Origin of the sequence: Burkholderia sp. 4NA327C6 (assembly GCF_005502655.1) — a bacterium.
Classification (GTDB): Bacteria; Pseudomonadota; Gammaproteobacteria; order Burkholderiales; family Burkholderiaceae; genus Burkholderia; species Burkholderia contaminans.
Window position 1 is genome coordinate 1 of record NZ_SCNZ01000025.1, and the last position, 57,671, is coordinate 57,671.

The following is a 57,671-nucleotide window of genomic DNA, read 5'->3' on the forward strand; positions in this document are numbered from 1 at the left end:
GTGATCACCTTTGTATCCCCTGCTCAAAGATTGAGCAGAGCATTCAATCACGTGGGTCAAAATTCGATGAAAATTTCCAGCTCTAGTGGGTCAGTTCTGCCCGGACATCAACAGTAAAGCCCACAGGTCGGCAGAGCGGAGTCTCTCGGAGCAAGCGTCACGGCAGCACGCTTTCGCTATATACATATAGGCGTCGGTCAGGCAAGCTGGTTATAGTGCCTATAAAAAGGGCGCGACTACGAGGATTTGACGTGTCGCGGACTTTGGCATCAGAAGGGCATGCGCGATGCATCGGGGACCGTGCGGCAAGGCCGGTGGGAAGAGCAGCGAGTACTCACGCTGCTCTTCTTCGGGGACTACTACTTAGTCATCTCCCGTTTCCTCCTCGTTAGCAGCGGGATACAACTGCTCGTACTTCATTTCGATGCGTTCTTCGCTAGCAGCGAGGAGGTCGTCGTCAGCTTCCTTCAAACGCTTAAAGCCCAGCTTGACCCATGAATCAGCTTTGGATAGGTCAACGACAGCGTACTCGCCCGGAAGGCGCACGAGCAGCAGGTTCAGCTCGGCTAGTTCCTCTTCGAGTTCATTCAGAAAGCTCTCACGAATCGCGGTGCGGTTCGCCAGGCGGCGCAGGGTGTTGGCTGAAAAGCGGTAGCGCGTAACTTGGCGGTCGCGCTCTTTCTCGTACAGCTTGGCATTGATTGCAAGCAACTGGGCAGTTGCTCGGGGGGAGCGGCGGTTTTTCATCATCGAGTCCTAGTTAGGAGCGGAAAGTAGAGGTGCCTTTCAAGGCTGAACTGCGACTGCGAGTGAATTGTATGCGACATCGGATTCGGTGTCAATTCCACAGAATTAAGTGCTCATGTTGAGATTTTAGTGCTGACCTCTTGTCGAGGCGCGTGACGTTCGGAAGGCCGCGGAATAAAAAGGGGGAGTGATTGAGGTCTTTTGAAGCGGCTGCTGACAAACGCGACGAGAACAGCTTGTCTTTGTGGGGTGGTGGTCTTGCGGAGGTCTGATTTGCCTAGTGAGAACGACAAGAACAGGTTGTCTTGGAGCGACAACAACAGCTTAACTGCACACTCCCTTCGTCGCACTGTTTCGTTGCAGCTGAATTGCAGCTGGCACCGGCACGGGCTCGGCCGTCAGCGGCGTGACCCACTGCGCGACCTTCAGCCGGTCGTGGAACGCCTGCGCCTGATTGCGGGTGCTGGTGCTGTCTTGTCCGACCGGACCGCCCCGGCGGGGCGGTCGAGCGGAATGCCGAGGCTGCTGCGGCGCGGCGATGGATCAGCCGGTGAGCGTTGAACGAAGGTCGATTGGCGCCGGCGTGATTTGATGCATGTCGAAGATCACCACTTCGTTGTACCCGGTTCGCAGCCACGGGGCGGGACAGAACAGTCGATATTGAGGACCGACGTTCCAGTAGCGGCCGAGGTTGCGCCCATTGACCCATACAATGCCTTTGATCCAACCACGCATGTCCAGGAACGTATCGCCTACCTGGTCAAGCATGAGAGCAGCCTTGAAGAACAGGCCGGGTCGCGCCGGATTCGTGCAGACTTGTCGCAGACTCGTGATGTACTCGGCATCCATCGGGAGCGCGTACGTTGTCCATTCACGCAACGGCTTCGCTCCGACTGTCACGTCCCCGTTGATCCCCTTTCGATCAATCAGGTCGTCACCGTAGTTGACGCGGCCCATGCCTTCGACGAGCACATCGAGCACCTTGCCACCGGTCGGAAGCGTGACGTGCTCGGTGCTTGATACGACGCGCAACCCTTCCGCGAGATATCGCGGCATTTTCGCGCGCGTCATGCCGCCAGCATATTCGGTGTCGACGAACACTGTCGCATAGTCGTGAACGTCACCCGCCGATAGCGGGCCGCCGGCTCCGCCGATGTCCGCGTGGCGGTAAAGAACGAAGCCGGCCTGTTGGCCGTGCATTTCCATCGGCCGCGGCGCGTCGCTTGTCGCGATCGGCGCCGGCAGATTGTCCCATAGCGAAGCGAAAAGAAACGGCCGCAGCGAATGATCGCCGGCGAGCTCGATCGTGGGTGGTGCTGCCGGTACGGGCGGGAGCGGTTCGGACAGGTGCGCCTGAATCAGGTCGCGGTAGCGCGTGAAGCTGGCCGCTGCACGTCCCTGTTCGTCGATTGGCGCGAAGTAGTCATAGCTCGTGATGTCAGGTTGATAGTCGCCTGTCTTGTGGTCGCGGTTCGCGCCGGCCGTGAAGCCGAAGCTCGTGCCGCCGTGGATCACGTAAATGCTGAACGACAGGCCATAGCGCATGAAATCCGATAGCTCGCGCGAGATGTCGGAATCGTCCCCCTGGAATTTCCGGTCGCCCCAATGGGTAAAGAAGCCCGGATAGACTTCGCCACCCATGACGGTAGAACCGGGGAATTCTTCGCGTATCCGATCGATGTCGTGCGCCTTCGGCCCACTGAGGCCGATCGCGCAGCCGTCAAGCGCAGTTCGGTTTTCCCGCAATTGCTTGACACCATCGTCGGTAAAGAACGGCCCCGTGATGCCGCCGTCAACCCATGCGCGCCGTATTTCCTCCAGATAGGCGACGTCGTCGCCGTAGGTCGCATACTCGTTTTCGATCTGGATCAGCAGGATCGGGCCGCCGTTTGCCGACATCAACGGGCGTACCCGCGGCACAAGCTCGGCAATGTACTGGCGCGCCGCTTCCATGAAGCGCGGGTCACGGTGCGAGCCCACGCGCAACTGGATGTCATCGTGTGCGAGCAGGCGTGAAGGGATGCCACCGAGATCCCACTCGCCGCAGATATACGGGCCGGGCCGTAGCAGCACCCACATGCCTTCGTCCTGGCAGAGCTGCATGAATGTCTCGACGTCGCGCTCGTCTGACTCGAAATCGAATTTGCCCGCGGCCGTCTCGTGGAAATTCCACATGACGTAGACGGCGATGGTGTTCATCCCCATCGCCTTTGCCATCTGGATTCGGTGGCGCCAGTACTCGCGCGGGATGCGCGCCGGATGCATCTCGCCGCTACGAATCTGGAATGGCGCACCGTCGAGCAGGAAGGTGATGCCGTCGTCGCCGAACGTCAGGATGTGGCTGCCCCCGTTTTTCGGCGTGGGGCCCGCCAGGATTTTCCGCGGCTCGAATGTCACGGACGTCTTGTCGCGACTGCATGCCCCGAGAAGCGGCACCAGCGCTGCCGCCATCAAAAAGTTTCGCCTGTTCAAACTTATGTACCGGTTCTTTTTTTCGGATTCGCCGAGCCTGGCCGTGGCTCGCCTTTCAGTAACGCAACATTATCTTACGAATCCAATTTTCGGGTCGGATCGGGCGCCGTTACCGGCCGCAGCCGCCGTGCCGGTGTCGTGTTGCCTCGCCGTTGTGCGAGAATCGCCCGCAACAACCACTCCAAGCGACGATCGCGGCGGCCGTCCGCGCATCGCGCCGACTTCCGATGGCTGCCATCCTGTCTACCTCGACCGCAGTCGATGCCCGCGTGCTGACTGATGCGCAGCAGGCGCTGCTTGCGCGTCTGCACGCGTATTCCCCCGACGCGCCCGATGCGCCGCTGCCGTACAGCCGGCGCCTTGCCGAAGCCGAACGCTGGTCGCATGCGCACGCGCTGGCCGTAATCGACGAATACAAGCGCTTCGCGTTCCTCGCGCAGGCGGCCGGCCATCCGGTCACGCCGTCGCACGCGGTCGACGCCGCCTGGCACCTGCACCTGCAATACACGCGCGAATACTGGGACGTGTTCTGCGCCGACGTGCTGCGCGCGCCGCTGCATCACGTGCCGGGTGCGGGCGCGCCCGACGAGGCCGCGCAGTACGCGCGGCACTACCGGCAGACGCTCGACAGCTACCGCAGGCTGTTCGGCTGCGAGCCGCCCGAAGCGATCTGGCCGCGCCCCGTGGCCGAGCCGGCCGTGCCCGCCGACGCCCCGGTGCAGCGCGCAGAACCGCGCGATGGCCCGTCTAGCGAGCCCGCCGCACGCCCGCGACGCTGGCGGCGCTTCGCGAAGCTCGCTTGGCCGACGGCGGCGATCAGCGTCGCGGCGACCTGCGCGAGCGCGAGCGATTTCAATGTGCTGGACTTCTCGGGGCCGGACTTTCTCGGGTTGTTCTACGTGCCGCTCTGCATCGCCGCGCTGCTGCTGATCGCCGGCCTGCAGTGGCTCGAATACCGCCACCGTGTGTGGGGAACGCGCGCCGCCGAATCGTCGCCCGACCTGAGCGCGGAGGAAGCGGCGTATCTCGCGGGCGGCGGTGCCCGGATGGCGCAGGTCGCGATGCTGTCGCTCGCGCATGCCGGTGCGATCGAGCTGCGGATGAGCAAGGCCCACGGCGCGCGGGTGCGGATCGACGATCTGCGACAAGCCGGCGCTTATGGCGCCGACTGGGAATGGCTGAGGAGGCAACCCGGCGGCGAGGCGAGCTGCCACGCGTTTCGTCAGCGTCTCGCGTGGCGCGAAGCCGAATGCGCCGCGGCGTTGCAGCGCAAAGGCTGGCTCTGGGCGCCGGGCGAGATGCGGGCGACGCGGATGGCCGCGCGCGCGATCCTGCTGCTCGTGTTCGGCGCGGGCGCGGCGAAGCTCGCGGTCGGCCTGACCCGTGGCCGGCCCGTGCTGCTGCTGATGATTGTCATGACGGCGTTCATGGTCGCGTACCACTTCATGGTCGGACGCCTGCCCGGCTTGGGGCGCGGCGGCATGACGCGCGGCGGCCAGGCGGCGCTCGACGCGCACCGCGACGAACGCCGGGGCGAGCGCGCGACGCCGGACGGGCTCTTGTGGACGGCCGCGCTGTTCGGCGCCGGTGCGCTCGCCGGCACCGTGTGGGCCGCGCATTCGAAAGTGCTGATGGCGCCGCCGCCTATCGCCGTGAAAACCGGCGGGTCGAGCGGTTCGTCCGACTCGGGCGCCGGGGACAGCAGTTCGAGTTCGTGCGGAGCGTCGAGTTCTTGCAGTTCGTCGAGCTCATGCAGCTCGAGCAGTTGCGGCGGCTGTTCGAGCAACTGAGCACAGGGCGCGCCGCCGGGATGGCGCGCCGTGCCGCCGGCATCAGGCAAGCGGCACGGCGCGCGCCGACTACGCGATCGCGGCATCGGCGGGCGTTCGTGCCTGCGCGGCACGCCCGTCGCCCGCCTCGACGATCAGCGTCCAGTCGAACGCCGGCAGCGCGCAGAGCTGCTCGACGGTGGCCGTGTACTCGTGCGCGGGCGCGTGCAGGTAGCGCACCTTGTCGGTCCATTCGGGCAGCGGCGCCTGCGACGTGGTCACCACGACCGCCAGCAGATCCTGTTCCGGCCGCCTCGCGATTTCCTGCAGGCTCAGCCGGACCTGGTCGAGGTCGCCCTCTGCGTCCAGGATCAGCGCGCCGGCGATCGGCGCATCCGGCCGGGCGGGCGGGTTGCCGACAGCGCCTTTGTCGATGCACTGCTGATACACGTGGCGATAGCGCGGCAGCGCCTGCTGCAGCGCGTGATGCTTGCGGACCTTCGCCTGCGCCGTGCGCGCGAGCCCGCGGCGCAGCGCCGGGTTCGCGATCAGCCGGTCGAGCGCGTCGACCCAGGCCTGCGGCGCATCCGGGACCAGCAGGCCGTCGCAGCCGTCGTGCAGCGCGAAGCGATAGGCCGGTCGGTCGCTGACGATTGAGGGGATGCCGGCCGCCGCGTATTCCTGCCACTGGATCGTGCTCGTGGCGGCGTTGTAGTCATGGTCGGCGAGCGGCAGCAGCGCGATGTCCCAGCGCCGTTCCGGCAGGCGTCGTGCGTGCGCGTCGTAGTCGTGAAGCTCGGGCTCGCACGCGGCGGCCGGATGGCCGGCCCAGCCCGGCGGGACGTCCGCGCCGACGAAACTCACCCTGACCTTGCCGGGATGGCGCGCGCAGATCGCGTGCAGCGCCGCGTCGACGAGCGCGAAGTTGTCGGCGCGCAGCGACGCGCCGGCGATGCCGATCGTCACGCAGTCGTCGCCGCGCGCCGCCACGGGGCGGTAGAACCGGTCGAAGTCCACGCTGTCGGGCAGCACGTGAACGCGCGGGTGCGACAGCCGGTAGCGGCTGGCGATGAACGGCGTGGATACGATCACGGCGTCTGCGTTGCGCAGCATGAGCTCGATCCCCGCGCGGGCCATCCCGCCTTGCGTGGCGAGCGGATGCGCGGGCGGCAGTTCGGTCAGCAGGTCGTCGGTCTCGTAGATCACCGGCTTTTCATGCTTGAAGATCGTGTACAGGTCGTTGCCCGTCAGCAGGCCGGGCGTCAGCCGGTGCAGCAGGACGGCGTCGGCCGTGGCCAGCACGCTGCTGTCGATCTGGCCGTCCCGGATGCCCGGGACGAGTTCCCATTCGTCGCTCAGCAGACCGAACGGCAGCGTGAGGCGAATGCGCGACGACGCGCATGCGTCCGGATCGATCGAATACACGACCAGGCGCTTGCGGCGCGGTGCGGCGTCCGCAGTCGCGGCGACGGGCGCCAGCGTCCGGTTCTCCGCCAGCAGCCGGGCGTACAGCGCACCGTGGCGCGCGGCGTTGCGGCCGATGTCGTGCTGCGCGCGGATCGCATCCTGCGCGGCTGCGGCGAGTTGCGCGCGGGTTTGCGGATGTTCGATCAGGTGCGCGATCGCGTCGACCCACGCGTCGGCGGTGTCGGCGACGAGCGAGCCCGTGCTGCCGTGGACAACCGGGCCGCCTTGCGCCGGCGTAGCGACGAGCACCGTGGCCGCGCCGGCCGCCGAGTATTCGAGCCATGCGCGCGGCGGCGCATCGTCGCGCAACGTGACCGGCGCCGCGACCAGCGCGATGTCGAGGTCCGCGCGCTTCAGCGCGTCGGCGTAGCTGTCGTAAGGGGCGGGCTCCGTAATCAGCGTGACGTCCGGTTCGCGGTCCCAGCCGGCCGGCAGCGCCGCGCCGACGAACGACACCCGGAGCTTCCCCGGAAACCGGCGGCGGAGCTCGGCCAGCGCGTGGCGGACCTGCTCGAGACGCACGCCGTCGAGACCGGTGCCGGAAACCGCAAGGTTCACGTGGTCGCGCACGCCGGGCGCCGCGCGGTGCAGACGCTCGAGATCGACGCTGGTCGGCAGCACGTGGACCGATGCGTTGACTTGACGGTACTCCCGCACCAGCGCTTCCGACGGCACGACGATCGCATGCGCGCGCTGCACCGCGCTGCGGATGCCTGCCTTGCGGCGCGCGTTGTCGGCCGCGCCGGGGATGTCGGCGAGCAGCGTGTCGAGCGGCGCGTCGATCTCAAGGACGACCGGCTTGCCGAGCGAGAACAGGTGTTCCAGCGTGGCGGCGGACAGCAGGCCCGGCGTGTCGCCCTGCAGCACGATCAGGTCCGCGCGCTGCAGCGCGTCGGGATCGATGCCGGCTTGCGTGACAGGGAACGTCAGCGCCCATTCGCGGTCCAGCCGCGCGAACGGCTGCGCGAAGCGCAGGCTGGTGCGCGCGTGGTCGGCCGGTTCGGCGGTGACGACCGCGATGCACGAGCGCGGCGCGGACGCGGGCTGTCCCGGGGCGGCGGCGCCTGTCGCGACGGCCTGCGCATCCAGCTTGTCCGCATGGGCCTGGGTCCGCTCGACGAAGTGCTGCAACTGCTGCCAGAACGCCTCCTCCTCCTTCAGGTAGACGCTGCGCGCTTCGTGAACGGTGGCCTTCGCGTGGGCGATCTCGTGTTCGTCGAGCCCCCATGCGATGCCCTTGCCGTCCATCACCCACCGGGTCGGCTCCGACAGCGACGCGTCATTCATGATGCACACGACCGGGCAGCCGCACAGCAGCGCTTCGAACACGGCGGTGGACCATTCGTACATGTACACGCACTCGACCTGTCGGAACAGCGCCGCGAGTTCGTGCGCCGAACGTTCCGGCACGCGGGTCGAGATTTCGATCGACTCGGCGGTGACCGGATGCAGCGTGCCGCCGCGCCGCAGGTGGCGATTGATGAAGACGGCCGTGCCGTTGCGGCGGGCGTCGTCGACCCCGTCGCTGTTGAAGATGCGCGTGTCGACCAGCGGCATGCGCAGCAGGTCCGCCTTCCATTCTTCGGGCACCAGCGACGGCCCGAACGTGAAGATGAGGTCGTCCGGCTGCAGGGTGATCGGTTCGCCGTTGATGCGGCCGGGCTCGGCCAGCAGGTAGCGCACGACGCAGCGCGCGTTGAGCGGGTTGCCGGTGACGACGTCCGGGTAGACGACGATCGGGCTGCGGTTCGCGCGGGCATGCATCTGTGCGATGTCGTTGGTCAGCGGCGGTGTGCGCAGCTCGGGATGCACGACCGCCGTGCAGACGTACGCTTCCTGGCCGAGCAGGTTCAGCACGTGGCACAGGTAGTGCATCGCGCGGATCCCGCCGGAGGTTTGCCGGAAATTCGGCGCGAGTATGTAGTACGGGTGGTCGAGTCGCGTAAAAATGCGCGAACCGCCGTGCGCGAGGCCAGGTTTGGGAGTCGTCATCGTTATCGGGTGCGGTAGAAATCGAAGACCACGTCGAGGATGCGATCCTGTTCGGCTTCGGTCATGTCGTGGTAAAGCGGCAGCCGGACGAGGCGGTCGGCGACGAGGTCCGTCACCGCCATGCCGGACCCGCAGCGCCCGTAGCGCTGGCCGGCCGGCGAACTGTGCAGCGGCACGTAGTGGAACACCGCGTTCACGCCCACCGCGCGGATCTGCTGCAGCAGCGCGGTGCGTTCGGCGAGGTCGCGTGCGAGGAAATAGAACATGTGGCCGTTGCCGCGCTCGGCGAGCGAAATCGCGGGCAGCTCGATCAGCCCGTCCGCGTGCAGCGGCTGCAGCGCGTCCTGGTAGCGCTGCACGGTCGCGCGCCGCTGCGCGGTGATCACGTCCGCGTGCTCGAACTGCGCGTACAGGAACGCCGCGATCAGCTCGCCCGGCAGGAACGACGAGCCGACGTCGACCCAGGTGTACTTGTCCACCTGCCCGCGGAAGTACTGACTGCGGTTGGTGCCCTTCTCGCGGATGATCTCCGCGCGCTCGACGAGGCGCGGGTCATTGACCAGCAGCGCGCCGCCTTCGCCCGAGATCACGTTCTTGGTCTCGTGGAAGCTGAGGCACGCGAGGTGGCCGAGGCTGCCGAGCGGCTTGTCGTTCCACGTCGACTGCAGCGCCTGGGCGGCGTCCTCGATCACCCACAGGTCGTGGTCCGCCGCGAGTTGCCCGATCACGTCCATGTCGCATGCGACGCCCGCGTAGTGCACCGGCACGATCGCGCGCGTGCGCCGGGTGATCGCGGCGGCGATCTGCGTCTCGTCGAGGTTCAGCGTGTCGCGGCGGATGTCGACGAACACCGGCGTCGCGCCGCGCAGCACGAACGCGTTGGCGGTCGACACGAACGTGTAGGACGGCATGATCACTTCGTCGCCGGGCTGCACGTCGGCGAGGATCGCGGCCATCTCCAGCGCTGCCGTGCACGAGTGCGTAAGCAGTGCGCGCTGGCAGCCGATGCGCGCTTCCAGCCAGCGGTGGCAGAGCTTCGTGAACGCCTGGTCGCCGGCGAGGCCGCCCTGCTCGACCGCTTTCGCGATGTAGTAGAGCTCCTTGCCGACCACGAACGGGCGGCCGAACGGAATGCTGTCGAGATTGGGTGGGCCGAACATGGTCAGGCTCCGCGTCAAGGGGTGGGACGTTCGGCCGCGCGGTTCGCGCGCGGCGCCGCTCAGATGTCCTTGCGGACGAGAATCGTGAATTCGTACAGGCCGTAGTCGTGCAGCAGCGCGACGTGGCGCGAATAGCGGCGCTTGCAGCGATCGAACAGCGCGCACGGGTCCGCGTAATACAGGAGGTCCGGGCGCATGAACGGCGGATCGGAATACGACGTCAGGCAGTTGAACGCGAAGCCCAGTCGGCTCGTCGCGTGCAGCGTGTCGAGCGTCGCGTGGATGTAGTCGAGCCACGCGTCGTCGCCGTGACCGCGCCTGACGTTGAAGATGCCGGATGCGATCCCGTAGTCCGACGCAGCCTGCGGCTCCGCGCCGACATGAAACGCCACGTTCGCGTCGTCGCGGTAGCGCTGCCGCGCGGCGTCGACCATGTCGGACGAGATGTCGTAGCCCGCATACGCGAAGCCGTCGGGCAGCGCGCGCGCCTTCAGGAAATCGACCAGCGCGCCGTAGCCGCAGCCGATGTCGTTCACCGAGTGGCCGCCGGACGCGGGCAGGATTTTCGTCAGTTGTTCGAAGCGCAGGAACTGGCCGGTTTCGCCGTTCCAGTCGACGCCGCGCGCGGTCGCGCCGTGCTCCGCCAGCCGCGCGCTGTAGTACGCGGCCACATCTTCCAGCAGGTTCGCATGCCGGGATTCGCTCATGGACATCACCTCAGTCTTTCGAGGTCAGCGCGTACCGGCGCGCTTCGGGACCGCAGTTGAACAGCACGTCGAGCACCGTCACGCCGTGGACGAAGTCGCCCCACTGCTGCGGATACTCGGGATAGGCCGGATAGTCGAACCAGCTCACCGCGACGCCGGCATCGGCGAACAGGTTCTCGTCGAGGTAGCTGCGCGCGGCCGGGCCGGACAGGTACTCGGTCGCGCCCGCCTGCACGCACAGGTTCAGCAGCTTCTCGGTGCGGTCGCCGTGCAGCGCATAGTCCGACGTCGACGACACGCGCGTGCCGATCTCCAGTTGCCGGAGGACCCACGTCAGCATCGCGACATTCAGCTCGCTCAGCATCCCGTAGGTGCGACCGGTGTAGAGCGCTTCGAGCTCGTCCGCATAGCGCGCGAAGTGCGGCGCGCGCGCGTAGTTCTGCTGCAGGGCTTTCCAGTGCAGCTGTGCCCAGTCGGCGCCGTCGATCTCGGTTTCGCGGATCGACTGGTGATACTTGCCCTTCACCTTCACCGGCACGCTCAGCCATTGCACGCCCTGCGGCGTCTTGATCTGGTTGCGGTTGCGCCAGTCGCGGCGCGTGTATTGCGCGTCGTCGTAGAGGATGAACTCGTCGCTGGCGGCGATCAGGTCGAAGTAGCCCTTCCACGGAATGTAGTTGGACTGGACGATCGCCACCCGCTTCGCGTCACGGTTCATGGTCGCACCGCTCATGCCGGAATGTGGCCGTACCGGTACATGTCGACGAGCTCGGGCGGAATGCCCCAGTCCGTCGCGCCCAGCTTGTCGTGCAGCGCCTCCAGGTCCGCGCGTATCGCGTTCTGCAGCTGCTCGACCATGCGGTTGCGCGCCGGCACGAAGTCGTGCTGGTACGCGGCATTGATCTGATGGCGCACCGTCTTCGCGATCGCGGCCTCGCGCGTCATGTTGCGGATCAGCGGGCGTTCGGGCGCGAGTTCCGCATAGCGCGGATCGATCGGCTCGCCGCGCATCGCCGCGACGAGATCGCGGCACAGCACCGGCGACAGGTGGAAGCCGTCGCGCTTGGTGCCGCCGAGAATCCACAGGTCGCGCACGCTGGTTTCGCCGAACAGCGGATACAGGTCGGACGTCGTCGGCCGCCAGCCGACGTTGACGTTGAGCAGGTTCGCGCGCGAGAAGCGGGTGTTGATCTGGTCCATCGCGGACTTGAGCAGCGTGTACGCGCTGCCGGCGTGGCCGTGGTCGTGCGGCACCGGGCTGATGTAGTTGCTGGCGCCGACGAGGGTCCGGTCCGGCCCGTGCGGCGCCGAATACACGCCGCACGCGAGGCCGCGGTTGGTCGTGCGCACGCAGTGCGTGTGCACGTTCTCCTTGCTCTGCAGTTCGATCGACATGCCGATGCCGTAGAACATCCGCTGCACCGGCAGCTCGGGCAGGCTTGCCTGCAGCACGCGCGTCACGTTGGCGCCGTTGCAGAGGATGAAGCGGTCCGCGCCGAGCACGCTGCCATCGGACAGGCGTGCCCCGGTGACGCGTCCGGCCGCGGTGTCGAGCCGCTCGACCTCGGCGTCGATGAAGCGCACGTTGCCGGCTTGCGCGACCGACTGGGTCAGCGCGTCGAGAAACTGTTTCGGATTGACCCAGCCTTCGCGCTTCAGGAAGACCGCCTTCAGCGCGCGATAGCGCGGGTCCGGATGATAGTTCGGGATGCCTGACGGATCGACCGCCTCGCAGGGCTCCTCGAATTCGCGGCAGAACCGCTGCATGGCCGCGAAGTTCTCGTCGTCGAGCGCGTCGGTCGCGGCATTGTTCAGCACGAAGGTGCCGAAGCCGTACGCGATCGCGCGCTCCGGCGTGCAGATTTCAGCGAATACGGCGGGCCAGGCCGCCGTCGCGCCGCGGCTCAGCTCGAACTTGAAGCGGTCGATCGGCGTGCCGAGCGAATCGCCTTCCAGTTCGGTAAACGAATTGAGCATCGCCGCCGCAGCGCGCGTGGCCGAGCCGGGCCGATGCGCGTGGCCGACGATCACGAGCTCGACGCCCGGGTCGGCCTGCTGCCATGCGCGGGCCGTCATCAGGCCGAGAATGCCGTTGCCGAGGATTGCGATCTTCATTTGCGTGCGCCCCCGCCTTCGGGGAATGACAGGTAGCAGAGCGACGGATAGGCCGCCGCCTTGTGGATCTGGTGCGGACGGTTGCCGAGCAGGTCGCGCAGGTAATGGATGCCTTCCGCGGGCAGCTGGCCGCCGCGGGTGAGCTGCCAGAACGCGACGATGCCGCCGGGCACCAGCCGCTCCATCACCGCGTCGAACGCGTGCCGGGTCGGCTCGATCACGTTCAGGTCGAACCACGCGAGCGCGACCATCTCGCCGGGATGCGCTTCGCCGAACGCCGCCAGCGTGTCGCGGCAGTCGCCTTCCCACACGTGGTGCTTGTCGTGCACGTGCCCCATCGCGTTGCTGCGCTCGTGCAGGTTCAGCAGTTTGCGCAGCAGGTCGGCGTACTCGCCGGACAGCGAGTACGTGCCGTCGGAGAACAGCTTGCGGTCGCGCGTGTCGTGCTCGGCGAAACCCGTGTAGCCCGTGAACGTATCGAAAGCGTGGATGCGGCGCTGGAAGTTCAGCGGCTCGAGAATCGCGCGGAAGTTCTCGCACAGCACGGCGGTCTGCCCGCGCCACGTGCCGAGATCGAGGATCGCGCCCGGCAGCGGCACGATTTTTTGATAGATCTCAAAGGTCGCGAGAATGCGTGCGAGGAGCGAGCCGCGCACGAACAGGCCGAGCGACCGTTCCAGTTCCTCGCGCGTCGCGGGGTAGGTCTGCATCAGGTCGAACAGTTCGCGGCGCGCCGCGAGCTGATCGCCATCTGCGTTGGTGATGATCGCTGATTCGTGCATACACAGGGCTCCAGGCACAAAGGGTGTGACCGGACGAGCGCGCGTCGGCGCGGTGGCATCGGAATGCGCAACCGTCCGAGCGTCGCAGGTCGGGCATCTTTCTGCGATCAAGTCTAGCGAGCGCCGCCAGGATCGAATGTCGGATTAGCGGGTGGTTTCACCCCGCATTTCGATGGATTCGCGGGTATCCGGCGCGAATTCCGGGCGCCCGCGGGTGCGGCTCGCAGTAGCGGGAATAGCGACCAATTCCAGCACCTGCTCGCCAGATTGGAACGCGGCGTGCGCGGGGAGAATTCGGACACGTCGGAGACCGTCGGTGCGTGCGTCCGCGGGCGAAGGCGTGCGCCGACGCGGCGGCGCCGGCCGCGATTCGAATCCCGTATTGGCTACCAGGACGACTTAGCTCATGATGCCCACCTCCCCCGCCGCCGCCACGATCGAACAGGCGCTGGCGCACCATCAGGCCGACCGGCTGGAAGAGGCCGAGACGCTGTACCGGCGGATCCTCGACACCGATCCCCGGCACGCGGACGCGCTTCACCTCCTCGGCCTGATCGGCCATCAGTACGGGCGTTATCAGGAGGCATCCGACCTGATCATGGCGGCGATCGAGGTCAAGCCGGACGCGATCTATTACTACAACCTCGGCAACGTGATGCAGGCGGACAACCGTCACGCCGCCGCCGCCGAGTGCTTCCGTCTCGCCATCGAGCTGCGACCCGACTACGTCGATGCGTACAACAACCTCGGCAACGCGCTGCGGCTCGCCGGCGACGCCCGCGCGGCCGTCGATGCGTTCTGCCAGGCCATCGCGCTGAAGCCGGACAACGGCCAGGCCTACAACAACCTTGCGAATGCGCTGTTCGACCTGAACGAGATTCCGGCCGCGCTCGAGGCGTACCGGCACGCGGTCGCGCTGCGCCCCGAACTGCCGGAGCCGCGCAGCAACCTGCTGTTCGCGAGCCACTGCAGCGAAGCGTTCGACCACGACGCCTATCTCGCCGAAGCCGCGCGCTACGACGAAGTCGTCACGCGGTGCGCGACGCCGTGGACGGACTGGCTCGTCGACCTGACCGCCCGCGCCGGGCGGCCGCTCAAGGTCGGCATCGTGTCGGGCGACCTGAAGGCGCATCCGGTCGGCTATTTCATCGAGAGCATGCTGAAGCATCTCGACGCGAACCGGATCGAGATGCATGCGTACCCGACGCGCGACGTCGAGGACGACGTGACCGCCCGCATCAAGCCGGCCTTCGCGACGTGGACCTGCATTGCCGGCCTGAGCGACGAAGCGGCGGCCGCGCGTATCCGCGCGGACCGCATCGACGTGCTGCTCGACGCGGCGGGCCACACGGTCTACAACCGCCTGCCGTTGTTCGCGTGGAAGCCCGCGCCGCTGCAGGCGAGCTGGCCCGGTTATTTCGCGAGCACCGGCGTGCGCGCGATCGACTACGTGATCGGCGACCGTCACGTGCTGCCGCCCGCCGAGGCCGCGCATTTCACCGAGCGGCCGTGGCATCTGCCGGACAGCTATCTTTGCTTCACGCCGCCGGCCGAGCCTGTCGACGTCGGCGCGCTGCCGATGCTCGCGAGCGGCCATCCGACCTTCGGCTATTTCGGCAAGCTCGCGAAGATCACCGATCACGTCGTCGCGGTCTGGTCGCGCGTGCTGCAATCGGTCGCGGGCGCGAAGCTGTTCGTGAAGGCGGAGCATCTCGACGATCCTCACCAGCAGCAGGCGCTTGCCGCGCGCTTCGCGGCGCACGGCATCGACGCGCAGCGCCTGATCCTCGAAGGCCGCTCGCCGCGCGCCGAATACCTGGCCGCGTACCGGCGCGTCGACCTGATGCTGAGCCCGTTCCCGTATCCGGGCGGCACGACGACCGCCGAAGCGTTGTGGATGGGCGTGCCCGTGCTGTGCCGGCGCGGCGAGCGCTTCCTGTCGCACATCCCCGAGAGCCTGCTGCATGCGGCGCGGCTGCCCGAGTGGATCGCGGACGACGACGACGCGTATGTCGCGAAGGCCGTCGCGCAGGTCGGCCAGCCCGCCGGGCTGGCGGCGCTGCGCACGACGCTGCGCGAGCAGGTGCTCGCGTCGCCGCTGTGCGACGCGCCCCGCTTCGCGCGCCACTTCGAGGACGCACTGCACGGCATGTGGGCGCAGCACGTCGAAGCCGCGCCGGTCGCATCCGTGTGAGGCCGCTCACGACGTGACGTGCGTGGGTATTCCGACGCCGGCGGCAAGCGGAACATGGCGCCCCTCGCGCTGAACACCGCGCCGGGCGACGTGATCGTCGTTCCGACCGGTGGCGCGTGCGCGACACCGTCGTCGGGATGGCATGCGATGGGATGGCGGCGCTGGCCGTGACGATGGGTCACGGCGGCAGGCTGATCGACTTCGGACGCGAACCGCATCCGTAATTAGCAGAGCAGACGAGATGGACGGAACAGGACAGGCATTGCAGGCGGCGCTCGCGCATCATCAGGCGGGGCATCTCGCGGAAGCGAAGACGCTGTACGACGCGATCCTCACCGCGCAGCCGGGCCAGCCGGATGCGCTGCATTTCCTCGGGCTGCTCGCGTGCCAGCTGAAGCAGTACGACGCAGGGCTCGCGCTGATGGAGCAATCGCTCGTCGAGCGGCCGGACGCGTCGTACTTCAACAACCTGGGCAACATGCTGCGCGAAAGCGGCCGGCTCGACGACGCGATCGCGCGCTACCGGCGCGCGGTGGCGCTGCGGCCGGACTACCCGGAGGCGCACAACAACCTCGGCAATGCATTGCGCGACGCGCGCGAGCCGGCGGCTGCGATGGAGAGCTGCGCGCGCGCGATCGAACTGCGGCCCGGTTACGCGCAGGCGTACAACAACCTCGGCAACGCGCTGCAGGATCTGGGCGACCTCGACGGCGCCGCCACGCATTACGTCCGCGCGATCGAGCTGGACGCGTCGATGGCGATGGCCCACGCGAACCTGAGCGCCGTGCGTCACAAGCAACTGCGCTGCGCGGAAGCGCTCGCGCATGCGCTGGACGCGATCCGGCTCGCGCCGAACCTCGCCGAAGCGCACAACCACGCGGGCAACGCGTATCACGGACTGGATCGGCTCGACGCGGCCGAGGCCAGCCATCGCACGGCCGTCACGCTGAATCAGGCGGACGCCGGCGCGTGCCACAACCTGTCCGTCGTGCTGCTGAAGCTGCAGCGGCTCGACGAGGCGCTCGTGTATTGCAGGCAGGCGTTGCAGGCCGGCCCGCCGGCCGTGTTGATGCACGTCAATCTCGGCGACATCCTGCGCGCGCAGGGCAACGTCGATGCCGCGGTCCACGCGTATCGCGATGCGCTCGCGCTGGTGTGCGACGACGCCGACGACGTCGCGGCGACCGTGCTGAACCGGCTGCTGTTCAGCGCGGCGGCGTCCGCGTGCGTGAACCCTGCCGACTACCTGGCCGACGCGCGGCGCTACGGCCGGCACCTGGCCGCGCGTTCGACGCGCCATGTGCACGATCCGCGCGAGCGGGCCGTGCGCGCGCAGGGGCGGCCGCTGCGTGTCGGCTTCGTGTCCGGCGACCTGCGCCTGCACCCGGTCGGCATCTTCCTGGAAAGCGTGCTTGCGCACCTCGAGCGCACGCGCATCGACCTGCGCGTGTACGTGACCACGGACGAGGAGGACGCGATCACCGCGAAACTGAAGCCGCACGCGAACGGCTGGCGCTCCATCGCCGCGCTGGGTCCGGAGGCGGCCGCGCGGATGATTCTCGACGACGAAATCGACGTCCTCGTCGACCTCGCGGGCCATACGCAGTCGAGCGGGCTTCCCGTGTTCGGCTGGAAACCCGCGCCGGTGCAGGCGAGCTGGCTCGGCTTCTTCGCGTCGACCGGCTGCGACGCGATCGACTACTTCATCGGCGACCGCTACACGCTGCCGGACGCCGAAGCGCACCACTTCGTCGAGAAGCCGTGGCGGCTGCCCGACAGCTTCCTGTGCTTCACGCCGCCGGCCTGCGACGTCGAGGTCGGCCCGCTGCCGATGGCGGCGAGCGGCCATCCGACGTTCGGTTGCTTCGGCCAGCTCGTGAAGATCGGCGACGACGTCGTGCGCGCGTGGTCGCGCATCCTGCACGCGCTGCCGGACGCGCGGCTGCTGCTCAAGGCGCACGAGCTCGGCCGCGAGGGCGTGTGCGACGCGACCGCCGCGCGCTTCGCGCGGCATGGCATCGACGCGGACCGGCTGATCCTCGAGGGCGGTTCGCCGCGCGCGGAATACTTCGGCGCATATAACCGCATCGACGTCGCGCTGAGCCCGTTCCCGTACCCGGGCGGCACGACCACGGCAGAAGCGCTGTGGATGGGCGTACCGGTGCTCGGGATGAAGGGCAGCCGGTTCGTCACGCACATCTGCGAAAGCGTGCTGCACGCGGCGGGCATGGGCGAATGGGTCGCTGACGGCGAGGACACCTATGTCGCGAAGGCGATCGCGGCGGTGCGCGATCGCGAGCGGCTCGCGACGCTGCGCGCCGGGCTGCGCGCGCAGCTGCTCGCATCGCCGCTGTGCGACGCGCGCCGGTTCGCCGCGCATCTCGAAGCGGCGTTCCTCGCCATGTGGCAACGCTATACGAACTCGGAGCAGGAAGCATGAACGATATCCACGACACGCTGCAGTCCGCGCTCGCGCATCATCAGGCGGGGCGTCTCGCGGAAGCGAAGACGCTGTACGACGCGATCCTCACGGCGCAGCCGGGCCAGCCGGATGCGCTGCATTTCCTCGGGCTGCTCGCGTGCCAGCTGAAGCAGTACGACGCAGGGCTCGCGCTGATGGAGCAATCGCTCGTCGAGCGGCCGGACGCGTCGTACTTCAACAACCTGGGCAACATGCTGCGCGAAAGCGGCCGGCTCGACGACGCGATCGCGCGCTACCGGCGCGCGGTGGCGCTGCGGCCGGACTACCCGGAGGCGCACAACAACCTCGGCAATGCATTGCGCGACGCGCGCGAGCCGGCGGCTGCGATGGAGAGCTGCGCGCGCGCGATCGAACTGCGGCCCGGTTACGCGCAGGCGTACAACAACCTCGGCAACGCGTTGCAGGACCTCGGCGAGCACGAGGCGGCGGCCGCGAGCTACGCGAAGGCGGTCGCGCACCAGCCGCAATACGCGGATGCGTACTGCAATCTCGGCAACGCACTGCATGCGCAGGAGAAATTCGACGATGCTGCGGATGCCTATCGTCGCGCCATCGCGCTGCAACCGGGGTTTCGTGTCGCGCACCAGGGGTTGAGCGCGACGCTGCGCGCGGCAGGTGATCTGCGGGGGGCGGTCGACCACGCGCGCGAGGGGCTCGATCCGGGTGACGCGCACGCGCACTGCGTACTGGCAAGGCTGCTGCAGCGCATCGGCGATTTCGACAAGGCGCTCGAACTGCTCGAGCAGGCGGTCGCGATCGACCCCGCGTATGCCCAGGCATGGGCGTGGCTCGGCGATTTGCGCAACCAGCAGGGCGAATACGGGCAGGCGGTGCAGGTGTGCCGGCGTGCGATCGAGCTCGATCCCGAACTGGCCGACGCATACAACTTCCTTGGCTTCGCGTATCACAACCTCAACTTGCTGGCCGCCGCGGAGTTGAGCCACCGGCATGCGATCGACCTGAACCCGGACGATGCCGACGCGCATCACAACCTCGCCGCCGCGCTGTTTCGGCTCGAGAAGCTCGACGAGGCGATGAAGCACACCGAGATCGCGCGGGCGCTCGGCATCGATCCGCTGAAGGTCCAGATGACGCTCGGCGACATCCTGTGGGCGAAAGGGGATCTCGCCGGCGCGCTGGATGCGTTCCGCTCGGCGATCCGGCACGACCTGCATCGCGCGTACTCGCGGATGCTGTTCAACATGTCGAGTTCGCCCGCGTTCGAACCGCAGGAGTGGGTCGCTGAAGCGCGCCGCTACGGCGAACATCTCGAGCGCGACGCGCACCCGTTCGAGCACGACCGCGCGCAGCGCGTCGCGCAGGCGCAGGGGCGGCCGCTGCGCGTCGGCTTCGTGTCGGGCGACCTGCGGCAGCACCCGGTCGGCATCTTCCTTGAAAGCGTGCTCGCGCGGATCGACCGGTCGCGCATCGAGCCGCATGCGTATGTGACGTTCGTCGGCGAGGACGACGTGACCACGCGGCTCAGGCCGAACTTCGCGAGCTGGAAGAAGGTGGTCAGCCTGGGCCGCGAGGAGGCCGCGCAACTGATACGCGACGACGGCATCGACATCCTGATCGATATGGCAGGACACACCAACTGGAGCGGCCTGCCGATCTTCGGGCACAAGCCCGCGCCGGTGCAGGCGAGCTGGCTCGGTTTCTTCGCGACGACCGGTTGCCGCGCGATCGACTATTTCATCGGCGATGCGCATACGCTGCCGGCCGACGAGGCGCATCACTTCACCGAACGGCCGTGGCGGCTGCCGGACAGCTACCTGTGCTTCACGCCGCCGCCGTACGATGTCGCGGTCGGCCCGCTGCCGATGGCGGCTCATGGCGGCGTCACGTTCGGCTGCTTCGGCAAGCTGATCAAGATCAGCGACGCGGTCGTCGCGCTGTGGTCGCGCATCCTGCACGCGCTGCCGGACGCACGCCTGCTGCTGAAGGCCCATGAACTCGGCGCCGGCGACGTGAACCAGGCGACGCTCGACCGCTTTGCACGGCATGGCATCGGCCCGGAGCGGCTGATCCTCGAAGGCGGCTCGCCGCGTGCGGAGTATTTCGCCGCGTATAACCGCATCGACATCGCGCTGAGCCCGTTCCCGTACCCGGGCGGCACGACCACCGCCGAAGCGCTGTGGATGGGCGTGCCGGTGCTCGGGATGAAGGGCAGCCGGTTCGTCACGCACATTTGCGAGAGCCTGCTGCATGCGGCAGGCATGGGCGACTGGATCGCGGAAGACGAGGCGGCGTACCTCGCGAAGGCCGTTGCGTTCGCGCGCGACCGCGACGGGCTGGCGACGCTGCGTGCAACGCTGCGCGAGCGCGCGCTGGCGTCGCCGCTGTGCGATGCGTCGCGCTTCGCACGCAACCTCGAGGACGCGCTGCACGGCATGTGGGCCAGCTACGCGGCCGGCGACACGGCACCCCGGGACGCGTGACGAGCGGGATCGCGCCGCGACTGAAAGCCGCGTTCGCGCATTGTCGGGCCGGGCCGCCCGGGATGATCGACGCGGCCGTCGAGCGGGCGACGCGGGCGTAGCCGGCGCGATCCGGCTCGCGCTCCCGCCTGCAGGCGAAAAAAAAGCCGCATTGAAGCGGCTCGACGGTACGGCGACAACGGACCGCTCGACTGGCGGCGTCTTTTAATTCGAAATGCGTGGCGGGCAAGACGCCCGGCCGGTCACAGCATGCCAGCCTTCTGGTACTGGCTCGCGGCCTTGATCCGCTCCTGGGACTGCGCGAATTCCGCAGCCAGGCGGTCACGGTCCGTCTGCGCATGCTCGGTGATCGACGCGTCGATCGCCATGATCTGCCGCACGCGGTCCAGTGCCTCTGGCGTCTGCTCGCCGGACAGGTTCATCAGCAGCGGCGAGCGTTCGTCGACGAGGGCCGCGACGCGCACCCAGTCGCGTGCGTCGGCCGCCGACTGCATGGCGCGGGTTAGGTCGAAGGCGCGGGACAGGGTGTCGTTCGTCATGGTCAGTTCCGTTCGGTGCGGTTGCGACTTACTTGTTGGTGGCCATCGCGCCGGCGCTGTTCTGGCCGCCGAACAGCTGGGTCAGGTAGCGGGTGTTGTTCGCCATCTGCGCCATCAGCGTGTTCAGCGCGGTGAACTGCGCGGTGTACTGCGTGGTCAGCTGGTTCGAGTAGGTCTGCAGTTGCGTGGCCTGATTCTGCACGCTCGTCAGGTCGGCATTGATCGCGGTGGTGCGCTGGTCGATCAGGCCGGACGTCTGCGTGTACGTGTTGATGTTCGCATTGAGCGCCTGGGCGATGCCGTTCGTCTGGTTGAAGATCGCCGCCACCGCGGAACCGTTCGACTTGAGCGCGGTGGTCAGCGCGGCGGTGTCGACCGACATCGCACCGGTCGAATCCACGTTGATGCCGATGCTGCCGAGCGCATAGGTCGTGCCGCCCGTCGTGACGCCGCTGCTGAGCGTCGTCGCGAGCGTGTTCCTGATCGTGTTCATCATCGCGTCGCCGAGCAGCGGGCCGGCGGTCTTCGCGGTCGGGTCGTAGCTCGTCAGCGATTTCGCGGTATTCACGAAGTTGGTATACGCGGTCGCGAAATTGGTGATCGCGGTCGTTGCCGCGGCCGTGTCCTGCGACAGCGTGACGGTTTGCGTCGTGCCGACGGCCGCTTGCGACAGCGCCAGCGTGACGCCCGTCAGCGCGCCCGACACGTTGTTCGACGCGCTCGACACCGGCGTGCCGTCGATCGTCAGCTTCGCGTCGGCGGCCGGCGTGACCGTCGAGTAGCCCGACGTCAGTTTCGAATTGACGCCCGTGCCCGAGATCGAGATCGTGTTGGCCGCGCCGGTGGCGTTCGACTGCATCACGAGATGCTGGCCGTCCGAACCGGTGATGACCGACGCGGTGACGCCGGCATTGCCGGATGCGGAATTGATCGACGACGCGATGTCGGACAGCGATGCGCCGGCCGCCACGTTGACGTTGAACGCGGGGTTGCTGCCGAACGTGATGCTCAGCGAGCCGGCCGAGATCGTGTCCGCCGACGTCACGCCGGCCGACGACAGCTTGTTGGCGGTCGCGAGCTGCGTGACATTGACCGAATACGAACCGGCCACCGCGCCGCTGCCGCTCGTGACCGTCGTCGCGATGCCGGTACCGCTTGCCGTCGCGGCCAGGCTGCCGAGCGTGGTGCCGTTCGAGAGGCCGGTGAGCGCGGTCTGCAGCGCGGACAGCGCACCCTTCAACTGGCCGATCGCGGACAGCTGCGTATTGTCGTTCGTCTGGCGGGTCTGCAGGGTCTGCAATTGCCCGGCCGTCTTCGCGTTCACCAGCGTCGTGACGAGCGTATTGACGTCGAGCGACGAATTGGTCGCGCCGCTGATGATCGACTGTCCGGCCTGCGACAGGAGGGTAGTGATGTCCGTGCTGCTGACGGGGGTCGTGGTGGCCATGCCGTTGCTCCGGTCGTCCGCGCTATCAACGTGCGCGATGCGGCGGGGCGCCGCGGTTCAATGCAAAGAGGGAGGCGTGCCTCCCTGGAAAATTCTGGTCCGGGCGGTTTCGGCGGAATCGCGATGCGTTGCATGGCGACGCCGCCGGGCCCGGAGGCGGGCGGGCGCGTGGCCCGCCGCGGGTGCTGCTCGATTAGCCGAGGAGCTTCAGGACTTGCTGCGGCAGCGAGTTCGCTTGCGCCAGAACCGAGATACCAGCTTGTTGCAGCACTTGCGCCTTGCTCAGGTTCGCCGTTTCCGTCGCGAAGTCCGCGTCGGTGATCTGCGAGCGAGCGGCGGTCATGTTGGTTGCCTGGGTTTGCGTCGTCGAGATCGCAGCCTGGAACGTGTTCTGAGCTGCGCCCAGCGTTGCCTGGAACGTGTTGACTTGCTTCAGTGCCGCGTCGATCGCCGTGATCGCCGATTGCGCGCCCGACTGGGTGGCGACGCTCAGGGTGTTCACGCTCATGCCCGTGCTGTTCCAGTTCGCCGTGCCGAAGTCGACGGTAACGACCTGGTTCGCTGCTGCGCCGATCTGGAACGTGACGCTGCCCGTGCCGCCCAGGATGGTCTGGCTGTTGAACGTCGTTTGCGATGCGACACGGTCGATTTCGCCGAGACGCGTCGTCACTTCAGCTTGCAGGTTCGCGCGAGCGCTCGAATCCAGCGAGCCGTCGCCCGCTTGTTGCGCCAGCGTACGGATACGCTGCAGGTTGTCGACCGTCGATTGCAGCGCGCCGTTGGCGGTCTGGATCATCGAGATGCCGTTGTTCGCGTTTGCAACACCTTGCGTCAGCGCGTTGATTGCCGCCGTTTGCGACGTCGAGATCGCCAGGCCTGCTGCATCGTCAGCAGCGGTGTTGATGCGCTTGCCCGAAGACAGGCGGTTGATCGCTTGCGACAGTGCGCTTTGCGAGCCCGACAGATTCGTCTGCGTCGTCAGCGAAAGGATGTTGGTGTTGATGTTCAGCATTTGCTTCCTCGTTTTGGAAAATGGCTGGGATACAGACAGGTTCTGATTTCGGCGTTGCGCTTTATCGCGACTGGCGCTGCCCCGCCTTTCCTGGTTGACGGCGGCACCCGGCGAAAACTTTAGAGGGATGTTTGGGGAAATTCGGGACCGAAGGATCGCTGCCAGTCGAAAGGCCCGCCCGGCTTGGCCGGCCGGGCCGCGGGCGGGCGCCGCACGCGGCTCCGTTCGACGGGGCGATCGGCCGCGCCGCGCGGAGCGACGAACCGGAAGATGCAAAAGGATAGTTTTATCTGTGATTCTCTGCTATGATGGCGGGCTGAATTGAGATTTCTGTCAAGCCTCTGCCGTTTTCGGCACGTCTGCTGGCAGTCAAACGCGGCGCTGCACGCGGCTGTGAAGCGTACTCGCGGTGCTTTCCGCCTCTCTTTTCCGGCCTCCGAGGCCGTATTTCCGCTCGTTTCGCCTGTTTGTGGGGACGCTCGGATGGCCGGTGCGTGGCGCTTGGCCGCTACGTTTTTGACCGTTTAAGCAATTTAGGAACGACATGACGACGATTCTTCTGAAAGAAAACGAGCCGTTCGAAGTGGCGATTCGCCGCTTTCGCCGTGCTATCGAAAAAAATGGCCTGATCGCTGAACTGCGCGAACGCCAGTCCTACGAAAAGCCGACCGCAGTCCGCAAGCGCAAGAAGGCAGCAGCCGTCAAGCGCCTGCACAAGCGCCTGCGCAGCCAGATGCTGCCGAAGAAGCTCCACTAAGAGCGTCTTACGGTTCGCCGCGAAACGGCGGAGCGTGCTTCGAAAGAAGCCGCTCCGCCGTTTTGCTTTTGGGGGCCGGGAAAATCCCGGTGCCTGGGCGAGCGGGGCGCGCTACCGGGCGGGCACGCGACGTGGACGGACGCGAGGGCAGGCGAGGCTGACGGTCATGGCGAATGAATACCAACGGAACCAGGAATCATTTGCATGGGTATGGAATGTCACGCATCGTTTCAACACCCGTCGAACGCGCAACTGTTCCATGCCGCGCGCAAGGGCATCCGGCCTCGCTGGCGGCGGCCGGCCCGCTCGTGCGCGGCGCCTGACCTCGAATGCCCCGCATCTTGTCGAACCGGGGCCGCTCGCCGTCAGCCCGCCTTGCGCCGGCGTGCGGGCTGCTTGCCGCCGAGCGCTGCGCATTGCGCGTGGCACGGGCAGCCAGCTTCGTGATCGTTGACCATGCCGGTGGCCTGCATCAGCGCATAGCAGATCGTCGAACCGACGAACTTGCAGCCATACGCCTTCAACGCCTTGCTGAGCGCGTCGGACTGCTCGGTCGACGCGGGCGCGTCGCGGTACGACTGCCACGCGTTCTGGACCGGCGCATTGCCGACGAACGACCACAGGAACGCGGCGAGCGACCCGTGCTCTTCGCGGATGCGCTGCACGGCGCGCGCATTGGTGACCGCCGATTCGACCTTCGCGCGGTTGCGCACGATGCCGGGATTCTCCAGCAGCTTCTCGATGCGTTTCGGCGTGAAGCGCGCGACGGCATCGACGTCGAAATCCGCAAAGGCTTCACGGTAGCCCGCGCGCTTGTTCAGGATCGTCGACCACGACAGCCCGGCCTGCGCGCCTTCCAGGATCAGCATTTCGAACAGGTGGCGATCGTCGTGCGACGGCACGCCCCACTCGGTATCGTGATAGTGAGCATCCGCTTCCGTCTTCACCCAGTTGCACCGCTGCGACATCGCTTGCCTCGCTTTTCGTATCGACTCGATCGCGTCAGCATAGCGGAAGCCCTTTTCACGGAACAGCCGGCCGAACGGCAGATGGGCGCGCGGCGCCGATCCGGTTAAGCTTGGCGCCTGTTCGAATCAGCGGGATGAAGGCATGGCGGCATTACTTTTTGCGATCGGCATCGACGGAGGCGGCACCGGCACGCGCGCGGTGCTGGCCGACCGGCACGGGCGCGAGCTCGCGCAGGGGCGCGGCGGCCCGTCGGGGCTCGGGCTCGGCATCGAGCGCGCGTGGGCGTCGATCGGCGCGGCCTGCGCGGATGCCTTCACACGGGCCGGTTATGCACTCGACTGGTCGCAGTGCGCGCTCGGCTGCGGGCTCGCGGGCGTCAACAATGCGGCGTGGCTGGCCGCGTTCCGCGCGCAGGCGCCGCTCGCCGCGCTCGCGGTCGAGAGCGACGCGTATACGACCGTCGTCGGCGCACACGGCGGCGCGCCGGGGCTGATCGTCGCGCTCGGCACCGGCAGTATCGCGGCGGCGCTCGATGCGGCCGGCGCGTGCCGGATCGCGGGCGGCTTCGGCTTCCCGTCCGGCGACGAGGCGAGCGGCGCATGGCTCGGCGTGCGCGCACTCGCGTATGCACAGCAGGCGCTCGACGGCCGCGTGCCGCGCGACGCGTTCGCCAACGCGCTGCTCGCGGAAACGGGCGCGCAGGATCGCGACGCGCTCGTCCAGTGGTCGTGCGATGCGAACCAGACGATCTACGCGCGGCTGGCGCCGGTCGTGTTCGCGCATCGTTCGCATCCGGTCGCGGGCGCGCTGATCGCGCAGGCGGGCGACGAGATCGGCAAGATGATCGATGCGCTCGATCCGCAGCAGGCGCTGCCGGTCGCGCTGTGCGGCGGATTGGCGGACGCCCTCGCACCGGCCGTGCCGGCGCGCCATGCCGTCCGGCTGCGCGCGCCGCTCGACGATTCCGCGCACGGCGCGCTGCGGCTCGCGCTGCAGGCGCTGCGGGCGGCGGAAGGGAGCTGACGGCGTTTCGAGGCAGGAGGAAAGCACGCCGCAACCGCGCCGCTGGCGGCGATCGACCGCGAACCGTCCGGCGGGCAACCGGGCACGACGTTAAAATGGCCGTTCCGCAGAGCCCTGAGCGCCACGCTTCCGTCCCATGTACAAAGTCATCGCCACCGATCTCGACGGTACCCTGCTGAACAGCGACCACCAGCTCGATCCGTACACGATCGACACCGTCCGCCGGCTCGAGCGCGACGGCCTGCAGTTCGTGATCGCCACCGGGCGCCATTACGCGGACGTCGCCGGCATTCGCGACGTGCTCGGCATCCGGCCGTACCTGATCACGTCGAACGGCGCGCGCGTGCATGCGCCGGACGACACGACGATCCACGCGCAGGACATCGATCCGGCAATCGTCCGCGGCCTCGTGCAGCCCGATGTCGTCGGCGCGCACGGCCGCGTGATCGTCAACCTGTTCACCGACCAGGGCTGGCTGATCGACCGCGAGGCGCCGCACCTGCTCGAATTCCACCAGGATTCGGGCTTCCGCTACGACGTGATCGACATGCCCGCGCACGACGGCGCGGATATCGCGAAGGTGCTGTACATCGGCGATCCGGCCGATCTGGCGGTCGTCGCCGAGCAGATGCGCGTGCGCTTCGGCGATGCGCTGTACGTCACGTACTCGCTGCCCGACTGCCTCGAAGTGATGACCGCGAACGTGTCGAAGGGCCGCGCGCTGCGCTCGGTGCTGGCCCGGCTCGGCGTCGACACCGGCCACTGCATCGCGTTCGGCGACAACATGAACGATATCGACCTGCTCGAAACCGCCGGCCACGCGTTCATGATGAACAACGCGAATCCCGACCTGGTCGCGCGGCTGCCGCACATCCCGCGGATCGGCAACAACTTCGACGCGGGCGTCGCCCGCCACCTGCGCACGCTGTTCTCGCTCGAAGACAACGTCGCCGCATCCTGAACGTCCTGCCGGCGCGGAAATGAAAAACGGGCGCCAGTGGCGCCCGTCGAAATTACCTGCCTCGATCTTCTTTGACAGCGTGAGGCTCGCTGCTCTGCTCGCTTGACCCCGTAGTGTTTTATTCGCTTGTGCGAGCCGATGCCGGCAGCAGGTCGACGGCGTTGTCACGCCCCGCGACCAGCGGGTAGATGATCCCGGCGAGTGCCGCGCCGATGATCGGCGCCACCCAGAACAGCCAGAGCTGACCGATCGCATCGCCGCCCACGAACAGCGCGGGGCCGGTCGAGCGGGCCGGGTTCACCGACGTGTTGGTGACCGGAATCGAGATCAGGTGGATCAGCGTCAGGCACAGGCCGATCGCGATCGGCGCAAAGCCGGCCGGCGCGCGCTTGTCGGTGGCGCCCAGGATCACGAACAGGAAGAAGCCCGTCATCACGACTTCGCAAATGAACGCCGAACCGAGTGCGTAGTGGCCGGGCGAGCGCTCGCCGAAGCCGTTCGTCGCAAAGCCGCTGCCGACGACGTCGAAGCCCGGCTTGCCGGTCGCGATCAGGTACAGCACGAATGCGCCGAGCGTCGCGCCGACCACCTGCGCGACGATGTACGGCACGAGATCGCGTGCGGGGAAGCGGCCGGCGACCGTCAGGCCGACGCTCACCGCCGGATTCAGGTGGCAGCCCGAAATGTGGCCAATTGCGAATGCCATCGTCAGCACAGTCAGGCCGAAGGCAAGTGCGACGCCGGCAAAGCCGATGCCGAGGCCCGGAAAGGCGGCGGCCAGCACGGCGCTTCCGCACCCGCCGAGCACCAGCCAGAACGTGCCGAATACCTCTGCAGCGAGACGCTGAGAAAGATTCATGTAAGGACCTCGTTCAAGTGGATTGAAGACAACCGGACGACGCGACGGATTTAAACCGTCACCCGGAATTGGTCTGGATTATAGGAAATGAATCGGGTGGGGGAGGGTCAACGATTGTTAAATTTGAATGGCTGACGAATGCCTTTTATTAGAATAAGTCCGCATTCTCGATATAGCCGAATCGGTTAAAGATGGCAGCATTAATTTCGAAGGGCAGGGCGGCAGTGCGGATGGCGTAACGGATGTTGGTGTCCCGGCCGGATTCGCCGGGGCCGCATCATCAAAAGGGGAGTCGAAAAATGTCTCAATACGCGAAACTCAAGGCGCAGATCGCCGATCTGCAGGCCCAGGCGGACGATGTGCGCCGCCAGGAAGTGGCGGCGGTGATTGCGGAAGTCCAGCAAAAGATTGCCGAATATGGGCTGACTGCCCAGGATCTGGGCTTCGCGGAGCGAGCGAAGCGCGGGCGCCCGCCGAAGAAGGCGCCGCTGCCCCCGAAATACCGCGATCCGAAGTCGGGCGCGACCTGGAGCGGGCGCGGCAAGCCGCCGAATTGGATCGTCGGTAAAAACCGCGATCGTTTCCTCATCGAATGACCGAAAGCCCAAACAAAAGAGCCGCATCGAGATGCGGCTCTTTTGTTATCCGCGCCAATTTGGGCACGGATTGGATTACGGAATATTTCCTTGCAGAATTCCGTGTCAGGCGCCGGCGACCCGGCGCAATGCCGGTTGACGGGCTCCCGCGCAAAGCGATTCGTAAGTTTCGACGTACCGCTGCGCCATGGCCTTCGAGCTGAAGCGCGTATCGAAACGTTCGCGGATGGCGGTACGCGACAGGCTGTCGATCCGGTGCAGCGCGCCGACCGCGCCTTGCACGTCCTCGACGATGAAGCCGGTCACGCCGTCCTCGATCACTTCGGGCACCGAGCCGCGGTTGAACGCGACGACCGGCGTGCCGCAGGCCATCGCCTCGATCATCACCAGGCCGAACGGCTCCGGCCAGTCGATCGGGAACAGCAGCGCCTTCGCGCCCGACAGGAACGCGGGCTTCTGCGCCTCGTTGATCTCGCCGATGAATTCGACGTGCGCCTGGTCGAGCAGCGGCTCGATCACTTCCTTGAAGTAGTCGGCGTCGGCCTTGTCGACCTTCGCGGCGATCTTCAGCGGCAGCCCGCTTTGCGCGGCGATCCGGATCGCGGTGTCGACGCGCTTTTCCGGGCAGATCCGGCCGAGGAACGCGAGGTATTCGGGCTTCACGCCCGGTTGCGGCGTGAGCAGCGTGTCGGGCAGCCCGTGATACACGGTGCCGGCCCACGCGGCCTGCGGCAGCGGCTTGCGCTGGTTGTTCGAGATCGACACGACCGGCGCGTCCGGAAATGCGTCGAACACCGGCTGCAGTTCCGGCAGGTCGAGGCGGCCGTGCAGCGTCGTCACGTACGGCGTGTCGAGGCGCGACATCAGCGGGAACGGCAGGTAGTCGAGGTGGAAGTGCAGCACGTCGAATTCGTGCGCGACCCGGGCGACCTGTTCGAGGAGCCGCATATGGGGCGCCATCGAATCGCGGATCGACGGGTCGAGCCGCAGCGCGCGCGGCCAGGCCGCCTCGAGTCGGGCCGACGTGACCGAGTCACCGCTGGCGAACAGGGTCACGTCGTGGCCGAGATCGACGAGCGCCTCGGTGAGGTAGGACACGACACGCTCGGTGCCGCCGTAGAGTTTCGGCGGAACGGCTTCGTAAAGCGGCGCGATCTGGGCAATTCGCATGGATGTTCTCCTGTGTTGATCCGGGGGCGCGGTGGCGCCGATGCGGATCCCGTGCAAGGTTGCGAAACTCGCCGGCGTACGCGGTTGGCGGTACGGGGCCGTGCCCTGGGCGGGGTGCGCGGGGCGCCGGACGGCAAGCTGCGGGGCGGGCCGGCACGGCTCGCGCCGCCGCCCATTGGAGTCCATTATCGATATCGCCCCGGGGGGTTCGAGTGTTTTTTCAAACACTTAAGGCTTGTTACACGATGAAATACGCGAAAACCCCGAGAAAAGGGGCGCGAATTCATGAATCGAGATGGTCACAACTATTGTTGCGCTATCGTGAAAAACCACTATAATTTTTACCGATCCGATTGTCGGCAGCCTCGCCGGCAAGCCTTTCGCCACTGCGCGGAGGCCATTGGGCACATCTCAGCCGAATTCGCGCTGTCACCCGCATTCCCCATTGCCGCTTTCAATTCGCCTTGTCGGAAAAATTCCTACACGGTTTACAGACAAATCCTGCATGGCATACGCCACTTCGCTGATACCGGCATAAATGCCGTTTGGCCAAAATTCGCCCTGTAAGACTATAAACGAGCCGACTGAGCGCCCAGAGCGCTCTGATCGAGCAAACGTTTTCATAACACGAATGGCCAAAGCAAAGCTCTTAACGGGGGAATCATGAGCGCTACCAGCGAAATGCTCAGTGAGATCAAAGAGGTCAACCTGTCGTACCTCCTCCTCGCGCAGCGCCTGCTGCGGGAAGACAAAGCGATGGGCATGTTCCGCATGGGCATCTCCCAGGAACTCGCCGACCTGCTCGCCAACCTCACGCTCGCACAGACCGTGAAGCTGGCTGCGTCGAACCAGATGCTGTGCCGCTTCCGCTTCGATGATCATGCGCTGCTCTCGTCGCTCGCCGACAAGGGCCGCAGCGATGTCGTCGCGCACGCCCACTCGGCCATCCTGATGGCCGGGCAGCAGGTCGAAGGCGTCCGCTGATCCATCCCGCCTTGCGTTTGTCCCGGCGTGCCGCGCCGGTGGGCAGCGTATTGGCCATCCATCCGAATCACGTCAAGCGGACGGTTATCACCATGGCAAGCAAAAGCGTCGTGATCGAGGTGAAGGAAATCACCCTCGCCATCGAACTGATCGAACTGGGCGCCCGGCTGCAGCTGCTGGAAGCGGAGACGAGCCTGTCGCGGGACCGTCTGATCAAGCTGTACAAGGAACTGAAGGGCGTGTCGCCGCCGAAGGGGATGCTGCCGTTCTCGACCGACTGGTTCATGACGTGGCAGCCGAACATCCACTCGTCGCTGTTCTACAACATCTACCGGTTCATGCAGGACCACGGCCGTTGCGAGCCGATCCAGTCGATCGTGAAGGCGTACCGGCTCTATCAGGAGCACGTGAACCTGTCCGGCGACGAGGCCGCGCTGAGCCTCACGCGCGCATGGACGCTCGTGCGCTTCTTCGATTCGGGGATGCTGCAGATGACCCCGTGCACGCGCTGCGGCGGCCACTTCGTCGCGCATGCGCATGATCCGCATCAAGGTTTCGTCTGCGGCCTTTGCCAGCCGCCGTCGCGCGCGGGCAAGACCCGCAAGGCCGCCGCCGCGCGCGCCGAACTGGCTGCCGCCGCAGCCTGAGCGCCGTCTGGCGGGGCCGGGCGGGGCGTTCAGGCCGCGCCGGGCGGTGCGAATCGTCTGCGAATTGCTGGTAAACACCGTCGGGCCGCCGCCTGGCCGCCCGCGAAAGTTTTCCTGCCGACTGCCGTAAACCTGTTTAACGGCGGTCTCCCCGCCGGTCATTCGTGAGGGACAGGCAGTGCTGATTATCGTGGGAACACTCGTGACGCTGTTGTCCGTCTTCGGCGGTTATGCGCTGGCAGGCGGGCATCTGGGCGCCTTGATCCAGCCCGTCGAGATCCTGATGATCGTGGGCGCGGGTGTCGGCGCGTTCATCCTCGGCAACGGCGGCAAGACCATCAAGGCCACGCTGCGCGTGCTGCCGACGCTCTTCAAGGGCTCGAAATACACGAAGGATGTCTACATGGAGCTGATGGCGCTTCTTTACGTGCTGCTCGCGAAGGCACGCAAGGAAGGCACGCTCACGCTCGAGGCCGACATCGACGATCCGGAAAAGAGCCCGATCTTCACGCAATACCCGAAGATTCTCGCCGATCACCACATCGTCGAATTCCTGACCGACTACCTGCGCCTGATGGTGGGCGGCAACATGAATGCGTTCGAGATCGAGAGCCTGATGGACGAGGAGATCGAGACGCACCACGCGGAAGGCGAAGGCCCCGCGCATGCGCTGATGCGCGTCGGCGACGCGATGCCGGCGTTCGGTATCGTCGCGGCCGTGATGGGCGTCGTGCACACGATGGCGTCCGCCGACAAGCCGCCCGCGGTGCTCGGCGCGATGATCGCGCAGGCGCTGGTCGGCACGTTCCTCGGGATCCTGCTGTCGTACGGGCTGATCGGGCCGCTCGCGAGCCTCGCGGAGCAGCGCGTCGCCGAGTCGACCAAGATGTTCCAGTGCATCAAGGTGACGATCCTCGCGACGCTGAACGGCTATGCGCCGGCGATCGCGGTCGAATTCGGCCGCAAGGTGCTGTTCTCGACCGAGCGCCCGTCGTTCTCGGAGCTCGAAGAGCACGTGCGCCGCGTGAAGGCGAAGTGACGCGGAGCGCCCAATGAGCAAGAGCAAGGATCGCGCAATCGTCGTCAAACGGGTGGCCCCCGCGAAGAAGGGCCACCACGGCGGCGCATGGAAACTCGCGTACGCGGACTTCATGACCGCGATGATGGCGTTCTTCCTGCTGATGTGGCTGCTGAGCTCGGTCACGCCGGTGCAGCTGAAGGGGATCGCCGAATACTTCAACACGCCGCTGAAGGCCGCGCTGTTCGGCAGCGGCGACCGCAGCTCGCAGGATTCCAGCATCATCAACGGCGGCGGCCGCGACCTGTCGAGCGTCGACGCCGGCACGCTGCGCCGCACCGACGGCACGACGCAGCTCGCCGAACGCCTCGCGAAGATGGGCGACGAGCATTCCCGCTCGCAGGCGCAGAACGCGCAGGCCGCGCAGGACCGGCTCGAGCAGGCGCGCCTGCACGACCTGCAGATCAAGCTGATGGCCGCGATCGAGGCCAACCCGACGCTGCGCCAGTTCAAGCAGCAGATCCGCATCGATTCGACGCTGATGGGGCTGCGCATCGAGATCGTCGATTCGCAGAAGCGGCCGATGTTCGCGATGTCGAGCGACCACGTCGAGCCGTACATGCGCGACATCCTGCGCGAGATCGGCAAGACGCTGAACGACGTGCCGAACCGCATCATCGTCCAGGGCCACACCGACGCCGTGCCGTACGCGGGCGGCGAGGGCGGCTACAGCAACTGGGAGCTGTCGGCCGACCGCGCGAACGCGTCGCGCCGCGAGCTGATCGCCGGCGGCATGGGCGAGGCGAAAGTGCTGCGCGTGCTCGGCCTCGCGTCGACCCAGAACCTGAACAAGGCCGACCCGCTCGATCCGGAAAACCGCCGGATCAGCGTGATCGTGCTGAACCGCAAATCCGAAGAGGCGCTGATGCGCGACGATGCGACGACCACGACGCTGTCGGCCGATGCGGCAGGCTCGCAGCAGCTCGCGCAGCAGCTGGCGCCGGCGCCGGCCGTGCGCCCGGCGCTCGCGGCGTCCGCCGTCGCCGTGCCGAAACCCTGATATCGACAAGATTCCGAGACAGACATGATCCGAACCATTCTCGCCATCGACGACTCCGCGACCATGCGTGCGCTGCTGCAGGCAACGCTGATGCAGGCCGGGTACGACGTGACGGTGGCGCCGGACGGCGAGGCCGGCTTCGACCTGGCGGCCACCGTGCCGTACGACCTGGTGCTGACCGACCAGAACATGCCGCGCAAGAGCGGGCTCGAAGTGATCGCCGCGCTGCGCAAGCTCACTGCCTATACGGAAACGCCGATCCTCGTGCTGACGACCGAAGGCAGCGACGCGTTCAAGGACGCCGCGCGCGACGCGGGCGCGACCGGCTGGATCGAAAAGCCGATCGACCCCGCCGTGCTGGTCGACCTGGTCGCGACGCTGTCCGAGCCGGCCGCTTCCTGACATTCACGCGACGCTTTCAACCCGGGACCGGGCATGACTCTCGACATCACTCAGTTCTACCAGACATTTTTCGACGAAGCGGACGAGCTGCTCGCGCAGATGGAGCAGTTGCTGCTGAACCTCGACGTCGGTTCGCCCGACCCCGAGGATCTGGCCGCGATCTTCCGCGCCGCGCATTCGATCAAGGGCGGTGCGGCGACGTTCGGCTTTTCCGCGCTGACCGACACGACGCACATCCTCGAATCGCTGCTCGACCGCGCACGCAACCATGAGCTGACGCTGACCAAGGAAATGGTCGACGCGTTCCTGGAAACCAAGGACGTGCTGTCCGACCAGCTCGTCGACTACCGCGCGAGCGCCGAACCGGACGCGGCCGCCGCCGCGACGATCTGCGCGAAGCTCGAGCGGCTGAAGGCCGAGAGCGGCGCGGGTGCGCCGGCAGTTGCCGAGGCCGCGCCCGCGGCGCCGGTCGCCGCTGCCGTCGCGCCGGCAGCGCCGGCCGCCAGCGACGATCGCGTGCCCGACCACGTGATCGAGCAGGCCGTCGCGGCTGCCCATCCGACGGCCGACGCCGGTGCGGACGAAGGCGGCCCGCACCTGAAGATCACGCTCGTGGGCGTCGATGCGAAGGATCGCGAACTGCTCACCGAAGAACTCGGCAACCTCGGCCGGATCGTCGGCCGCGAGGAAGTGGGCGCCGACCTGACGCTGTGGGTCGAATCGGACGTGCCGTCCGACGACATCGTCGCCGTGTGCTGCTTCGTGATCGACGAAAGCCAGATCCGCGTCGGGCACGGCACGGCGCCGGCCGCACCCGCTGCCGCGCAGGACGCCGCGGCGCCGGCAGCGGAACCGGCCGCCGCCGCGCAACCGGTGCGCGCCGAGGTATTCGCGCCGCAGGCCGCGGCACCGCAACCGGCTGCACCGGCACCGGCACCGGCCGCACCCGCGCCCGCCGCGCCGGCCGCCGCCGCGCAAGCGCAGCAGCCGGCCCAGCCGGCGCACGCCGACCACGCGCCGCAGGCCGCCGCGCATCACGACGACAAGCGCGCCCGCCCGGCCGCCGCGGCGGCATCGGGCGCCGAAGGCAGCTCGATCCGCGTCGGCGTCGAGAAGGTCGACCAGCTGATCAACCTGGTCGGCGAGCTCGTGATCACGCAGGCGATGCTCGCGGAAACCGCGAGCGCGTTCGATCCGGCGCTGCACGACCGCCTGTTCAACGGGATGGCGCAGCTCGAGCGCAACGCGCGCGACCTGCAGGAAGCGGTGATGTCGATCCGCATGATGCCGATGGACTACGTGTTCAGCCGCTTCCCGCGCCTCGTGCGCGACCTCGCCGGCAAGCTCGGCAAGCAGGTCGAGCTGGTCACGTTCGGCCAGGCGACCGAGCTCGACAAGAGCCTGATCGAACGCATCATCGATCCGCTGACCCACCTCGTGCGCAACAGCCTCGACCACGGGATCGAGACGGTCGACAAGCGCGTGGCCGCCGGCAAGGACGCGGTCGGCCAGCTGGTGCTGTCGGCCGCGCATCACGGCGGCAACATCGTGATCGAGGTGAGCGACGACGGCGCGGGCCTGAACCGCGAGCGCATCCTCGCGAAGGCCGCGAAACAGGGCATGCAGGTGTCCGACAACATCAGCGACGACGAAGTCTGGCAGCTGATCTTCGCGCCGGGCTTCTCGACCGCCGAGACGGTGACCGACGTGTCGGGCCGCGGCGTCGGGATGGACGTCGTGAAGCGCAACATCCAGTCGATGGGCGGCCACGTGGAAATCACGTCGGTGGCCGGCCGCGGCACGACCACGCGGATCGTGCTGCCGCTCACGCTCGCGATTCTCGACGGGATGTCGGTGAAGGTCGGCAACGAGATCTTCATCCTGCCGCTGAACTTCGTGATGGAGTCGCTGCAGCCGTCGAACGACGACATCTACACGGTCGGCAACGGCGAGCGCGTGGTGCGCGTGCGCGGCGAATACCTGCCGCTGGTCGCGCTGCACGAGGTGTTCTCGGTCGACGATGCGCGCACCGACCCGACGCAGGGGATCGTCACGATCATGGAAACCGAGGGGCGCCGCTTCGCGATGCTGATCGACGAGCTGGTCGGCCAGCAGCAGGTGGTCGTGAAGAACCTCGAAACCAATTACCGCAAGGTGCACGGCATCTCGGCAGCGACCATCCTCGGCGACGGCAGCGTCGCGCTGATCGTCGACGTCGCGGCGCTGAACCGCGAAACCCGTGCGACGCACGGCGCCCGAGCCGGCGCCGAGCTCGCGATGTTCTGATGTCACTCGCCATTCAACCGATTGGGGGCAAACGTGTCTGCTGAAGTCCAAATGATCAATCCGGCCGCGGCGAACGCGGCAACGAGCCGCCGCGATGCAGAACAAGGCGACGCGACGGGCCAGGAGTTTCTCGTCTTCACGCTCGGCGACGAGGAATACGGGATCGACATCCTGAAGGTGCAGGAAATCCGCGGCTACGACAGCGTCACGCGCATCGCGAACGCGCCGGAGTTCATCAAGGGCGTGATCAACCTGCGCGGGATCATCGTGCCGATCGTCGACATGCGGATCAAGTTCCATCTCGGCCGCGTCGAGTACGACCACCAGACCGTCGTGATCATCCTGAACGTGTCGAACCGCGTGGTCGGGATGGTGGTCGACGGCGTGTCGGACGTGCTGACGCTGCAGACGGACCAGATCATGCCGGCGCCGGAATTCGGCGCGACGCTGACGACCGAGTACCTGACGGGCCTCGGCACGGTCGACGGCCGGATGCTGATCCTGATGGACATCGAGAAGCTGATGTCGAGCCGTGAAATGGCGCTGATCGAGACGCTCGGCGGTTAAGCGCGCCGCGCGCGCAGGAATTTCGGGAGAATCTGCAATGTTGCATAACTGGTCGATCCGCACGACGCTTACGGCGATCGGACTCATCCTCGTGGCGCTGGCCGCCGCCGTCGGCGGGCTCGGCCTCTACGCGCTCAATCACGCGAGCCGCTCGCTCGACGAGATCGCGCACGTCGACCTGCCGGCGATCCACGCGCTCGACGACACGGCCGCGCAGTTGCTGCGCTCGCGCGTGGCGCTCGATCGCTTCCGTACGCTGACCGAAGCCGGCAACGGGGCCGACGCCACGAAGGTGCTCGATCGCGCGCAGGAGCTGTTCGCGAAGTCGAACCAGAACTGGCAGGCGTTCCAGTCGCTGCCGAAGCTCGGCGTCGAGCAGGCGCTCCTCGACGAGCTTTCCACGCGCTACACGACGATCGTGAAGGAAGGCGTCGAGCCCGAATTCGCGGCGGCGCGCGCGGGCGACATGGCGGCGTACCACGCGGTGGCCGACACGAAGATCAGCCCGATGTTCATCGCGTTCGACCAGACGGCGGCGACCGTGATCGCCGCGCTGCAGAAGCGCGCGGAAGATCGCCAGGCCGCGACGCAGTCGCAGATCTCGCTGATGATCGGCCTGATCGCGGCCGGCATCGCGATCGCGTTCGTCGTCGTGATCGCGATCCGCTTCGCGCTGCGCGGCCTGATCGTGCAGCCGCTCGAGGACGCGATCGCGCACTTCGAGCGCATCGCCGGCGGCGACCTCACGCAGCCGGTGAACGTGTTCAGCACCAACGAGATCGGCCGCCTGTTCGGCGGCATCAAGCGGATGCAGGACGCCGTGACGACGATGGTGCAGGCCGTGCATCGCGGCACCGAGTCGATCGACGTCGGCGCGCGCGAGATCTCGACCGGCAACACCGACCTGTCGCAGCGCACCGAGGAGCAGGCCGCGTCGCTGCAGGAAACCGCGTCGAGCATGGAGCAGTTGACGGGCACCGTGCGGCAGAACGCGGAGAACGCACGACAGGCCAGCCAGCTCGCGGTGAACGCATCGGACATCGCGACGCAGGGCGGCGAGGTGGTCGGCCAGGTCGTTTCGACGATGCAGGACATCGCGGCGAGCTCGGGCAAGGTCGTCGACATCATCGGCACGATCGAAGGCATCGCGTTCCAGACCAACATCCTCGCGCTGAACGCGGCGGTCGAAGCCGCGCGTGCCGGCGAACAGGGCCGCGGCTTCGCGGTGGTCGCGGGCGAGGTGCGCTCGCTCGCGCAGCGCAGCGCGAGCGCGGCGAAGGAAATCAAGCAGCTGATCGGCGATTCGGCCGAGAAGGTCGAAAGCGGGTCGGCGCTCGTGTCGCGCGCCGGCTCGACGATGGACGAGATCGTGCAGGCCGTGCGCCGCGTGACCGACATCATGGGCGAGATCAGCGCCGCGTCGGACGAGCAGTCGACCGGCATCGAGCAGGTCAACCGCGCGGTCGGCCAGATGGATTCGGTCACGCAGCAGAACGCCGCGCTCGTCGAGCAGGCGGCGGCCGCGGCCGCGTCGCTCGAGGAGCAGACGCGCCAGATGAAGGCGATCGTGTCGGGCTGGCGCGTGGCGGGCGGCATCGTGCTCGCGCCGTCGCGCGGTGTCGCGCGGCCGGTCGCGCATGAACCGGTGGCCGCGCCCGCGCTGACGTCCGAGCCGCGTTTCGAAGCGGCACCGGTCGCCGCGCTGCCGGCTCCGCAAGCCAACGCCCAACCGGCACGGCGCGCCGCACCGGCGCCGCGTGCTGCCGGTGCCGCTGCGGCTGCGGCGGGCGCAGGCCATGAACCGAAGCGTGCGGCCGATACGGGCGCACACGCGCAGAAGGATGCACCGGCTTCCCGCGGCACGGCTGCGGGCGGCTACGGGCCGCGTCTCGCGAAAACCGCCGCGCCGGCCGACAAGCCGGCCGCGAAGCCCGCGCTCGTGCGCCCGGCGCTGAACGGCGAGAAGCCGGCGCCGGCCACGGCCGGCACGTCCGATGACGATTGGGAGACCTTCTAAACCATGCCGCACGCGCGCGCGCCGTTTCGACCCGATGTACCGGATGCCTCGCCTCGCGCGGGCGAGCCGGGGCGCGACTTCGCGTTCACCAGCGCGGATTTCGCACGCATTCGCGCGCTGATCCATCAACGCGCGGGTATCTCGCTGTCCGAGCACAAGCGCGACATGGCGTACAGCCGTCTCGCGCGCCGCTTGCGGGCACGCGGCCTCGACACGTTTCGCGACTACCTCGACCTGCTCGAGCAGGAAGACGATCCGCTCGAGTGGGAAGCGTTCACCAATTCGCTGACGACGAACCTGACCGCGTTCTTCCGCGAGTCGCACCATTTCCCGATCCTGTCGGAGTTCGTGAAGGGGCGGCCGGCACCGGTATCGGTCTGGTGCTCGGCGGCGTCGACCGGCGAGGAGCCTTACTCGATCGCGATCACGCTGATCGAGGCGCTCGGCGAATCGGCCGCGCGCGGCGCGTCGATTCTCGCGACCGACCTCGACACGCAGGTGCTCGCGAAGGCGGAGGCCGGCATCTACACGTACGACCAGGTCAAGCACCTGGCGCCGGAGCGGCTGAAGCGCTTCTTCCTGAAGGGCACGGGCGCGCAGGCCGGTCGCGTGAAGGTGCGCCCCGAGCTGCGCGCGATGATCCGCTTCGAGCAGCTGAACCTGACCGACGCGGATTACGGCATCGCGAAGCCGTTCGACGCGATCTTCTGCCGCAACGTGATGATCTATTTCGACAAGCCGACGCAGGGGCAGGTGCTGTCGCGCTTCGAGCCGCTCGTGAAGCCGGGCGGGCTGCTGTTCGCCGGTCATTCCGAAAACTTCACGTACGTCACGCAGGCGTTCCGGCTGCGCGGGCAGACGGTGTACGAACTGACCCGCGACGCCGCACAGGGCGCGCGGCCGCGGGGCGCGCAGGCGCCTGCGATGCTGTCCGCCGCGCATGCGCGTGCCGCATCAGCTCCTGGAGTGCGCGGATGAGCGCCCTGCCGATCGCCACCAATCGCTACTTCGACAACCACTTCGGCCGTCCCGGTGTGAAGTTGCTGCCGAACGAGTTCTACACGACGTCCGAGGACATGGTGCTGATGACCGTGCTCGGCTCGTGCGTCGCCGCGTGCCTGCACGACCCGTACGCGGGCATCGGCGGGATGAACCACTTCATGCTGCCCGACGACGGCGCCGATCCGGGCGCGGCCGCGTCGGAATCGATGCGCTACGGCGCGTATGCGATGGAAGTGCTGATCAACGAGATGATCAAGGCCGGCGGGCGCCGCGAACGCTTCGAGGCGAAGGTGTTCGGGGGCGCCGCCGTGCTGGCCGGGATGACCACGATCAACATCGGCGACCGCAACGCGGATTTCGTGCGCCGCTACCTGGCGCTCGAGCGCATCCGCATTACAGCGGAAGACCTGCAGGGCGTGCACCCGCGCAAGGTCGCGTTCATGGCGGCCACGGGGCGCGCGGCGGTGAAGAAGCTGCGGCTGCAGGTGCCGGGCGTCACCGAACGCGAAGCCGCGCTCGCCCGCGAGGCCGATCGCGCCCGCACCGCACGGCCGCGTCCGCAGGTCGAGCTGTTCGCGGCGAAGCGTCCGGCGCCGCCGCAGCCGGCGCGGCCGCGCATCGAGCTGTTCGGCGCGCGCAGCGCGGCGCCGGCCGGCGGCGTGCGGGCGGCGAACCTATCAAGAAAGCAGGAGGCATGACCGCAGTGCAGAAGATCAAAGTTTTGTGCGTCGACGATTCGGCGCTGATCCGCAGCCTGATGACCGAGATCATCAATAGCCAGCCCGACATGACGGTGTGCGCGACCGCGCCCGATCCGCTCGTCGCGCGCGAGCTCATCAAGCAGCACAACCCCGACGTGCTCACGCTCGACGTCGAAATGCCGCGCATGGACGGGCTCGACTTCCTCGAGAAGCTGATGCGCCTGCGGCCGATGCCGGTCGTGATGGTGTCGTCGCTGACCGAGCGCGGCTCGGAAATCACGCTGCGCGCGCTCGAACTCGGCGCGGTCGATTTCGTCACGAAGCCGCGCGTCGGGATTCGCGACGGGATGCTCGACTACGCGGAAAAGCTCGCCGACAAGATCCGCGCGGCGTCGCGGGCGCGCGTGCGCCAGGCGCCGCAGCCGCAGGCCGCCGCGCGCACGGCGGACAGCCACTCGGCCGCGCCGATGATCAACAACCCGCTCGTCAGTACCGAGAAGCTGATCATCATCGGCGCGTCGACGGGCGGCACCGAGGCGATCCGCGAAGTGCTGACGCCGCTGCCGCCGGATGCGCCGGCCGTGCTGATCGCGCAACACATGCCGCCGGGCTTCACGAAGTCGTTCGCGCAACGGCTGAACGGCCTGTGCCGGATCGCGGTGAAGGAAGCCGAGCACGGCGAGCGCGTGCTGCCGGGCCACGCGTATATTGCGCCGGGCCACGCGCACCTGTTGCTTGCGAGAAGCGGGGCGAACTATATTGCGCAACTGTCGGACGAGCCGCCGGTGAACCGGCACCGCCCGTCGGTCGACGTGCTGTTCCGCTCGGCGGCGACGCACGCGGGCAAGAACGCGCTCGGGGTGATCCTGACCGGGATGGGCCGCGACGGCGCGGCCGGCCTGCTGGAAATGAAACGCGCGGGCGCTCACACGTTCGCGCAGGATGAAGCAAGCTGCATCGTGTTCGGGATGCCGCGCGAGGCGATCGCGCTCGGCGGCGCGGACGAGATCGTGCCGCTCGCCGAGATGAGCCGTCGCGTGATGGCGCGCCTGGCGACGATGGGCGACCGCGTGCAGCGCGTTTGAATGGAATGTCACGGGGCGCGTGCCACGATACGCGTCCCGACGGAAACGAATCTGGAAAGGAACGACGATGGACAAGAGCATGAAAATCCTGGTGGTGGACGATTTCCCGACGATGCGCCGGATCGTCCGCAACCTGCTCAAGGAACTGGGCTACTCGAACGTCGACGAGGCCGAGGACGGCGCGGCCGGCCTGGCGCGGCTGCGCGGCGGCGGCTTCGACTTCGTGATCTCCGACTGGAACATGCCGAACCTCGACGGCCTCGCGATGCTCAAGGAAATCCGCGCGGACGCGACGCTCACGCACCTGCCGGTGCTGATGGTCACGGCCGAGTCGAAGAAGGAGAACATCATCGCGGCCGCGCAGGCCGGCGCGAGCGGCTACGTCGTGAAACCGTTCACGGCCGCGACGCTCGACGAGAAGCTGAACAAGATTATCGACAAGATGGCGAAGACCGGGAGCTGACGTGAACGAGCCGATCCATGCCGCGCTGACCGGCGCCGGGTTCAGCGCCGACGGCCACGCCGAAGGCGCCGATTTCGCGAGCGACCGCATCCTCGCGCGCATCGGCCATGTCACGCGCACGCTGCGCGATTCGATGCGCGAGCTTGGGCTCGACAAGCATGTCGAGCGGGCGGCCGAAGCCGTGCCCGATGCGCGCGACCGGCTGCGCTACGTCGCCACGATGACCGAGCAGGCCGCCGTGCGCGTGCTGAATGCGATCGAGGTCGCGAAGCCGATGCAGGAGCGCATCCAGAACGAGGCCGAGGCGCTCGACGCGCGCTGGGCGCAGTGGTATGCGGCGCCGATCGAGCACGCGGAAGTGCGCGAGCTGATGGACGATACGCGCACGTTCCTGCGTACGCTGCCCGAATCGGCTTCGGCCACCAGCGCGCAACTGCTCGAGATCATGCTCGCGCAGGATTTCCAGGACCTGACCGGGCAGGTGATCAAGAAGATCATGGACATGGTCTACCTGATCGAGCAGCAGCTTCTCACGGTGCTCGTCGAGAACATCGCGCCCGAGCGGCGCGAGCAGTTCGCGGCCACCGCGGCCGCGCTCGCGGCCGAGCAGATCAGCTCGACCGGCAGCCCCGAGTCGCTGCTGAACGGCCCGCAGATCGCGCCGGAAGGCAAGACCGACGTGGTCCAGGACCAGGGGCAGGTGGACGACCTGCTCGCCAGCCTGGGCTTCTGACCCTGCCGCAGGTATCGGTGCGCCGCCTGTCGCGGCGGCGCCGATGCCCGCGCTACATCGTCCCCCGCACTGCTTCACCGCGCACGCGATTCCCGCGTGGCGCCGGGTGATCCTGCGTCAAATTGACACTTCGACACACTCAGCAGGCATACTACGCGTCAGCAGCAACGTAGCGTCATTCGTACGATTTCATATGTTGGCAGGTGGCGCGGGCGCGATGGCCGCACCGCCGGCAACAAAGCCAGTCCCTTGGGGGGGAACGTGAAGCTGAAACGCTTGGGCTGGGCCGTCGCGCACGCGACGGCTGCAATGGGTGTGCTGTGGAGTGTCCACGCATACGCTGAACTGGGCGGCGCGCCGATGTCGCCGCCGGCGGACGATCAGGCCGCAACCGTACGCGCCTTGCAGCGCGCGATGCGTTCGGCAGACGGCATGCAGACGAGCACGGCCGCTTATACCGTCCGCGAGATCACGCTCGGATCGGGCACCGTCATCCACGAATACACGTCGGCCGCCGGCAGCGTGTTCGGCCTCGCGTGGCAAGGGCCGACGATGCCGGATCTCGCGTCGCTGCTCGGCAGCTATTTCCCGCAGTACACCGCAGGCGTCCAGGCGGCGCACAAGGCGCGCGGCTGGCGCGCGCCCGTGTCCGTCGACACGAGCGGCCTCGTGATCCGGACAGGCGGCCACATGGGCGCCTTCTCGGGCCAGGCGTGGCTGCCGGCGGCGCTGCCTGCCGGCCTGACCGGCACCGACATCCAGTGACAGCGGGAGAGCGATCTTGAGAATTCCTCGTACATTCAAGCGCTGGCTCGGCGTGCTGGGCCTCGCGGCGGCGACGGCCGTCCTCGTGACGGCATGCGGCGGCGGTGACGGCGGCAGCAGCTCGGGCAACAACGGCAACAACGGTAACGGCGGCTCGGACGGCAATTCCGGGAACACGGCCGTCATCACCGTCAACGCCGGTGTCGCGAACGTGATCAACATCCCGACCGTCAGCCTCAAGGTCTGCGTGCCGGGCACGTCGAACTGCCAGATCGTCAACAACGTGCTCGTCGATACCGCGTCCTACGGGCTGCGGCTCGTCGGCAGCGCGGTGTCGGGCGTGCTCGGCAGCCTCCCGCAGGTGACGAGCGGCGGCGCGCCGGTCGCCGAATGCGGCAAGTTCGTGTCGAGCTACACGTGGGGCTCGGTGCGCACCGTCGACCTGTCGATCGGCTCAGAGCAGGCGAGTTCGCTGCCCGTGCAGATCATCGGCGACCTCGGCACGACGAACGTGCCGAGTTCGTGCACGAACGGCGGCGCGTCGGCCAACTCGGCGAGCGCGCTCGGCGCGAACGGGATCCTCGGCATCGGGCCGGCGCCGGTCGACTGCGGCACGACCTGCGCGACGTCGACGTCGACGAACAACAACTATTACGCATGCCCGAACGGTAACAACGCGAACTGCACGGTCGCGCTCGTGCCGGTGGCGCAGCAGGTGGCGAACCCGGTGCATCGCTTCGCCGACAGCAGCGGGGTGAGTGTGACGATGCCGAGCATCTCGAACAACGGACAGGCGAGTGCGACCGGGACGCTGACGTTCGGCCTGCCCGACCTGACCGGGAAGACGGTGATGACGTCGACCACGACGGGCGACGTCAGCGCGACGTTCCAGGGGCGCAACGTGACCGCTTTCTTCGATACGGGTTCGAACGCGTACTTCTTCAACGATACGTCGGGCACGTTGCCGACCTGCCCGAAGAACACGCAGTTCTACTGCCCGTCGTCGACGACCAGCAATTCGGCGACGCTGACCGGCCAGAACGGCGTGAGCGGCACGGTGACGATGCCCGTCGCGAACGCGGATTCGCTGTTCTCGAACTCGTCGACGTTCGCGTTCAACGACATCGCCGGTCCGTTCGGTTCGTCCGGCTGGCTCGATATCGGCATGCCGCACTTCTACGGCAAGACGATCTACTTCGGGATGGACAAGACCGCGAGCGGCGGCGCGGCGCCTTTCGTCGCGTTCTGACGCGGCGCGGCGGGATGCGGGAACAAGGGGGCGAGCGATCGCCCCCTTTTTTATGCGCCGGCCGTGCACGGCACGACGGGCCTGACCGGCGGCCCGCCGCGCGCGGGCATAGCGCCTACGATGTAATACCGGCACCCATGCCGGCACGACATCGAGGAGGCAGCGCCATGAAGCCGCGCATACAACGCATCACGCCGTTCCTGTGGTTCGACCGCGACGCCGAGGCGGCCGCCGGTTTCTACGTATCGGTGTTCGACAACGCGCGCATCGTGCACGTCGCGCGCTACGGCAAGGCCGGCGCGCACGCGTCCGGCAGCGCGGAGGGCGCGGTGATGACCGTCGCGTTCGAGCTCGACGGGCAGGCATTCGTCGCGCTGAACGGCGGCCCCGTGTTCCAGATCACGCCGGCCGTGTCGTTCGTCGTCAATTGCCGGGACCAGGACGAAATCGACCGCTACTGGGCGCGCCTGTCGGAAGGCGGCGACGAGCGTGCGCAGCAGTGCGGCTGGCTGCGCGACCGTTTCGGTGTGTCGTGGCAGGTCGTGCCGGTGCAGATGAGCGAGCTGATGACGGGCGATCCGGCGCGCGCGGAGCGCGTGATGGCGCAGGTGATGACGATGAAGAAGCTCGATCTCGACGCGCTGCAGCGGGCGGCGGCGGGATAGGGGGAGCCCGTTGCAGGCGTGAACCGGCGAACCGGCGCCAGGGGCCGCGCAAGCCCGTGAGCGGCCGGAACGGGCGCTAGCCCGGTGGCCGGCCGCCGCGCATCAGGCGCGTGTGGTCGAGGAAACGGTGGCCGGGCCCGTACGCGGTGCTTTCGATCCGGACGGCGTCGGCTGGCGCGACCGGGCGCGCGGCGGCATCGACCGACATCGATTCGATCTCGACGACCGGCACGCACGAGGCCGCGCGGGCGGGTTCCGCCGGCTCGCCGCGCGTGTCGACGCAGCGGAAGATGAAGCTCGCGGGGAAATCCTGCGCGTACAGGGTTTGCGTCGATCCGTTCCACGCATGGTGCAGTGCGATCGCGCCGGGGTGCGGCGCGTCAGGCGCCTGCGCGCCGGGCGGCAGGGCCGGCGTGCCCGCGCAGCCGGCGGTCAGCACGCAGGCAAGCGACAGCAACGGCGCGAGCGAATGACGAAGCATGGTGCGGTTCGACGGGCATCGGCAAGTCATGGCGAAGCGTAGCGCGCTTTGCACGCCCGCGTAATGCCGGCCGGTTAATCCAATGCGGCACACGGGCTGCCGATTATAGATCGCACTCGATTTCATCCGGATGTAATCAAATGCTGGATTATCGGGGGCTGTCGTTTCTGTCAGGTCTTCAAGATTATTAAAATGACGCGGCATGCAAGCCGATGGCGCCGCATTCCGCTGTTGCGGCCATTTCCGCGCCATTTCCGCGTGGCGCGGGCCCGCGAGACGGCCGGTGCGCGCACTACCCGATATGCGAAAAGGGATGGAGTCCGGCGACATTCAAACATATAATGCCGGCGTTGTTTCCGGGGTCGTCTAAATAAAACATGAGGGTAATAAAATGAATTTTTCCGAAGCCGTTCGTTCCGCACTCAATAAATACGCGACATTCGAAGGCCGAGCGCGTCGTGCCGAATACTGGTATTTCGCGCTGCTGACCTGCGTGCTGTCGATCGCCGCGCAGGTCATCGGCGCGGCCGGCCGCGACGCGGGCCTGATCACGCTGCTGCTGCTCGCCGTGATCGCTCTGGTTTCGCTGGCGCTGATCATTCCGAGCATCGCGGTCAGCGTGCGCCGGCTGCACGATACGGGCCGCTCGGGCTGGTTCCTGCTGCTCGCGCTGATCCCGATCGTCGGCGGCATCCTGCTGCTCGTGTGGATGTGCTCGCGCGGCACCGAAGGTCCGAACCGCTTCGGCGCGGACCCGATCGTGGCGGCCTGACCGACGCCTGCCCCGACGCGCGACGCCGCCGCGTCGGGGCCCGAATTCGCGCCGCATCCGCTGCGCCGCTTCACTGCTTCACCGTTTCCTCGCCGCTTCTTCGCCGTTTCTTCGCCGCTTCTCCGCCTTTTCCCCGCTTCACGTCGTCGTCGCTCCGTCCGGCGCCGGCCCCCCGCGTGTCGCACCGATTCGCACCGATCGGCACGTTTTTCCGCTGCGCCGTACACCGTTCCGTCCCCTGTCCGGCCCCGTTCGCGCCGGCTCTCCCGATTCCCCGAAATACCCCCCTTTCCCGGCTTTGCTCGACCGATCGGCGTTTGACGCCTCCATGAATAATCGGTGTCACTGGAAAGCGGCATTCCGCCGTACCCGACTGGAGGCCCCGTGGCAGACGAGAGCGATCTCGACAAGACCGAAGCCGCCACTCCCAGGCGCCTCGAGAAGGCGCGTGAGGAGGGGCAGGTCGCGCGTTCGCGCGAGCTGGCTTCGTTCGCGCTGCTCGCGGCCGGGTTCTACGGCGCGTGGCTGCTCGCGGGCCCGACGGGTGGGCATCTGCAGGCGATGCTGCGCGGCGCGTTCACGTTCGATCGCGCGATCGCCTTCGACACGAACCGGATGCTGTCGGCGGCCGGCAGCGCGAGCCTCGAAGGCTTCGCCGCGCTGTTGCCGATCCTCGCGCTCACCGGCGTCGCCGCGCTGCTCGCGCCGATGGCGCTCGGCGGCTGGCTGATCTCGTCGAAGACGTTCGAGCTGAAGTTCGACCGCCTGAACCCGATCTCGGGCCTCGGCCGGATTTTCTCGATCCAGGGGCCGATCCAGCTCGGGATGTCGTTCGCGAAGACGCTGGTCGTCGGCGGGATCGGCGGCATCGCGATCTGGCGCAGCAAGGACGAGTTGCTCGCTCTCGCGACGCAGCCGCTCCGCGTGGCGGTGCCCGATGCGATGCACCTCATCGCCGTGTGTTGCGGCACGACGGTTGCCGGGATGCTGGTGGTTGCCGCCCTCGACGTGCCTTACCAAATCTGGCAGTACAACAAGAAGTTGCGCATGACGAAGGAAGAAGTGAAGCGCGAGCATCGCGAGAACGAAGGCGATCCGCACGTGAAGGGGCGGATCCGCCAGCAGCAGCGTGCGATCGCGCGCCGCCGGATGATGGCGGCCGTGCCGAAGGCCGACGTGGTCGTGACGAACCCGACGCACTTCGCCGTTGCGCTGCAATACACGGACGGCGAGATGCGTGCGCCGAAGGTCGTCGCGAAAGGCGTGAACCTCGTCGCCGCGCGCATCCGCGAACTCGCGGCCGAACACAACGTGCCGCTGCTCGAAGCGCCGCCGCTCGCGCGTGCGCTGTATCACAACGTCGAACTCGAACGCGAGATTCCCGGCTCGCTGTACTCGGCCGTCGCCGAAGTGCTCGCGTGGGTCTACCAGCTCAAGCGCTTCCGTTCGGAAGGCGGCGCGTTCCCGGCGATGCCGGTCGATCTGGAGGTGCCGGCCGAGCTCGACAAGGGCGCGTCGGTGTCCGCCGAAGACGAGCGCGAAGAACAGGAAGACACGCTCGGCAACGGAGGCACGGCATGAGCACCCCGACCGGCCTGTTCGCGAAGCGTCCGAACGTGCTCGCGGGTACCAACCTGCGCGCGCTCGCGGGCCCGATCCTCATCTGCATGATCCTGGGGATGATGATCCTGCCGCTGCCGCCGATGCTGCTGGATCTGCTGTTCACGTTCAACATCGCGCTGTCCGTGATGGTGCTGCTCGTCAGCATGTACACGATGAAGCCGCTCGACTTCGCGGCGTTCCCGAGCGTGCTGCTGTTCTCGACGCTGTTGCGCCTGTCGCTGAACGTCGCATCGACGCGCGTCGTGCTGCTCGAAGGCCACACGGGCCCGGACGCGGCCGGCCAGGTGATCGAGGCGTTCGGCCACTTCCTCGTCGGCGGCAACTTCGCGGTCGGCATCGTCGTGTTCGTGATCCTGATGATCATCAACTTCATGGTGATCACGAAGGGCGCGGGGCGGATCGCCGAAGTGTCCGCGCGCTTCACGCTCGACGCGATGCCCGGCAAGCAGATGGCGATCGACGCCGACCTGAACGCGGGCCTCATCAACGAAGAGCAGGCGCGCAAGCGCCGCCTGGCCGTGTCGCAGGAAGCCGAGTTCTACGGGTCGATGGACGGCGCGTCGAAGTTCGTGCGCGGCGACGCGATCGCCGGCCTGATCATCATGGCGATCAACGTGATCGGCGGGCTGATCGTCGGGATGGTCCAGCACGACATGTCGTTTGCCGCGGCCGGCACCAACTACACGCTGCTGACCATCGGCGACGGCCTCGTCGCGCAGATCCCGTCGCTGGTGATCTCGACCGCGGCCGGCGTGATCGTGTCGCGCGTCGCGACCGACGAGGACATCGGCACGCAGATCACCGGCCAGCTGTTCACGAACCCGCGCGTGCTGAACATCACCGGCGCGATCATCGTGCTGATGGGGCTGATCCCGGGCATGCCGCACTTCGCGTTCCTCGCACTCGGCGGTGGCGCGATCTGGCTGGCCCGCACGCAGACCAAGCGCGCGGCGGCCCGCAAGGCGGCCGGCGACCTGACCGACATCGCGCCGCCCGCGGTGCTGCCGTCGGACAGCCACGAGGCGACCTGGGACGACGTGCAGCTGATCGACCCGCTCGGGCTGGAAGTGGGCTACCGCCTGATCCCGCTCGTCGACAAGAACAGCGACGGCGAACTGCTCAAGCGCATCAAGAGCATCCGCAAGAAATTCGCGCAGGAAATCGGCTTCCTGCCGCCGGTGATCCATATCCGCGACAACCTCGAGCTGCGGCCGAACGCGTACCGGATCGCGCTGAAGGGCGTCGAGATCGGCGTCGGCGAAGTGTTCCCGGGCCAGTGGCTCGCGATCAACCCGGGCCAGGTGACGGCTGCGCTGCCGGGCGCCGTCACGCAGGATCCCGCGTTCGGGCTGCCGGCCGTGTGGATCGACGTCGCGATGCGCGAACAGGCGCAGGTGTACGGCTATACGGTGGTCGACGCGAGCACGGTCGTCGCGACGCACCTGAACCATCTGGTCGTCCAGCACGCGGCCGAGTTGCTCGGCCGCCAGGAAGTGCAGTCGCTCGTCGAGCACACCGGCAAGGACGCGCCGTCGCTCGTCGAGGACCTCGTGCCGAAGACGATTTCGCTGACGACGCTGCAGAAAGTGCTGCAGAACCTGCTCGAGGAAGGCGTGCCGATCCGCGACATGCGCACGATCCTCGAAGCCGTGTCCGAACATGCGGGCCGCGGCGATGCGTTCGAGATCACGGCCGCGGTGCGGCTGTCGCTCGGCCGCGCGATCACGCAGCAGTGGTATCCGGGTGCCGGCGAGATGCAGGTGATGGGCCTCGACTCGAATCTCGAGCGCGTGCTGTCGCAGGCGCTCGCCACCGGCGCGAACCCGGGCCTCGAACCCGGCCTCGCGCACAACCTTCTGACCGGCACGCAACAGGCGATGCTGCGTCAACAGAATCTCGGGCTGCCGCCCGTGCTGCTGGTGCAGCACGCGCTGCGCGCGATGCTCGCGCGTTTCCTGCGCCGCAGCCTGCCGCAATTGAAAGTGCTGTCGTATGCCGAAGTGCCGGACACACGCACGATCAAAGTCGTTAACGTCATCGGGGGTTCCGCTTGAACATTCGCAAATTCACCGGCGCAACGAGCCGCGACGCACTTCGTCTCGTGCGCGAGGCGCTCGGCGCCGACGCGGTCGTGCTGTCGAACCGCACGCTCGATGACGGCAGCGTGGAAATCGTCGCCCTGGCGGATTCGGACCTGGCCGCCGTGACGCCGCCGGCCGCGGCGCGCCCGCGCATCGCTGCGTCGCGCATGCCGGAATCGGTGCCGGCTGCCGCCGTGCCGGGCATCGTGTCGCGCCCGGGCGCGGCGCTGGGCCGCCCGACGGTCAATCCGTATGCAGCAGGCGAAGGCGGGCTGCCGGACGTGTTCTCGTCGGTGTTCGGCGCAAGCGCCGACGCGGACGAGGCGACGGCGCAACCTTCGGCGATCGATGACGAAGCGCCGGCCGCGGCAGCGCAGTCTTCCGCCGCTCCCGCACCGGCCGCCGCCTCCGAACCCGCGCCGTGGCTCGTCGAGCACGCGAAGCGCCTGACGCAGCAGCGCGACGCGCTGATGGCGCGTGCGCAGGCGACGCCCGCCGCGCCGCAAGCGAGCGCGCCTGCCCCGCAGGCCGCCGCGAGCGCGACGCCGCCCAACTGGGCACGCGACATCGTGCGCGACGCCGAACGCCGGATGCCGGCCGCCGCCACCCGTGCGCCCGACACGAACCCGGGCGCCGCGCATGCCGCGAAGGCGGCCGAGCGCACGCGCCTGTCCGCCGACGCGGCCGCCGCGGTTGCCGACGCCGTGAAGTCGCGCATCGAGCGGATCGTCAACGATACGGTGATGCAGGAGCTCGGCGAACTGCGCGGGATGATGGCAGAGCAGTTCGACAGCCTGATGTGGCACGACCGCCAGCGTCGCAGCGCCGTGCACGGCGCGCTGACGAAGCACCTGTTCGCGGCCGGTTTCTCCGCGCAGCTCGTGCGGATGCTGGTCGACAACATGCCGGCCGGCGACGGCGCGCAGACCTTCGAACAGGCCGCCGAATGGGCGCAGTCGGTGCTCGCGTCGAACCTGCCGGTGCTCGACAGCGAAGATGCGCTGATGGAGCGCGGCGGCGTGTTCGCGCTGATGGGGCCGACGGGCGTCGGCAAGACGACCACCACCGCGAAGCTGGCCGCACGCTGCGTGATGCGCTTCGGCGCGAGCAAGGTCGCGCTGCTGACCACCGACAGCTACCGGATCGGCGGCCACGAGCAGCTGCGCATCTTCGGCAAGATCCTCGGCGTGCCGGTGCACGCGGTGAAGGATGCGGGCGACCTCGCGCTCGCGCTGTCCGAGCTGCGCAACAAGCACATCGTGCTGATCGACACGATCGGCATGAGCCAGCGCGACCGCGCGGTATCCGACCAGATCGCGATGCTGCACGGCGCGAACGCGCCGGTGCAGCGCCTGCTGCTGCTCAACGCGACGAGCCACGGCGACACGCTCAACGAAGTCGTGCAGGCGTACCGCAGCGCGGGCGAGCATCCGGACCTGGCCGGCTGCATCCTCACGAAGCTCGACGAGGCGACCCACCTCGGCGGCGTGCTCGACACGGTGATCCGCTACAAGCTGCCGATCCACTACGTGTCGACCGGCCAGAAGGTGCCGGAGAACCTGTACGTCGCCTCGACCAAATTCCTGCTGAAGAGCGCGTTCTGTGTCCCGCGCGACGGCTCGCCCTTCGTGCCGCAAGACGAGGACATGCCGACGCTGCTTTCCGCACTGACCGCACGTTCCACCGCCGAGCTTCACGAGGTGCGATTTGGATAAACGAATCATCGACCAGGCCGAAGGGCTGCGGCGCCTGCTGGCCGGGCGCGCATCACGCATCGTCGCGGTGGCGGGCGGGCCGGCGGGTGTCGGCTGCACGTCCACCGTCGTGAACCTGGCGGCGGCGCTCGCGTCGCTCGGCAAGGATGTGCTCGTCGTCGACGAGCGAGCCGACGTGCATTCGGCCAGCGCGACGCTGGCGGGCGCGTGGCTGCGCGACGGCGAGCGCATGCGGGTCGCGGCCGGCTTCGGCCTGTGCGCCGCGGCGCGGCTCGCGCGCACCGGCTACACCGATGCGCAGCTGAGCGATTTCATCGACGGGCCGGCCGACATCGTCCTCGTCGACGCGCAGCTCGGCGCCGACGGTTCGTTGTCGGCGCTCGCACGCGAAGCGCACGACGTGCTGGTCGTCACGCGGGTCGCCGCACAGGCGATCACCGAGGCGTATGCATACATGAAGCGGCTGCATTTCGCGCATGCGTTCGCGCAGTTCCGCGTGCTGACCAATCACGTCGGCAGTCATGCGGACGCGAAGGTCGCGTTCGACAACCTCGCGGGCGTCGCGAGCCGCTACCTGACCGTGTCGATCGCCGACGCGGGCTGCGTGAGCGCCGATCCGCTCGTCGAGCATGCACGCGAGCTGACGCGCGCCGCGGTCGACGCGTTCCCGTCGTCGCCCGCCGCGCGGGACTACCGGCAGATCGCCGCCGACCTGCTGTACTGGCCGATGCGCCCGGGTTCGGGTTCGGGTGCGGGTGCGGGTGCGGGCCGCGCCGTGCACGCGGGCGGCAAGCCGTCGTATGAGGCGGGCGCGGCACACGCCGCGTGAGCGCCATCGGAAGGAGAGAGCCATGATGTACAACGCTCAAGGAAAGATGTCCCAGGCCGACGTGCTCGCGCAGTATGCGCCGCTCGTGCGACGCCTCGGGCTGCAGCTCGTCGCGAAGATGCCGGCGAGCGTCGACCTCGACGACCTGATCCAGGCCGGCATGATCGGCCTGATGGACGCGGCCGGCCGCTACAAGGAAGACCAGGGCGCGCAGTTCGAGACCTACGCGACCCAGCGTATCCGCGGTGCGATGCTCGACGAACTGCGCAGCAACGACTGGCTGCCGCGCAGCCTGCGCAAGACGTCGCGCGAGGTCGAGCACGCGGTGCACCAGGTCGAGCAGCATCTCGGCCGCTCGGCGAGCGAGACCGAGATCGCGCAGCACCTGAACATGCCGCTCGACGAATACCAGGGGATGCTGCAGGACCTGCACGGCAGCCAGCTGATCTACTACGAGGATTTCGACCGCGCGGCCGACGACGAGCCGTTCCTCGACCGCTATCGCGTCGATCACGCCGATCCGCTGTCGGCGCTGCTCGACGAGCACCTGCGCGAAGCGCTCGTCGAAGCGATCGAGCGGCTGCCGGAGCGCGAGAAGCTGCTGATGTCGCTGTATTACGAACGGGGTCTGAATCTGCGCGAGATCGGCGCGGTGCTCGAAGTGAGCGAATCGCGCGTGTGCCAGCTGCACAGCCAGGCCGTCGCGCGCCTGCGCGCACGGCTGCGCGAACAGGCGTGGGTCGGCGCGGAGTCCTGACCCTTTCCTGACGGCCACGCGCGCCGACGGCGCGCGCTTGTGCCGGGTACGCACCGTATGTGCGCCGTGCTTGCGCATTCAGCGCGCCGATTTGCTACAATCCTCTCCGCTTTCCGAGGAGCGTTGCGACGGACCACTCTGTGTCCGCCAGGCTCGGAAGGCTTCACCAAGCAGCCGTGCGGCACAACCGCCTCGGCCCCGCTTCCTGAACGGCGCTCACGTCACCAATCTAGAAACTTTTTAGAAAGGAGGGCGTGATGAACGCCATTATCGATTCCAAAGCTACCCACGATTACGTCGTCGCCGACATGGCGCTGGCCGGCTGGGGCCGCAAGGAACTGAACATCGCCGAGACCGAAATGCCGGGCCTCGTGCAGATCCGTGACGAATACAAGGCACAGCAGCCGCTGAAGGGCGCGCGCATTGCCGGTTCGCTGCACATGACGATCCAGACGGGCGTGCTGATCGAGACGCTGAAGGCGCTCGGCGCGGACGTCCGCTGGGCCTCGTGCAACATCTTCTCGACGCAGGACCACGCTGCTGCCGCGATCGTCGAAGCCGGCACGCCGGTGTTCGCGTTCAAGGGCGAATCGCTCGACGAGTACTGGGAATTCTCGCACCGCATCTTCGAATGGCCGAACGGCGAATTCGCGAACATGATCCTGGACGACGGCGGCGACGCAACGCTGCTGCTGATCCTCGGCGCGAAGGCCGAGAAGGACCGTTCGGTGATCGCGAAGCCGACCAACGAGGAAGAAGTCGCGCTGTACAAGTCGATCGCGAAGCATCTCGACGCCGACCCGACCTGGTACTCGACGCGCCTCGCGCACATCAAGGGCGTGACCGAAGAAACCACGACCGGCGTGCACCGCCTGTACCAGATGGAAAAGGACGGCCGCCTGCCGTTCCCGGCGTTCAACGTGAACGATTCGGTCACGAAGTCGAAGTTCGACAACCTGTACGGCTGCCGTGAATCGCTGGTCGACGGCATCAAGCGCGCGACCGACGTGATGATCGCGGGCAAGGTCGCGGTCGTCGCGGGCTACGGCGACGTGGGCAAGGGCTGCGCGCAATCGCTGCGCGGCCTCGGCGCGACCGTGTGGGTCACCGAAATCGACCCGATCTGCGCACTGCAGGCGGCGATGGAAGGCTACCGCGTCGTGACGATGGAATACGCGGCCGACAAGGCCGACATCTTCGTGACGGCCACCGGCAACTACCACGTGATCAACCACGATCACATGAAGGCGATGCGCCACAACGCGATCGTCTGCAACATCGGTCACTTCGATTCGGAAATCGACGTCGCGTCCACCCGCCAGTACCAGTGGGAAAACATCAAGCCGCAGGTCGACCACATCATCTTCCCGGACGGCAAGCGCGTGATCCTGCTGGCGGAAGGCCGCCTCGTGAACCTCGGCTGCGCGACCGGCCACCCGTCGTTCGTGATGTCGAACTCGTTCGCGAACCAGACGCTCGCGCAGATCGAACTGTTCGTGCGCGGCAACGAGTACGAGAACAAGGTGTACGTGCTGCCGAAGCACCTCGATGAAAAGGTCGCACGCCTGCACCTGGCGCGCATCGGCGCGAACCTGTCCGTGCTGTCGGACGAGCAGGCTTCGTACATCGGCGTGCAGAAGGACGGCCCGTTCAAGCCGAACCACTACCGCTACTGATCCGGTGCGCCGCTGCCGCGGTGCCGTGCGCGCGTCACTCGCGCGCACCCGGTACGGCGGCACGGCGCGGGATCGCCGGCTGTCGCGGCGCGCCTTCGGGCACCCGCGGCGGCCGGCAGCGGCCACTGATCGTACCGATCGACAACCGAACCGGAGCACTCCATGAGCGTCATCCTCACCTGGGTCATCAACGCGCTCGCGCTGCTGATCATCACGTACCTCGTGCCGTCGATCCACATCAAGAGCTTCGGCACGGCACTGATCATCGCGGTCGTGCTCGGCCTGATCAACACGGTGATCCGTCCGGTGCTGATCCTGCTGACGCTGCCCGTCACGATCGTCACGCTCGGGGTGTTCATCCTCGTCGTGAACGCGTTGTGCTTCTGGTTCGCGTCGTCGCTGCTGAAGGGCTTCGAGGTGTCGGGCTTCTGGTCCGCGTTCTTCGGTTCGATCCTGTACAGCATCGTGTCGTGGCTGCTGTCCGCCCTGATCTTCGGTCAGCGCGACATCGGCTGAGGCACCCGGGCCTGTTCCCTCAGAATCATGAAAACGATCGAACTCTCGTTTGAATTCTTCCCGCCGAAGACGGCGGAAGGCGTCGAGAAGCTGCGCGCCACGCGTGCGCAGCTGCTGCCGCTGAAGCCGAAATTCGTGTCCTGCACGTTCGGCGCCGGCGGTTCGACGCAGCAGGGCACGCTCGATACGGTGCTCGACATGCAGAAGGACGGCCTCGAGGCCGCGCCGCACCTGTCGTGCATCGGTTCGTCGCGCGACAGCCTGCGCGCGATCCTCGACCAGTACCGCTCGTACGGCATCCGCCACATCGTCGCGCTGCGCGGCGACCTGCCGTCGGGGATGGGCGAAGTCGGCGAACTGCGCTACGCGTCGGAGCTCGTCAGCTTCATCCGCGCCGAGCACGGCGACTGGTTCCACATCGAGGTTGCCGGCTATCCGGAGTACCACCCGCAGGCGCGCTCGCCGAAGGCCGATCTCGAGAATTTCGCGCGCAAGGTGAAAGCCGGCGCGAATTCCGCGATCACGCAGTACTTCTTCAACGCCGACGCGTATTTCCGCTTCGTCGACGATGCTCGCAAGCTGGGTGTGGACGTGCCGATCGTGCCGGGCATCATGCCGATCACGAACTTCTCGCAGCTGATGCGCTTCTCCGAGATGTGCGGTGCGGAAGTGCCGCGCTGGGTCGCGCGCCGGCTCGAGAGCTTCGGCGACGATCGCGAGTCGATCCGCGCGTTCGGCGCGGATGTCGTCACGGGCCTGTGCCAGCGTCTGATCGACGCGGGCGTGCCCGGGCTGCATTTCTATACGCTGAACACGGCGGCCGCGACGCGGACGATCTGTGAACGGCTCGTCATGTAAGCGCGCTCACGCGATTGCATGCGTCGAAGCCCCGCCGGCCGTGCCGGCGGGGCTTTTTTTACGATGACGGCGGCGCGCGGCCGCGTGCGTCAGCGCTGCGCCTGCATCAGCGGCGGGCGGCGCTCGAACCACGGCCGCGCCTGTTCGAGCTGCCGGGCGAGCCGGAGCAGCAGCGCGTCGTCGGCGTGACGCGCGGCGAACTGCACGCCGATCGGTAGCCCGCGCGCGTTCCAGTAGAGCGGCACCGACATCGCCGGCTGGCCGGTCAGGTTGAACAGCTCGGTGCAGCCGGCCCACGTGAACGCCTTTTCCGACGACTTCGCGAGCATTTCCTTCAGCAGCGGCTTCACCGGCAGCGCGCCGAGCACCTTCATCTGCGCCGCTTCGAACGGCGTCGGCTGCAATTCGCCGATCTTCACCGGCGGGCCCGCGAGCGACGCACACAGGATCGCGTCGTAGCGCGACACGAGGCCGGCCACCTGCACGGTGAGCTGGCGCTGCCATTCGAGCACGTCCGGCAGGCGCGTGCGCGCAAGGCGCCGGCCGACCACGGCCATCGCCCACGTCGCGGCCTCGAATTCGCCGCGCTTCGGCGTGCGGCCGGTCAGCGCGCGCGCGCCGAGCACCATCTCCTCGGCGATCGTCGCCCACAACGTGACGAAGGTTTCGGCCGCACGCGCGTAGTTGACCTGCAGTGTCGCCGGCTCGACATGGTGGCCGAGCGATTCGAGCAGCGCGGCCGCGTCGTCGAGCGCCGCGCGCGTGTCGTCGGCCAGTGCCGGCGCGAACATCGGGTCGAGCACGAGGCCGATCCGCAGCGAGCCGGGCGGCGTGTCGAGCTCGCCGAGGAACGTGCCGGGCGCGCCGGCCGGCAAGGTCTGGCCGGTCGTCACGTCGAGCAGCAGCGCGCTGTCGCGCACGCTGCGCGTGACCGCATGCTGGACGACCAGTTCGCCGTTCGACGGCAGGTCGACGAGTACCGGGTTGCGGCTCGGCTTCAGGCCGAACAGCCCGCAGCACGACGCCGGAATGCGGATCGAGCCGCCGCCGTCGGACGC

General features: G+C 67.6%; 49 protein-coding genes and 1 riboswitch (1 of these 50 running past the window's edge). Of the genes, 33 read left to right on the forward strand and 16 right to left on the reverse strand.

Annotated elements, in window-relative coordinates; genetic code table 11:
• Positions 1 to 363: 363 nt before the first annotated feature.
• Together FFS49_RS23820 and FFS49_RS23825 are read right to left on the reverse strand one after the other, a co-directional pair.
• A complete protein-coding gene (locus FFS49_RS23820) occupies positions 364 to 747 on the reverse strand; it encodes a hypothetical protein (RefSeq protein WP_224756076.1) in 384 nt (127 codons plus the stop codon).
• A gap of 543 nt (positions 748 to 1,290) precedes the next feature.
• The gene (locus FFS49_RS23825) at positions 1,291 to 3,198 is read right to left on the reverse strand and encodes a beta-galactosidase (protein ID WP_224756075.1); all 1,908 of its coding nucleotides are present in this window, start codon (positions 3,196 to 3,198) and stop codon (positions 1,291 to 1,293) included.
• 248 nt (positions 3,199 to 3,446) lie between these two features.
• Here FFS49_RS23825 and FFS49_RS23830 point away from each other — a divergent pair, with 248 nt between their 5' ends.
• Positions 3,447 to 5,009 (forward strand): TIGR04222 domain-containing membrane protein, encoded by a 1,563-nt coding sequence (locus FFS49_RS23830; RefSeq protein WP_105815118.1) that lies wholly within the window; start codon positions 3,447 to 3,449, stop codon positions 5,007 to 5,009.
• Between the two features lie 69 nt (positions 5,010 to 5,078).
• Here the strand turns inward: FFS49_RS23830 and FFS49_RS23835 are convergent, their stop codons facing one another.
• The 6 genes from FFS49_RS23835 to FFS49_RS23860 are packed head-to-tail and all read right to left on the reverse strand — an operon-like array spanning position 5,079 to position 13,211.
• Positions 5,079 to 8,447 carry a glycosyltransferase gene (locus FFS49_RS23835; protein ID WP_105815117.1) on the reverse strand — a complete coding sequence of 1,123 codons (3,369 nt, stop codon included), beginning with the start codon at positions 8,445 to 8,447 and terminating at the stop codon, positions 5,079 to 5,081.
• Between the two features lie 2 nt (positions 8,448 to 8,449).
• A complete protein-coding gene (gene rffA / locus FFS49_RS23840; RefSeq protein WP_105815116.1) occupies positions 8,450 to 9,607 on the reverse strand; it encodes a dTDP-4-amino-4,6-dideoxygalactose transaminase in 1,158 nt (385 codons plus the stop codon).
• Positions 9,608 to 9,666: 59 nt separating this feature from the next.
• Positions 9,667 to 10,314 carry a class I SAM-dependent methyltransferase gene (locus FFS49_RS23845; RefSeq protein ID WP_105815115.1) on the reverse strand — a complete coding sequence of 216 codons (648 nt, stop codon included), beginning with the start codon at positions 10,312 to 10,314 and terminating at the stop codon, positions 9,667 to 9,669.
• Between the two features lie 10 nt (positions 10,315 to 10,324).
• Positions 10,325 to 11,047: a WbqC family protein gene (locus FFS49_RS23850; protein WP_095145721.1), complete on the reverse strand. Its 723-nt coding sequence runs from the start codon at positions 11,045 to 11,047 to the stop codon at positions 10,325 to 10,327.
• Complete coding sequence (locus FFS49_RS23855) at positions 11,044 to 12,429, reverse strand: FAD-binding oxidoreductase (RefSeq protein WP_039351302.1); 1,386 nt, start codon at positions 12,427 to 12,429, stop codon at positions 11,044 to 11,046. Before FFS49_RS23855 ends, FFS49_RS23850 begins: the two co-directional genes overlap by 4 nt.
• Entirely contained in the window at positions 12,426 to 13,211 is a 786-nt protein-coding gene (locus FFS49_RS23860) for a class I SAM-dependent methyltransferase (protein WP_039351301.1), read from the reverse strand. Before FFS49_RS23860 ends, FFS49_RS23855 begins: the two co-directional genes overlap by 4 nt.
• 406 nt (positions 13,212 to 13,617) lie before the next feature.
• Here FFS49_RS23860 and FFS49_RS23865 point away from each other — a divergent pair, with 406 nt between their 5' ends.
• The 3 genes from FFS49_RS23865 to FFS49_RS23875 all read left to right on the forward strand — a co-directional run bounded on the left by FFS49_RS23865 (position 13,618) and on the right by FFS49_RS23875 (position 20,328).
• The gene (locus FFS49_RS23865) at positions 13,618 to 15,405 is read left to right on the forward strand and encodes a tetratricopeptide repeat protein (RefSeq protein WP_105815114.1); all 1,788 of its coding nucleotides are present in this window, start codon (positions 13,618 to 13,620) and stop codon (positions 15,403 to 15,405) included.
• 241 nt (positions 15,406 to 15,646) lie between these two features.
• Entirely contained in the window at positions 15,647 to 17,845 is a 2,199-nt protein-coding gene (locus FFS49_RS23870) for a glycosyltransferase family 41 protein (protein ID WP_105815113.1), read from the forward strand.
• Positions 17,842 to 20,328, forward strand: a complete 2,487-nt coding sequence (locus FFS49_RS23875) for a tetratricopeptide repeat protein (protein WP_105815112.1) — start codon at positions 17,842 to 17,844, stop codon at positions 20,326 to 20,328. Before FFS49_RS23870 ends, FFS49_RS23875 begins: the two co-directional genes overlap by 4 nt.
• Before the next feature lie 242 nt (positions 20,329 to 20,570).
• Here FFS49_RS23875 and FFS49_RS23885 read toward each other — a convergent pair whose 3' ends face one another.
• The 3 genes from FFS49_RS23885 to FFS49_RS23895 form a co-directional block, all read right to left on the reverse strand.
• Positions 20,571 to 20,867 carry a flagellar protein FliT gene (locus FFS49_RS23885; protein WP_039346848.1) on the reverse strand — a complete coding sequence of 99 codons (297 nt, stop codon included), beginning with the start codon at positions 20,865 to 20,867 and terminating at the stop codon, positions 20,571 to 20,573.
• Between the two features lie 28 nt (positions 20,868 to 20,895).
• Entirely contained in the window at positions 20,896 to 22,314 is a 1,419-nt protein-coding gene (fliD, locus tag FFS49_RS23890; RefSeq protein ID WP_105815111.1) for a flagellar filament capping protein FliD, read from the reverse strand.
• A 193-nt stretch (positions 22,315 to 22,507) separates the two neighbouring features.
• Entirely contained in the window at positions 22,508 to 23,326 is an 819-nt protein-coding gene (locus FFS49_RS23895; protein WP_011350581.1) for a flagellin domain-containing protein, read from the reverse strand.
• Between the two features lie 544 nt (positions 23,327 to 23,870).
• Between FFS49_RS23895 and rpsU the strand changes: the two genes are divergently transcribed.
• Positions 23,871 to 24,083: a 30S ribosomal protein S21 gene (gene rpsU, locus FFS49_RS23900; protein ID WP_006401410.1), complete on the forward strand. Its 213-nt coding sequence runs from the start codon at positions 23,871 to 23,873 to the stop codon at positions 24,081 to 24,083.
• A gap of 365 nt (positions 24,084 to 24,448) precedes the next feature.
• Here the strand turns inward: rpsU and FFS49_RS23910 are convergent, their stop codons facing one another.
• On the reverse strand, positions 24,449 to 25,051 hold the full coding sequence (locus FFS49_RS23910) for a DNA-3-methyladenine glycosylase I (protein ID WP_105815110.1): 603 nt from the start codon (positions 25,049 to 25,051) through the stop codon (positions 24,449 to 24,451).
• A 142-nt stretch (positions 25,052 to 25,193) separates the two neighbouring features.
• Between FFS49_RS23910 and FFS49_RS23915 the strand changes: the two genes are divergently transcribed.
• Complete coding sequence (locus tag FFS49_RS23915; protein ID WP_105815109.1) at positions 25,194 to 26,075, forward strand: BadF/BadG/BcrA/BcrD ATPase family protein; 882 nt, start codon at positions 25,194 to 25,196, stop codon at positions 26,073 to 26,075.
• Between the two features lie 136 nt (positions 26,076 to 26,211).
• Positions 26,212 to 27,036, forward strand: coding sequence for a Cof-type HAD-IIB family hydrolase (locus FFS49_RS23920; protein WP_039346841.1), 825 nt, complete (start codon positions 26,212 to 26,214; stop codon positions 27,034 to 27,036).
• A gap of 118 nt (positions 27,037 to 27,154) precedes the next feature.
• On the opposite strand, the gene aqpZ is transcribed toward FFS49_RS23920, so the two are convergent.
• Positions 27,155 to 27,895 carry an aquaporin Z gene (gene aqpZ / locus FFS49_RS23925; RefSeq protein WP_039346839.1) on the reverse strand — a complete coding sequence of 247 codons (741 nt, stop codon included), beginning with the start codon at positions 27,893 to 27,895 and terminating at the stop codon, positions 27,155 to 27,157.
• Positions 27,896 to 28,194: 299 nt separating this feature from the next.
• Here aqpZ and FFS49_RS23930 point away from each other — a divergent pair, with 299 nt between their 5' ends.
• Complete coding sequence (locus FFS49_RS23930; protein WP_021162849.1) at positions 28,195 to 28,491, forward strand: H-NS histone family protein; 297 nt, start codon at positions 28,195 to 28,197, stop codon at positions 28,489 to 28,491.
• A gap of 105 nt (positions 28,492 to 28,596) precedes the next feature.
• Here FFS49_RS23930 and FFS49_RS23935 read toward each other — a convergent pair whose 3' ends face one another.
• On the reverse strand, positions 28,597 to 29,661 hold the full coding sequence (locus FFS49_RS23935; protein WP_071335360.1) for a glycosyltransferase family 4 protein: 1,065 nt from the start codon (positions 29,659 to 29,661) through the stop codon (positions 28,597 to 28,599).
• A 663-nt stretch (positions 29,662 to 30,324) separates the two neighbouring features.
• Here FFS49_RS23935 and flhD point away from each other — a divergent pair.
• The 16 genes from flhD (at position 30,325) to FFS49_RS24020 (ending at position 45,305) form a co-directional block, all read left to right on the forward strand.
• The gene (gene flhD, locus FFS49_RS23945; RefSeq protein ID WP_039346834.1) at positions 30,325 to 30,645 is read left to right on the forward strand and encodes a flagellar transcriptional regulator FlhD; all 321 of its coding nucleotides are present in this window, start codon (positions 30,325 to 30,327) and stop codon (positions 30,643 to 30,645) included.
• A gap of 92 nt (positions 30,646 to 30,737) precedes the next feature.
• The gene (flhC, locus tag FFS49_RS23950; RefSeq protein WP_011350591.1) at positions 30,738 to 31,292 is read left to right on the forward strand and encodes a flagellar transcriptional regulator FlhC; all 555 of its coding nucleotides are present in this window, start codon (positions 30,738 to 30,740) and stop codon (positions 31,290 to 31,292) included.
• Positions 31,293 to 31,470: 178 nt separating this feature from the next.
• Positions 31,471 to 32,331 carry a flagellar motor stator protein MotA gene (gene motA / locus FFS49_RS23955; RefSeq protein ID WP_011350592.1) on the forward strand — a complete coding sequence of 287 codons (861 nt, stop codon included), beginning with the start codon at positions 31,471 to 31,473 and terminating at the stop codon, positions 32,329 to 32,331.
• Positions 32,332 to 32,344: 13 nt separating this feature from the next.
• Positions 32,345 to 33,370, forward strand: coding sequence for a flagellar motor protein MotB (gene motB, locus FFS49_RS23960; protein ID WP_039346832.1), 1,026 nt, complete (start codon positions 32,345 to 32,347; stop codon positions 33,368 to 33,370).
• Between the two features lie 24 nt (positions 33,371 to 33,394).
• Entirely contained in the window at positions 33,395 to 33,772 is a 378-nt protein-coding gene (locus FFS49_RS23965) for a response regulator (RefSeq protein ID WP_011350594.1), read from the forward strand.
• Between the two features lie 33 nt (positions 33,773 to 33,805).
• On the forward strand, positions 33,806 to 36,058 hold the full coding sequence (gene cheA, locus FFS49_RS23970; protein ID WP_105815108.1) for a chemotaxis protein CheA: 2,253 nt from the start codon (positions 33,806 to 33,808) through the stop codon (positions 36,056 to 36,058).
• A 51-nt stretch (positions 36,059 to 36,109) separates the two neighbouring features.
• Entirely contained in the window at positions 36,110 to 36,625 is a 516-nt protein-coding gene (gene cheW, locus FFS49_RS23975) for a chemotaxis protein CheW (protein WP_006486165.1), read from the forward strand.
• 37 nt (positions 36,626 to 36,662) lie between these two features.
• Entirely contained in the window at positions 36,663 to 38,642 is a 1,980-nt protein-coding gene (locus tag FFS49_RS23980) for a methyl-accepting chemotaxis protein (RefSeq protein WP_105815107.1), read from the forward strand.
• A gap of 3 nt (positions 38,643 to 38,645) precedes the next feature.
• Complete coding sequence (locus FFS49_RS23985) at positions 38,646 to 39,620, forward strand: CheR family methyltransferase (protein ID WP_039346824.1); 975 nt, start codon at positions 38,646 to 38,648, stop codon at positions 39,618 to 39,620.
• Positions 39,617 to 40,342 carry a chemoreceptor glutamine deamidase CheD gene (gene cheD, locus FFS49_RS23990; protein WP_039346822.1) on the forward strand — a complete coding sequence of 242 codons (726 nt, stop codon included), beginning with the start codon at positions 39,617 to 39,619 and terminating at the stop codon, positions 40,340 to 40,342. Before FFS49_RS23985 ends, cheD begins: the two co-directional genes overlap by 4 nt.
• A complete protein-coding gene (locus FFS49_RS23995) occupies positions 40,339 to 41,430 on the forward strand; it encodes a chemotaxis response regulator protein-glutamate methylesterase (protein WP_039346820.1) in 1,092 nt (363 codons plus the stop codon). The genes cheD and FFS49_RS23995 overlap by 4 nt, the downstream gene beginning before the upstream one ends.
• 67 nt (positions 41,431 to 41,497) lie before the next feature.
• Entirely contained in the window at positions 41,498 to 41,893 is a 396-nt protein-coding gene (gene cheY / locus FFS49_RS24000) for a chemotaxis response regulator CheY (protein ID WP_039346818.1), read from the forward strand.
• A gap of 1 nt (position 41,894) precedes the next feature.
• Complete coding sequence (cheZ, locus tag FFS49_RS24005; protein ID WP_039346817.1) at positions 41,895 to 42,626, forward strand: protein phosphatase CheZ; 732 nt, start codon at positions 41,895 to 41,897, stop codon at positions 42,624 to 42,626.
• A 261-nt stretch (positions 42,627 to 42,887) separates the two neighbouring features.
• Positions 42,888 to 43,391 (forward strand): DUF2844 domain-containing protein, encoded by a 504-nt coding sequence (locus tag FFS49_RS24010; protein WP_039346816.1) that lies wholly within the window; start codon positions 42,888 to 42,890, stop codon positions 43,389 to 43,391.
• Between the two features lie 16 nt (positions 43,392 to 43,407).
• Positions 43,408 to 44,640, forward strand: a complete 1,233-nt coding sequence (locus tag FFS49_RS24015) for a DUF3443 family protein (RefSeq protein ID WP_105815106.1) — start codon at positions 43,408 to 43,410, stop codon at positions 44,638 to 44,640.
• Positions 44,641 to 44,807: 167 nt separating this feature from the next.
• Complete coding sequence (locus tag FFS49_RS24020; protein WP_039346812.1) at positions 44,808 to 45,305, forward strand: VOC family protein; 498 nt, start codon at positions 44,808 to 44,810, stop codon at positions 45,303 to 45,305.
• A gap of 76 nt (positions 45,306 to 45,381) precedes the next feature.
• On the opposite strand, the gene FFS49_RS24025 is transcribed toward FFS49_RS24020, so the two are convergent.
• Entirely contained in the window at positions 45,382 to 45,786 is a 405-nt protein-coding gene (locus FFS49_RS24025; protein ID WP_105815105.1) for a hypothetical protein, read from the reverse strand.
• A 391-nt stretch (positions 45,787 to 46,177) separates the two neighbouring features.
• On the opposite strand from FFS49_RS24025, the gene FFS49_RS24030 reads away from it, so the two are divergent.
• The 9 genes from FFS49_RS24030 (at position 46,178) to metF (ending at position 56,613) form a co-directional block, all read left to right on the forward strand.
• A complete protein-coding gene (locus tag FFS49_RS24030; protein ID WP_039346808.1) occupies positions 46,178 to 46,558 on the forward strand; it encodes a DUF805 domain-containing protein in 381 nt (126 codons plus the stop codon).
• A 384-nt stretch (positions 46,559 to 46,942) separates the two neighbouring features.
• Positions 46,943 to 48,139 (forward strand): flagellar biosynthesis protein FlhB, encoded by a 1,197-nt coding sequence (flhB, locus tag FFS49_RS24035; protein WP_105815104.1) that lies wholly within the window; start codon positions 46,943 to 46,945, stop codon positions 48,137 to 48,139.
• Entirely contained in the window at positions 48,136 to 50,235 is a 2,100-nt protein-coding gene (gene flhA / locus FFS49_RS24040) for a flagellar biosynthesis protein FlhA (RefSeq protein ID WP_039346804.1), read from the forward strand. The genes flhB and flhA overlap by 4 nt, the downstream gene beginning before the upstream one ends.
• Positions 50,232 to 51,977, forward strand: coding sequence for a flagellar biosynthesis protein FlhF (gene flhF, locus FFS49_RS24045; RefSeq protein ID WP_105815103.1), 1,746 nt, complete (start codon positions 50,232 to 50,234; stop codon positions 51,975 to 51,977). The genes flhA and flhF overlap by 4 nt, the downstream gene beginning before the upstream one ends.
• Positions 51,970 to 52,806 (forward strand): flagellar biosynthesis protein FlhG, encoded by an 837-nt coding sequence (locus FFS49_RS24050; RefSeq protein ID WP_105815102.1) that lies wholly within the window; start codon positions 51,970 to 51,972, stop codon positions 52,804 to 52,806. Before flhF ends, FFS49_RS24050 begins: the two co-directional genes overlap by 8 nt.
• Positions 52,807 to 52,828: 22 nt before the next feature.
• Positions 52,829 to 53,563 (forward strand): RNA polymerase sigma factor FliA, encoded by a 735-nt coding sequence (locus FFS49_RS24055; protein ID WP_006484033.1) that lies wholly within the window; start codon positions 52,829 to 52,831, stop codon positions 53,561 to 53,563.
• 109 nt (positions 53,564 to 53,672) lie between these two features.
• Positions 53,673 to 53,788, forward strand: a riboswitch (S-adenosyl-L-homocysteine riboswitch).
• Between the two features lie 32 nt (positions 53,789 to 53,820).
• A complete protein-coding gene (gene ahcY, locus FFS49_RS24060; RefSeq protein WP_039346797.1) occupies positions 53,821 to 55,239 on the forward strand; it encodes an adenosylhomocysteinase in 1,419 nt (472 codons plus the stop codon).
• A 162-nt stretch (positions 55,240 to 55,401) separates the two neighbouring features.
• On the forward strand, positions 55,402 to 55,755 hold the full coding sequence (locus FFS49_RS24065) for a phage holin family protein (protein ID WP_006477367.1): 354 nt from the start codon (positions 55,402 to 55,404) through the stop codon (positions 55,753 to 55,755).
• Positions 55,756 to 55,782: 27 nt separating this feature from the next.
• Complete coding sequence (metF, locus tag FFS49_RS24070; RefSeq protein WP_039346795.1) at positions 55,783 to 56,613, forward strand: methylenetetrahydrofolate reductase [NAD(P)H]; 831 nt, start codon at positions 55,783 to 55,785, stop codon at positions 56,611 to 56,613.
• An 89-nt stretch (positions 56,614 to 56,702) separates the two neighbouring features.
• On the opposite strand, the gene FFS49_RS24075 is transcribed toward metF, so the two are convergent.
• Positions 56,703 to 57,671, reverse strand: partial view of an amidase family protein gene (locus tag FFS49_RS24075; RefSeq protein WP_105815125.1) — the 3' portion only. The gene runs 510 nt beyond the window's last position; 969 of the gene's 1,479 nt are visible here — the last part of the coding sequence; the start codon falls outside the window, past its right edge; its stop codon occupies positions 56,703 to 56,705.

Coding starts and splice junctions, on each gene's coding strand:
- FFS49_RS23820 (WP_224756076.1), bottom strand. CDS start 747: ATGAAAAACCGCCGCTCCCCCCGAGCAACTGCCCAGTTGCTTGCAATC.
- FFS49_RS23825 (WP_224756075.1), bottom strand. CDS start 3,198: ATGGCGGCAGCGCTGGTGCCGCTTCTCGGGGCATGCAGTCGCGACAAG.
- FFS49_RS23830 (WP_105815118.1), top strand. CDS start 3,447: ATGGCTGCCATCCTGTCTACCTCGACCGCAGTCGATGCCCGCGTGCTG.
- FFS49_RS23835 (WP_105815117.1), bottom strand. CDS start 8,447: ATGACGACTCCCAAACCTGGCCTCGCGCACGGCGGTTCGCGCATTTTT.
- rffA (WP_105815116.1), bottom strand. CDS start 9,607: ATGTTCGGCCCACCCAATCTCGACAGCATTCCGTTCGGCCGCCCGTTC.
- FFS49_RS23845 (WP_105815115.1), bottom strand. CDS start 10,314: ATGAGCGAATCCCGGCATGCGAACCTGCTGGAAGATGTGGCCGCGTAC.
- FFS49_RS23850 (WP_095145721.1), bottom strand. CDS start 11,047: ATGAGCGGTGCGACCATGAACCGTGACGCGAAGCGGGTGGCGATCGTC.
- FFS49_RS23855 (WP_039351302.1), bottom strand. CDS start 12,429: ATGAAGATCGCAATCCTCGGCAACGGCATTCTCGGCCTGATGACGGCC.
- FFS49_RS23860 (WP_039351301.1), bottom strand. CDS start 13,211: ATGCACGAATCAGCGATCATCACCAACGCAGATGGCGATCAGCTCGCG.
- FFS49_RS23865 (WP_105815114.1), top strand. CDS start 13,618: ATGATGCCCACCTCCCCCGCCGCCGCCACGATCGAACAGGCGCTGGCG.
- FFS49_RS23870 (WP_105815113.1), top strand. CDS start 15,647: ATGGACGGAACAGGACAGGCATTGCAGGCGGCGCTCGCGCATCATCAG.
- FFS49_RS23875 (WP_105815112.1), top strand. CDS start 17,842: ATGAACGATATCCACGACACGCTGCAGTCCGCGCTCGCGCATCATCAG.
- FFS49_RS23885 (WP_039346848.1), bottom strand. CDS start 20,867: ATGACGAACGACACCCTGTCCCGCGCCTTCGACCTAACCCGCGCCATG.
- fliD (WP_105815111.1), bottom strand. CDS start 22,314: ATGGCCACCACGACCCCCGTCAGCAGCACGGACATCACTACCCTCCTG.
- FFS49_RS23895 (WP_011350581.1), bottom strand. CDS start 23,326: ATGCTGAACATCAACACCAACATCCTTTCGCTGACGACGCAGACGAAT.
- rpsU (WP_006401410.1), top strand. CDS start 23,871: ATGACGACGATTCTTCTGAAAGAAAACGAGCCGTTCGAAGTGGCGATT.
- FFS49_RS23910 (WP_105815110.1), bottom strand. CDS start 25,051: ATGTCGCAGCGGTGCAACTGGGTGAAGACGGAAGCGGATGCTCACTAT.
- FFS49_RS23915 (WP_105815109.1), top strand. CDS start 25,194: ATGGCGGCATTACTTTTTGCGATCGGCATCGACGGAGGCGGCACCGGC.
- FFS49_RS23920 (WP_039346841.1), top strand. CDS start 26,212: ATGTACAAAGTCATCGCCACCGATCTCGACGGTACCCTGCTGAACAGC.
- aqpZ (WP_039346839.1), bottom strand. CDS start 27,895: ATGAATCTTTCTCAGCGTCTCGCTGCAGAGGTATTCGGCACGTTCTGG.
- FFS49_RS23930 (WP_021162849.1), top strand. CDS start 28,195: ATGTCTCAATACGCGAAACTCAAGGCGCAGATCGCCGATCTGCAGGCC.
- FFS49_RS23935 (WP_071335360.1), bottom strand. CDS start 29,661: ATGCGAATTGCCCAGATCGCGCCGCTTTACGAAGCCGTTCCGCCGAAA.
- flhD (WP_039346834.1), top strand. CDS start 30,325: ATGAGCGCTACCAGCGAAATGCTCAGTGAGATCAAAGAGGTCAACCTG.
- flhC (WP_011350591.1), top strand. CDS start 30,738: ATGGCAAGCAAAAGCGTCGTGATCGAGGTGAAGGAAATCACCCTCGCC.
- motB (WP_039346832.1), top strand. CDS start 32,345: ATGAGCAAGAGCAAGGATCGCGCAATCGTCGTCAAACGGGTGGCCCCC.
- FFS49_RS23965 (WP_011350594.1), top strand. CDS start 33,395: ATGATCCGAACCATTCTCGCCATCGACGACTCCGCGACCATGCGTGCG.
- cheA (WP_105815108.1), top strand. CDS start 33,806: ATGACTCTCGACATCACTCAGTTCTACCAGACATTTTTCGACGAAGCG.
- cheW (WP_006486165.1), top strand. CDS start 36,110: ATGATCAATCCGGCCGCGGCGAACGCGGCAACGAGCCGCCGCGATGCA.
- FFS49_RS23980 (WP_105815107.1), top strand. CDS start 36,663: ATGTTGCATAACTGGTCGATCCGCACGACGCTTACGGCGATCGGACTC.
- FFS49_RS23985 (WP_039346824.1), top strand. CDS start 38,646: ATGCCGCACGCGCGCGCGCCGTTTCGACCCGATGTACCGGATGCCTCG.
- cheD (WP_039346822.1), top strand. CDS start 39,617: ATGAGCGCCCTGCCGATCGCCACCAATCGCTACTTCGACAACCACTTC.
- FFS49_RS23995 (WP_039346820.1), top strand. CDS start 40,339: ATGACCGCAGTGCAGAAGATCAAAGTTTTGTGCGTCGACGATTCGGCG.
- cheY (WP_039346818.1), top strand. CDS start 41,498: ATGGACAAGAGCATGAAAATCCTGGTGGTGGACGATTTCCCGACGATG.
- FFS49_RS24020 (WP_039346812.1), top strand. CDS start 44,808: ATGAAGCCGCGCATACAACGCATCACGCCGTTCCTGTGGTTCGACCGC.
- FFS49_RS24025 (WP_105815105.1), bottom strand. CDS start 45,786: ATGCTTCGTCATTCGCTCGCGCCGTTGCTGTCGCTTGCCTGCGTGCTG.
- FFS49_RS24030 (WP_039346808.1), top strand. CDS start 46,178: ATGAATTTTTCCGAAGCCGTTCGTTCCGCACTCAATAAATACGCGACA.
- flhA (WP_039346804.1), top strand. CDS start 48,136: ATGAGCACCCCGACCGGCCTGTTCGCGAAGCGTCCGAACGTGCTCGCG.
- FFS49_RS24055 (WP_006484033.1), top strand. CDS start 52,829: ATGATGTACAACGCTCAAGGAAAGATGTCCCAGGCCGACGTGCTCGCG.
- ahcY (WP_039346797.1), top strand. CDS start 53,821: ATGAACGCCATTATCGATTCCAAAGCTACCCACGATTACGTCGTCGCC.
- FFS49_RS24065 (WP_006477367.1), top strand. CDS start 55,402: ATGAGCGTCATCCTCACCTGGGTCATCAACGCGCTCGCGCTGCTGATC.
- metF (WP_039346795.1), top strand. CDS start 55,783: ATGAAAACGATCGAACTCTCGTTTGAATTCTTCCCGCCGAAGACGGCG.